59 protein-coding genes (2 of these 59 cut by a window edge) are annotated in these 57671 nt (G+C 30.8%); 9 read left to right on the top strand and 50 right to left on the bottom strand.

Annotated features, from left to right (window positions below; genetic code table 11):
• The 21 genes from Q0829_RS20865 to Q0829_RS20765 all read right to left on the bottom strand — a co-directional run.
• Positions 1–84, bottom strand: partial view of a DUF349 domain-containing protein gene (locus tag Q0829_RS20865; protein WP_298546570.1) — the 5' portion only. Its footprint begins 2040 nt before the window's first position; the window shows 84 of its 2124 coding nt (coding positions 1–84); it begins with the start codon at positions 82–84; its stop codon lies beyond the left edge, outside the window.
• A gap of 141 nt (positions 85–225) precedes the next feature.
• The gene (locus Q0829_RS20860; RefSeq protein WP_298546568.1) at positions 226–954 is read right to left on the bottom strand and encodes a shikimate dehydrogenase; all 729 of its coding nucleotides are present in this window, start codon (positions 952–954) and stop codon (positions 226–228) included.
• The gene (locus tag Q0829_RS20855; RefSeq protein WP_298546566.1) at positions 951–1979 is read right to left on the bottom strand and encodes a DUF368 domain-containing protein; all 1029 of its coding nucleotides are present in this window, start codon (positions 1977–1979) and stop codon (positions 951–953) included. Before Q0829_RS20855 ends, Q0829_RS20860 begins: the two co-directional genes overlap by 4 nt.
• Positions 1980–1982: 3 nt before the next feature.
• On the bottom strand, positions 1983–2948 hold the full coding sequence (locus tag Q0829_RS20850) for a DUF368 domain-containing protein (protein WP_298546564.1): 966 nt from the start codon (positions 2946–2948) through the stop codon (positions 1983–1985).
• Positions 2949–3086: 138 nt separating this feature from the next.
• Entirely contained in the window at positions 3087–4484 is a 1398-nt protein-coding gene (locus Q0829_RS20845; RefSeq protein ID WP_298546562.1) for a tetratricopeptide repeat protein, read from the bottom strand.
• A 404-nt stretch (positions 4485–4888) separates the two neighbouring features.
• Positions 4889–6091, bottom strand: a complete 1203-nt coding sequence (locus tag Q0829_RS20840) for an aspartate aminotransferase family protein (RefSeq protein ID WP_298546560.1) — start codon at positions 6089–6091, stop codon at positions 4889–4891.
• A gap of 91 nt (positions 6092–6182) precedes the next feature.
• Positions 6183–8084 (bottom strand): OstA-like protein, encoded by a 1902-nt coding sequence (locus tag Q0829_RS20835; RefSeq protein ID WP_298546558.1) that lies wholly within the window; start codon positions 8082–8084, stop codon positions 6183–6185.
• Between the two features lie 203 nt (positions 8085–8287).
• Positions 8288–12097, bottom strand: coding sequence for a M48 family metallopeptidase (locus Q0829_RS20830; RefSeq protein ID WP_298546556.1), 3810 nt, complete (start codon positions 12095–12097; stop codon positions 8288–8290).
• Positions 12098–12395: 298 nt separating this feature from the next.
• Entirely contained in the window at positions 12396–12923 is a 528-nt protein-coding gene (locus Q0829_RS20825) for a hypothetical protein (RefSeq protein WP_298546554.1), read from the bottom strand.
• Positions 12924–13115: 192 nt separating this feature from the next.
• Positions 13116–15143, bottom strand: coding sequence for a DUF885 family protein (locus tag Q0829_RS20820; protein WP_298546552.1), 2028 nt, complete (start codon positions 15141–15143; stop codon positions 13116–13118).
• Between the two features lie 136 nt (positions 15144–15279).
• Entirely contained in the window at positions 15280–16140 is an 861-nt protein-coding gene (locus Q0829_RS20815; protein ID WP_298546550.1) for an AraC family transcriptional regulator, read from the bottom strand.
• A 137-nt stretch (positions 16141–16277) separates the two neighbouring features.
• A complete protein-coding gene (locus Q0829_RS20810) occupies positions 16278–16688 on the bottom strand; it encodes a hypothetical protein (RefSeq protein WP_298546548.1) in 411 nt (136 codons plus the stop codon).
• A gap of 250 nt (positions 16689–16938) precedes the next feature.
• The gene (locus Q0829_RS20805) at positions 16939–17469 is read right to left on the bottom strand and encodes a hypothetical protein (protein WP_298546546.1); all 531 of its coding nucleotides are present in this window, start codon (positions 17467–17469) and stop codon (positions 16939–16941) included.
• Positions 17466–17867 (bottom strand): VOC family protein, encoded by a 402-nt coding sequence (locus Q0829_RS20800; protein WP_298546544.1) that lies wholly within the window; start codon positions 17865–17867, stop codon positions 17466–17468. Before Q0829_RS20800 ends, Q0829_RS20805 begins: the two co-directional genes overlap by 4 nt.
• 39 nt (positions 17868–17906) lie before the next feature.
• Positions 17907–18767, bottom strand: coding sequence for a transglutaminase-like domain-containing protein (locus Q0829_RS20795; RefSeq protein WP_298546543.1), 861 nt, complete (start codon positions 18765–18767; stop codon positions 17907–17909).
• Between the two features lie 139 nt (positions 18768–18906).
• The gene (locus Q0829_RS20790; RefSeq protein WP_298546540.1) at positions 18907–20253 is read right to left on the bottom strand and encodes a S41 family peptidase; all 1347 of its coding nucleotides are present in this window, start codon (positions 20251–20253) and stop codon (positions 18907–18909) included.
• A gap of 72 nt (positions 20254–20325) precedes the next feature.
• Complete coding sequence (locus Q0829_RS20785) at positions 20326–21114, bottom strand: AraC family transcriptional regulator (protein WP_298546538.1); 789 nt, start codon at positions 21112–21114, stop codon at positions 20326–20328.
• A gap of 174 nt (positions 21115–21288) precedes the next feature.
• Positions 21289–21906, bottom strand: a complete 618-nt coding sequence (locus Q0829_RS20780; RefSeq protein WP_298546536.1) for a hypothetical protein — start codon at positions 21904–21906, stop codon at positions 21289–21291.
• Positions 21907–21919: 13 nt separating this feature from the next.
• Positions 21920–22264: a 5-carboxymethyl-2-hydroxymuconate Delta-isomerase gene (locus Q0829_RS20775; RefSeq protein WP_298546534.1), complete on the bottom strand. Its 345-nt coding sequence runs from the start codon at positions 22262–22264 to the stop codon at positions 21920–21922.
• 160 nt (positions 22265–22424) lie between these two features.
• Complete coding sequence (locus Q0829_RS20770) at positions 22425–25460, bottom strand: carboxypeptidase-like regulatory domain-containing protein (RefSeq protein WP_298546533.1); 3036 nt, start codon at positions 25458–25460, stop codon at positions 22425–22427.
• A 324-nt stretch (positions 25461–25784) separates the two neighbouring features.
• A complete protein-coding gene (locus Q0829_RS20765; protein WP_298546531.1) occupies positions 25785–26756 on the bottom strand; it encodes a nitronate monooxygenase family protein in 972 nt (323 codons plus the stop codon).
• 706 nt (positions 26757–27462) lie between these two features.
• On the opposite strand from Q0829_RS20765, the gene Q0829_RS20760 reads away from it, so the two are divergent.
• The 8 genes from Q0829_RS20760 to Q0829_RS20725 are packed head-to-tail and all read left to right on the top strand — an operon-like array spanning position 27463 to position 33406.
• Entirely contained in the window at positions 27463–28299 is an 837-nt protein-coding gene (locus Q0829_RS20760) for a phytoene/squalene synthase family protein (protein WP_298546529.1), read from the top strand.
• Between the two features lie 19 nt (positions 28300–28318).
• Positions 28319–29017, top strand: coding sequence for a lycopene cyclase domain-containing protein (locus tag Q0829_RS20755; RefSeq protein WP_298546527.1), 699 nt, complete (start codon positions 28319–28321; stop codon positions 29015–29017).
• A complete protein-coding gene (locus Q0829_RS20750) occupies positions 29014–29178 on the top strand; it encodes a hypothetical protein (RefSeq protein ID WP_298546525.1) in 165 nt (54 codons plus the stop codon). The genes Q0829_RS20755 and Q0829_RS20750 overlap by 4 nt, the downstream gene beginning before the upstream one ends.
• Positions 29179–29190: 12 nt before the next feature.
• Positions 29191–29841, top strand: coding sequence for a carotenoid biosynthesis protein (locus Q0829_RS20745; RefSeq protein WP_298546523.1), 651 nt, complete (start codon positions 29191–29193; stop codon positions 29839–29841).
• Entirely contained in the window at positions 29838–30458 is a 621-nt protein-coding gene (locus Q0829_RS20740) for a 1-acyl-sn-glycerol-3-phosphate acyltransferase (protein ID WP_298546521.1), read from the top strand. Before Q0829_RS20745 ends, Q0829_RS20740 begins: the two co-directional genes overlap by 4 nt.
• A complete protein-coding gene (locus Q0829_RS20735; RefSeq protein ID WP_298546519.1) occupies positions 30455–31558 on the top strand; it encodes a glycosyltransferase family 2 protein in 1104 nt (367 codons plus the stop codon). Before Q0829_RS20740 ends, Q0829_RS20735 begins: the two co-directional genes overlap by 4 nt.
• The gene (locus Q0829_RS20730) at positions 31525–32280 is read left to right on the top strand and encodes a hypothetical protein (RefSeq protein ID WP_298546518.1); all 756 of its coding nucleotides are present in this window, start codon (positions 31525–31527) and stop codon (positions 32278–32280) included. Before Q0829_RS20735 ends, Q0829_RS20730 begins: the two co-directional genes overlap by 34 nt.
• A gap of 25 nt (positions 32281–32305) precedes the next feature.
• Positions 32306–33406, top strand: coding sequence for a DUF4056 domain-containing protein (locus Q0829_RS20725; RefSeq protein WP_298546516.1), 1101 nt, complete (start codon positions 32306–32308; stop codon positions 33404–33406).
• Positions 33407–33450: 44 nt separating this feature from the next.
• Here the strand turns inward: Q0829_RS20725 and Q0829_RS20720 are convergent, their stop codons facing one another.
• From Q0829_RS20720 to Q0829_RS20590, 27 genes are all read right to left on the bottom strand, one after another.
• A complete protein-coding gene (locus tag Q0829_RS20720) occupies positions 33451–34128 on the bottom strand; it encodes a DUF4386 domain-containing protein (protein ID WP_298546514.1) in 678 nt (225 codons plus the stop codon).
• A 132-nt stretch (positions 34129–34260) separates the two neighbouring features.
• Complete coding sequence (locus tag Q0829_RS20715) at positions 34261–35115, bottom strand: GNAT family N-acetyltransferase (protein WP_298546512.1); 855 nt, start codon at positions 35113–35115, stop codon at positions 34261–34263.
• Between the two features lie 350 nt (positions 35116–35465).
• The gene (locus Q0829_RS20710) at positions 35466–36371 is read right to left on the bottom strand and encodes an SH3 domain-containing protein (RefSeq protein WP_298546510.1); all 906 of its coding nucleotides are present in this window, start codon (positions 36369–36371) and stop codon (positions 35466–35468) included.
• 167 nt (positions 36372–36538) lie between these two features.
• Positions 36539–36973: a DUF1801 domain-containing protein gene (locus Q0829_RS20705; protein ID WP_298546508.1), complete on the bottom strand. Its 435-nt coding sequence runs from the start codon at positions 36971–36973 to the stop codon at positions 36539–36541.
• Between the two features lie 24 nt (positions 36974–36997).
• Positions 36998–37846 carry a hypothetical protein gene (locus tag Q0829_RS20700; RefSeq protein WP_298546506.1) on the bottom strand — a complete coding sequence of 283 codons (849 nt, stop codon included), beginning with the start codon at positions 37844–37846 and terminating at the stop codon, positions 36998–37000.
• A 253-nt stretch (positions 37847–38099) separates the two neighbouring features.
• Positions 38100–38414 carry a metalloregulator ArsR/SmtB family transcription factor gene (locus Q0829_RS20695; protein WP_298546504.1) on the bottom strand — a complete coding sequence of 105 codons (315 nt, stop codon included), beginning with the start codon at positions 38412–38414 and terminating at the stop codon, positions 38100–38102.
• Positions 38407–38826, bottom strand: coding sequence for an SRPBCC domain-containing protein (locus tag Q0829_RS20690; protein ID WP_298546502.1), 420 nt, complete (start codon positions 38824–38826; stop codon positions 38407–38409). The genes Q0829_RS20695 and Q0829_RS20690 overlap by 8 nt, the downstream gene beginning before the upstream one ends.
• 2 nt (positions 38827–38828) lie before the next feature.
• Positions 38829–39386: a DUF5655 domain-containing protein gene (locus Q0829_RS20685; RefSeq protein ID WP_298546500.1), complete on the bottom strand. Its 558-nt coding sequence runs from the start codon at positions 39384–39386 to the stop codon at positions 38829–38831.
• Between the two features lie 374 nt (positions 39387–39760).
• Positions 39761–40099 carry a hypothetical protein gene (locus Q0829_RS20680; protein ID WP_298546498.1) on the bottom strand — a complete coding sequence of 113 codons (339 nt, stop codon included), beginning with the start codon at positions 40097–40099 and terminating at the stop codon, positions 39761–39763.
• Between the two features lie 275 nt (positions 40100–40374).
• Positions 40375–40650: a hypothetical protein gene (locus Q0829_RS20675; protein ID WP_298546496.1), complete on the bottom strand. Its 276-nt coding sequence runs from the start codon at positions 40648–40650 to the stop codon at positions 40375–40377.
• A 52-nt stretch (positions 40651–40702) separates the two neighbouring features.
• The gene (locus Q0829_RS20670) at positions 40703–40939 is read right to left on the bottom strand and encodes a barstar family protein (RefSeq protein WP_298546885.1); all 237 of its coding nucleotides are present in this window, start codon (positions 40937–40939) and stop codon (positions 40703–40705) included.
• 98 nt (positions 40940–41037) lie between these two features.
• Positions 41038–42531, bottom strand: a complete 1494-nt coding sequence (locus Q0829_RS20665; RefSeq protein ID WP_298546494.1) for a WG repeat-containing protein — start codon at positions 42529–42531, stop codon at positions 41038–41040.
• A gap of 191 nt (positions 42532–42722) precedes the next feature.
• On the bottom strand, positions 42723–43337 hold the full coding sequence (locus Q0829_RS20660) for a hypothetical protein (protein ID WP_298546492.1): 615 nt from the start codon (positions 43335–43337) through the stop codon (positions 42723–42725).
• Positions 43338–43528: 191 nt separating this feature from the next.
• Entirely contained in the window at positions 43529–43801 is a 273-nt protein-coding gene (locus tag Q0829_RS20655; RefSeq protein ID WP_298546490.1) for a hypothetical protein, read from the bottom strand.
• A 43-nt stretch (positions 43802–43844) separates the two neighbouring features.
• Positions 43845–44579: a hypothetical protein gene (locus Q0829_RS20650; protein WP_298546488.1), complete on the bottom strand. Its 735-nt coding sequence runs from the start codon at positions 44577–44579 to the stop codon at positions 43845–43847.
• An 87-nt stretch (positions 44580–44666) separates the two neighbouring features.
• Positions 44667–46046, bottom strand: a complete 1380-nt coding sequence (locus Q0829_RS20645) for a leucine-rich repeat domain-containing protein (RefSeq protein ID WP_298546486.1) — start codon at positions 46044–46046, stop codon at positions 44667–44669.
• A gap of 325 nt (positions 46047–46371) precedes the next feature.
• Positions 46372–46875 (bottom strand): GNAT family N-acetyltransferase, encoded by a 504-nt coding sequence (locus Q0829_RS20640; RefSeq protein WP_298546484.1) that lies wholly within the window; start codon positions 46873–46875, stop codon positions 46372–46374.
• Positions 46876–47004: 129 nt separating this feature from the next.
• Positions 47005–47385, bottom strand: a complete 381-nt coding sequence (locus tag Q0829_RS20635) for a nuclear transport factor 2 family protein (RefSeq protein WP_298546482.1) — start codon at positions 47383–47385, stop codon at positions 47005–47007.
• Positions 47386–47552: 167 nt separating this feature from the next.
• Positions 47553–48746 (bottom strand): enoyl-ACP reductase FabV, encoded by a 1194-nt coding sequence (fabV, locus tag Q0829_RS20630; protein WP_298546480.1) that lies wholly within the window; start codon positions 48744–48746, stop codon positions 47553–47555.
• Positions 48747–48890: 144 nt separating this feature from the next.
• Positions 48891–49529: a hypothetical protein gene (locus tag Q0829_RS20625; RefSeq protein ID WP_298546478.1), complete on the bottom strand. Its 639-nt coding sequence runs from the start codon at positions 49527–49529 to the stop codon at positions 48891–48893.
• Between the two features lie 74 nt (positions 49530–49603).
• Complete coding sequence (locus Q0829_RS20620; RefSeq protein ID WP_298546476.1) at positions 49604–50173, bottom strand: Crp/Fnr family transcriptional regulator; 570 nt, start codon at positions 50171–50173, stop codon at positions 49604–49606.
• 53 nt (positions 50174–50226) lie between these two features.
• Positions 50227–50637, bottom strand: coding sequence for a hypothetical protein (locus Q0829_RS20615; RefSeq protein ID WP_298546474.1), 411 nt, complete (start codon positions 50635–50637; stop codon positions 50227–50229).
• Between the two features lie 60 nt (positions 50638–50697).
• Positions 50698–51318, bottom strand: a complete 621-nt coding sequence (locus Q0829_RS20610; RefSeq protein ID WP_298546472.1) for a trimeric intracellular cation channel family protein — start codon at positions 51316–51318, stop codon at positions 50698–50700.
• 32 nt (positions 51319–51350) lie between these two features.
• A complete protein-coding gene (locus tag Q0829_RS20605; RefSeq protein ID WP_298546470.1) occupies positions 51351–51689 on the bottom strand; it encodes a YdhR family protein in 339 nt (112 codons plus the stop codon).
• 37 nt (positions 51690–51726) lie between these two features.
• On the bottom strand, positions 51727–52146 hold the full coding sequence (locus Q0829_RS20600; protein ID WP_298546467.1) for a hypothetical protein: 420 nt from the start codon (positions 52144–52146) through the stop codon (positions 51727–51729).
• Positions 52147–52216: 70 nt separating this feature from the next.
• Positions 52217–52993: a sterol desaturase family protein gene (locus Q0829_RS20595; RefSeq protein ID WP_298546465.1), complete on the bottom strand. Its 777-nt coding sequence runs from the start codon at positions 52991–52993 to the stop codon at positions 52217–52219.
• Positions 52994–53361: 368 nt separating this feature from the next.
• The gene (locus Q0829_RS20590) at positions 53362–54981 is read right to left on the bottom strand and encodes a tetratricopeptide repeat protein (RefSeq protein ID WP_298546463.1); all 1620 of its coding nucleotides are present in this window, start codon (positions 54979–54981) and stop codon (positions 53362–53364) included.
• A 229-nt stretch (positions 54982–55210) separates the two neighbouring features.
• Between Q0829_RS20590 and trxB the strand changes: the two genes are divergently transcribed.
• Positions 55211–56179: a thioredoxin-disulfide reductase gene (trxB, locus tag Q0829_RS20585; protein WP_298546461.1), complete on the top strand. Its 969-nt coding sequence runs from the start codon at positions 55211–55213 to the stop codon at positions 56177–56179.
• A gap of 73 nt (positions 56180–56252) precedes the next feature.
• Here trxB and Q0829_RS20580 read toward each other — a convergent pair whose 3' ends face one another.
• Positions 56253–57113 (bottom strand): DUF2807 domain-containing protein, encoded by an 861-nt coding sequence (locus Q0829_RS20580; protein WP_298546460.1) that lies wholly within the window; start codon positions 57111–57113, stop codon positions 56253–56255.
• 204 nt (positions 57114–57317) lie between these two features.
• On the bottom strand, positions 57318–57671 hold the 3' end of the coding sequence (locus Q0829_RS20575) for a DUF4440 domain-containing protein (RefSeq protein ID WP_298546458.1). 432 nt of this gene lie beyond the right edge of the window; 354 of the gene's 786 nt are visible here — the last part of the coding sequence; its start codon lies beyond the right edge, outside the window — the gene reads right to left on this strand; its stop codon occupies positions 57318–57320.

The raw sequence follows: 57671 nt of genomic DNA, 5'->3' as shown, positions 1-57671 counted from the left end.
AGGATTTTCTAATTTCTCTTCTAAAGTTTTGGTCTTATTCTCTTCATTTCCATCTGCCTTAGGCAGGTTATCGTGTGTGGACATTATATAAAATGTTTTTGTTTGTCTGAGGTTAAGGATTGACTAAGATACTAACATCTTATATAAACTCAAAGCAAATGATCGGTTTTAGGAATTACTTAATTATGATCTAATGGATAATTTTGTGTCTAAAAAACAAGAATATTATTGATTCCAGATTTCCCAAGACTTTTCTGCTTGTAAAACAAGCATATTCAGTCCATTAGAAGTTGTTGCTCCTTTTTGTTTACCTTTTTTCATAAAGGTTGTTTCTTCTGGATTATAGATGAGATCATACAGCACGTGATTTTTACCTAAGTATTCATAAGGAATATCCGGATAATTTTCTGTGTTAGGATGAGTTCCTAAAGGTGTGCAATTAATAATTAGTTTAAAATCTTTTATGATATCCTCATCCAGATCATTGTAACTAAGTTCCTTGAAATCTGGATTTCGCGAAACAAAAACATGTTCAATATTTAAGTTATTCAATGCATATGCTATTGCTTTAGATGCTCCACCAGTTCCTAGAATTAAAGCCTTTTTGATCGTTTCGTTAAGTAAAGGTTTTAAAGACTCCGTAAAACCATAATAATCACTGTTGTATCCTGTTAGTTTTCCGTTGCTTTCAAATTTAATAACGTTTACAGCTCCAATTTCTTTCGCAATAGGGTCTAATGTATCTAGATAAGAAATAACTTCTTCTTTATATGGGATAGTTACATTCATTCCCTTTACATCGGTTTGCTGTATGATGTTTTTTAGCTCACCAATTGTTTGAAGATCAAAATTCTGATACTGACATTTTAGGTTTTCTTTGCTGAATTTATTAGAAAAATAGTTTCTAGAAAAAGAATAACCTATATCTCTGCCTAGTAATCCGTATATGTTCATTTTGGTTTAATTTTTAGGGTTCTTTCACCGTACCACTCTAACCAAAGTACAATAGCAATGCCTACTAATACGAAAAAGAAGGCAATATATGTTGGAGTAATAGTTAGATCTGGAAGATAACGATCATAATTATCAAGAATAGGATTGCCTTGCGCATCAATTAGAATTTCTCCTAAATCATTTTGTTTATACATCTTGTATTTCCAAGGCCAAACAACACCTAGTGATCCGGTTATAAAACCAATAATTGCAGCAAAGGTTGCATTTTTATAGTGTTTTAATACGTATCCTAAAAAATGTGATAATGTTACTAAACCGGTAATTGATCCTAAACTGAAAACTACAAGAACTTTGAGTAATCGTATTCTCCTGGCATTTTCCATAAAGAACAAATCCCATTGTATAAGGTCGGCAATAGTATCGTATAAAGCATTTACCGAGTCCACTAATAACAATACATAATTTCCAAAAAGTATAAGAATAAATGAACCGGATAATCCAGGTAATGTCATGCCTGAAACACCCACAATACCGCAGAAAAATACAAAAAACAAATTATCATTTTCCTTAGCGGGCTCTAGTAGGCTAATACTAATACCTACTATTATTCCAATAATAATAAAGCAGATATTACGTCTGCTCCAATCATCAAAGTCTTTTACTATATAATATATAGAGCCTATAATCATCCCGAAAAAAGCTGCCCAAACATATAATTCATAGTGGATAATAAGATAATCGAGAATTTTGGAAACACTGAAATAACTTATTAGCATTCCTAAAATTAGCAGTGCTAAAAAACGGCCATTTATATACCTCCAGAAGCTTTTAAATCTAAAATTAATAAAGAGTTTAAATGCCTTAAGATTTATTTTTTGTAAAGAATAAATAAATTCTTCATAAAAACCAGCAACAAACGCCACGACTCCGCCTGATACACCAGGTACTTTGTTAGCCGCTCCCATAGCCAGACCTTTAATGACTAAAAAAAACTTGTCGCTAAACGTTCTGGTGTTTTCTGCCATGTGTTAATCGTCTTTTTTTATTGCTAGACGTTCTAGTATAAGAATTAATAGAAAGCCAATAGAGACAAAAATTAATGCCCAAATAATTCTAGGATCTCCATCAAAATTTGTGGGTAAGATGCTTTTTTCAATAAAGGGAACCTCTAATCCTTCTGAGTTTGTTCTCCAGGATAGTACTTTTTTCCAAGGCCATATCTTATTTAAAGATCCTATCATAAAACCTGTAAGAAGGGCTAAAGTCACGTTTTTATGGTTATTGAACATCCAGTTTAATATTTTAGAGAACAGCTTTAAGCCAGTAACGGCACCGATAGCTATGATCACTATTTTATAAAAAGCTTGCCATAACATATCAAAATCCAGAGTTGTTAATCCTTCTCTAAATTGATTAAGAATACCTATAAAGGTTTCATATGCTCCAAGAATTAATAGAATAAAAGCTCCTGAAACACCTGGTAAAATCATCGCGATAATTGCAATAAAACCGCAAAAAAGTAAATACCAAAGACTTTCTGGTGATGCTACAGGTTCTGCTACAGTAATAAAATAAGAAATAACAGCCGCAAGTATGATGCTAAGAAAAACTTTTGGGTTCCATGAGGTTATTTGTTTACCAATATACAGGATACTAGCTAATACCAGTCCAAAGAAAAATGACCATAACAATAGTGGTTCATTATGTAAAAGCCATTTAATTACTTTTGCTAATGAAAGAATACTTATGGCTATTCCCATAAATAATGCTAACAAAAAAGAGAGGTTGTATTTCTTCCAGGCATTACCAAAACTTTCACTTTTCCAAACTTTGAAAAAATTAAGATCTAGCGTATTGATTGTGGAAATAAGTTCCTCATATATTCCTGAGATGAAGGCTATAGTTCCTCCGGAAACTCCTGGGACAACATCTGCAGCCCCCATAGCAATACCTTTTAGTGAGATAACCAAATAGTCCTTAAGACTTCGTTGCATTCTTTTTAGTTTAGCAATTGTTATACAAACAAATGTATGTATTTTTTGATTTAAAGTATGCTGTAATTTTAAGGAAATTAAAAGGTGGAATTAGTTTTTCACCTTGTTTTGCTATACTCGTTATATATTTAATTTCTACTACGATTTATACTCCGAAATGATATTTTGAACCAAAGTAAGATTAAATACACGCTCGAATAGTTCCTCCAGAACAATAGTATATTCTATATCTAAGTCCAGTGCTTTTCTAAGATGAAATTCTCCTTTATCGTATTCTTGCTTTTCATAATGCAATCCAGCTAACCTATATTGCACTTCCGCATTTTCGGGATAAAATTCTATCGCTTGATGCATGTTCTGAATAGCAGCATCAGATTCTCCAATAAATTTTAAAATATCAGATCGATTGAGCCATGTTTCTAGTTCGTAATTACCTAATTCTAATGCTTTTCTGTATCCGCGTTCAGCTTCTTCAAAGAAAGCTAATCTGTTATTGATCTTAGCATAACGTTTCCAGTACAGTACGTTTTCTGCATCAATGCTTATTGCTTTATTTGTATAGTATAATGCTTTCTGATAATTACGTTTTCTCATGTAGAAATCCGTAATAGCAATCCAACCTTTATCTAACAATGGATCTTCATGTACTGTTTTAGAAAAATGTTGTATAGCTAAATCATCACTACCCAATTTTTCAAAACATTTTCCTATCCTTAATAACGCAAAAGAAGTAGGGTCATCTAATTCTAAGGTAATACGATAATTCTCTATAGCTTCATTATAGCGTTTTAATTTTTCTAATACTTTTCCTTTTTCTAGATAAGCACCAATAAAATATTCATCACTAATGATTGCGAAATCAAACGCAGCTAAAGCTTTTTCGTAATCTTTAAGATCGAAATATTGTTTACCTACCTGATGCCAAGCAACTTCGCAATATGGATTTTTATCCAGAAACATATTAAGGTACGTAATGGCTTCTTCGTGCTGCTCTAAGAAGTCAAAACAATAAATTATATTATATAACGCAGAGTAATCCTGATTATCAGACTCAAGACATCTCATAAAATTTACTTTTGCGTTTTCGAAATCATCCATAAAGAGATATTCCATTCCGATTAAAGAATATACATCAGCCTCATCAGCTGTGTATTCTAGTGCTGTGCTTAATAATTCTATTGCCTTTATATGATTATTTTGCTTAGAAAGAATATTTGCTTTTTGTATATATATTTCTTCATTTTCAGGTTCTAAAGCATGAAGTTGACCTAAAAGATTATCAGCTTTATCTAGTCGATCCTCAAAAACAAGGATTTCAACTTGTAATAGTTTTAAGTTTACAGAAGACGGATGTTGCGAAAGTCCTAAGGAAATTGCCTTTTTAGCCTTTGCGATTTTTCCGTTTTCCAGATAGTGATGAATAATAGATTCAAACTCATCAGAATCAAAAAACTTAACATCATTAGATCTCAGCATAGACTCATAGCGAGTAATTGAGAAATTATTTTCTTCGAATTCTTCGTGGTTAAATTTCATCCGTTGTCCTTATTTTTAATAAATGTCAGATGGAATTCGCATAGTATTCATTCCAATTTTTTTGAAATTCATAAATATGCTCATTTCATACACGTTGATTAAAGGTGCTTTATAAATCAAAAATATGTTACAAACCTTTTTTGTCTTCCCCAACAAGCAAGAGTTGTAAAAACATCATTACTTAATTTATTTTGCATTATTGATTTCCTCTGAATTAAAATTACAAATGAAATTGTATGATACTACCTAAGAAATCAATTGTTTTTAACAAACTAATTAACAAAATGTGTACCATTAATAATTAATGGTTTAGCATTTTTTATATTATAAGCCGCTAAATATTATTGAATGTGTGATATGGTAAGATATGCTACTAAAGATAAGGGTTTTAAATCAATATAGCACTATCGTTTTTTAAACTTTTCATCATTTTCAATCTCATTTAATACTTTAAGAATGATCTGGCAACCTTCCTTGATTTCTTCTTCAGATATCGTAAGAGGGGGCGTAATACGTACCGCTTTAGGTTCAAAAAGCAACCAAAAAAGAATTAATCCTTTGTCTTGGCACCTTAAAACAATTTCATTTGTGATTTCTGCAGAAGGAGTCATAAATGCTAACATTAAGCCAACACCTCTAATTTCATCTATCAAAGGATGTATTAGTAATGATCTGAACAATTTCTCCTTTTGTAAGGTTTCTGCCATTAAGTCACCTTCTGTGATTTCTTGTAATGTTGCCAAAGCGGCAGCTGCAATGACAGGGTTACCTCCAAAGGTGGTAATATGACCAAGTTTTGGATTGTCTTGTAATTGATCCATCATCTTAGAAGAAGCTGTAAAAGCTCCTATTGGTAATCCACCACCCATTCCTTTTCCCATCACTATTATATCAGGAATGATATCGTAATTTTGAAAACCAAACAGTTTTCCGGTACGTCCAAATCCGGGTTGTATCTCATCTAAAATAAGTACGGCACCAACTTCATTGCATCGTTCACGAACTTTTTTCAGATATTTATTTTTGGGTTCTATAAATCCTGCTCCTCCTTGTATCGTTTCTAGAATTACTCCGGCTGTTTTTTCGGTAATGAATTGTAGATCCTCATCTCTATTAAAATTTACAAAGGATACATCTGGAATTAATGGTCTAAAAGCTTGTTTTCGTTCTTCAAATCCCATTACACTCATAGATCCCATTGTATTCCCGTGATAAGCTAATTTAGCAGCTATGATTTGACTTCTTCCGGTTACTCTTCTTGCTAACTTAAGAGAACCTTCTATAGCTTCTGTTCCAGAATTAGTTAAATATGTTTTTTCTAAAGGATCGGGAATAAGGGAGGCTAGAAGTTTTGTGAGTTCTACGGCAGGTTTCTGGATATACTCTCCGTACACCATCACATGTAGATATTTGTCTAGTTGCTCTTTTATAGCGTTTACAACCCTGGGATGTCTATGTCCAAGACTACAAGCAGATACTCCTGCTACAAAATCCAGATACTTCTTGTTGTTTGTAGAAAAAATATAGCTTCCTTCTGCATAAGAAATTTCCATAGCCAATGGATGTGGTGTAGTCTGAGCCTGATATCTGTAGAAGTCTTTTTTCACCTTAATAAAGTTACATCAATCTATCGAAATTTTAGTGCCTTGAAGTTAAAAACTGACTAAAGTATGTTTTGTAAAATAACAATTTTATTGCCTAATTAGATTGTTGTTTTTTCTTTTTGATACTATCAGTCGATTTTTGATTTTTTATGGTAGTTACAGTAATACTATCTCGTTGCCTAGCTGTCCTACTAAGATCAGGATCTACAAAGGAAGTTTTGTTAGATGTCTTCTTTTTTGAAGTTGTGTCTTTTTTCTTTTTGGATTTTACATCATCTTTTGTTTTATCCTTTATTATTGGTAGTAAATTCAGTTCTTTATTTGTTTCCTTTAGTTGAGCGTCTTCTAGTTTTTGTTCTAAGAGACGAGAATCTTTTGATTTATTTTCCTCCAAACGTTTTATAGTTTCCTCATCAAAGAAATCATCATCCTCTACTGGTAGTGGTATTCCTGTTATTTTGGTTAGTTTTGGCGGTGCTTCACCTCTAAAAAGGTCTTTTTTGCTTAATATTTGTTCATCTCCACGCCACTTAAAGCCAGAGAGTTCCCTGGCATTTTCTGGTAGATCTATTTCTCTATATAAGGTTCCATCTACATTTTGATAATAAAATACATCTACAATTTCTCTTTGTTCCAATAGCAACTTTATGGAACTGGATAGTACTTTGTTAATACCAATCAATTTTAGTTCTCCTTCACTTTCTCTTTGATAAAATATAGTTTCCGTGTTTTTATCTATATCAACCTGATAAATTTCATTATCCTTAAATAGGCCGTATAAAGTTTGCCCTTTTACCTGATTATATCCAGCTTTTAGGGTGTCTTCTTGTACTAAAAATGCGTTTTGGTATACAATCAGCGAATCTAGTTTCTCTGTTTCAGTATTAGAGATAATCTTGATAGTGTCTCCTGTCATTTGATTGCGCTGTGACCAGATAATGGGCTTACCTATCATTTTGGTATATCCAGTAGTTTGATCTACATTAATAGAATCACTTTTACCGCTCATATTACTTTTGAAAATCCGGACATCATAAAAACCATTCATAATCCTACGTTCTGGCTTTCCTGTAACCATTAATGTATCACTATGAATATATATAGAGTCTTTCTCTTGTAAAGTAGCTGCTAAAGCTCTTTTGGTAATAAAAACAGAATCTTTATCCTTAAAAACTTCTGCATAATGACCGGTAATTACAGAATTGTTAGCTGTATCCAGCACTTTTATATTATTGGTTGCAGATGCAAATTGAATTGCGCTATTATAAAATATGCTATCTCCATAAACGGTACGATTGTCATAATCTATCCTGGCATTTTTTATCGCATATCCAGTTTTTACCTTAGTATCATAAAAACCACGCTCGCAGTACAATGTACTTTCTTCTCCTTTTACCGTGGATGGACCATATAAATATGCGTGACCATTATCTGTATAATAATCTAGACGATCAGAATCTACCGTATTTTCTGGGTTGACAATTTTTACTTTAGTATTAAATGAATATTGTTTTCTATCCATAAAATATCTACCTATTCTACTGGTCAATGTATTAGAAGAGTCTTTTACAGTTCCTCCACTTCGATAATATGCTTGCTGACGTAGTCGGTCAAAAAACAGGGTGTCCGTTGTTAGTGTGTTGGATGGAGTTTCTAAAAACACTTTTTCTCTTGCATAAGCAAACTTACTATTACCATTATACTCTGCATAGGCACTTGTCATTGTTAGCGTATCTCCTTGTTTCATTTTTACATTACCAAGAGCTTTAATGAATTTGTCTTCTCCATAATGTATTGCTCGGTCACACCAAATCTCAATACCATCATGCTCAATATAAACTTGTTTGTTTACTTTGGCCAGAATGGTTGCTCCAGGAAAACGTTCCTCATTTTTAATAGTACGATCGGATTGAACCTTGATTTTTTTACCTTCTTGAGCAAATGAGATGGTAGAAAAAAGCAGTATGAAAGCTATATAGAAAAATGTATTTTTCAAGTATCTGTAATTTGTCTGCAAAATAACGAAAATTGTATGTAATGATTGTATGGGTTCATGCATAAATACTTAAGCGATGAAGTTTTGTTGCATTTTAAAGCTGAAATCAATTGATCATTATAATTTTCTAGAACTTGTTTTTAAGTTATACAATACTGATTTACTATTTTTTTATTCTTTATTAAATGCTTTTAAGAGTTAACTTATAATTTTCCTAAAAAAGGTTTCTCATGAGCAAGTAATAGATCGTTTGCGTTATTTTTCCAAGCTTTAGGAGCATCTGATTTATTAATAATATAGCCTACCGCATACATATGCCCTTTAAAATATAATTGCTGTTTTTTAATAATATTCTCTGCTTCAGTATAGTTGCCAGATGTAATCGATTGAATAAATTGATCTAGATCTGTTTTTGGCACTCCTAAGTTTTCTATATCCATTAAGTTTTTAGTATAATCTTTCTTTTCTAACATGTTAAATGCCAGTGAGTACCAAATAGTAGAGCTGTTAATTCCCTCTTGGTCATTTAATAATTTTGCTTCGTTTTTGATCTCGTCAGAGATGTTATCCGATACTGCTAGAAAACGAAGTACATATGGTCTGCTATCTGCATAAGACTCTATAAAATCATATGCGTCGTTTAATTTGCCTTGTAGTAGTAATACGTAAGCATAGTTTGGATCATTACTAAATTTGGTTAATTTTCGATTGTCTATATTCAGGTAATATTCTAAATCACTAGTAGTAAAATCTAATTTTTCTTTTTTACCGCTGCTGCTAATTTTTCTTCTAACTCTCTCTGCATTAATTGCTATAATCTCTTTTAAACTATTTATTTTACTAGCTGAATTAAAGGCGGATAAACTCTTTTTCCAATTTTCATTTTTTCCGTAAATATGAGCTGCAGCATATGCTAACCAAGGATGGTCTTTCCATTGCTCATATCCTTGTGTAAAAGTATTGTCTTGATAGTCAGAATCTTCTAAGCATCTGGTGTTTAGGTAGTATAAGTCGGGATCATCCGTGTTTTTTGTAAATGATTCTTTTATTTCATTGCATATTTTGTTTTTTTTATTGATATCGGCTAGGTCCATTTTTGCTCTTCTGGAGACCATATCATTTCCTAAATTTTGAATTCTTTGATCAATTACATTTTGAGGGTTATCCGAAAACTGTAATAGATTTAGCCAGTTTAAGATATTGGTGCTTTCTGTAGGATCCCATTTTACATGAGTATATATTAATTTTTTTAGTTCTGAAGAATCGCTAACAACTGAAATCATATCATATGGATTAACATCACTGTAGGCTACTAATACATCTTTTTTAGTACCAATATCATCTCTTTCAGGAGGTGTTTTTAAAACATAATCTGCAGTACTATTAAACCATCTTTTTGCACCAACATTTCTTTGTTTTGGAATAAAGCTATTGCCTGATCCGTAATATGCAGTATATTCAAAGAAAACACCGGCATTTGCTATATTGTAAATGGATTCTTCTCCTGGAGAACCGCTGGTTCCGATAAAACTTTCTATTTTCATTCCATTTGATCTATTCGTTACGATATCGTAGTTTGTATTATAATCTATCGGAATTGATTCATTGTTTTTTGCAGTTATTTTTACTTCTTCTTGTCCATCGATAATTACAGTTACGTCCATTTCTAACCCATTGTAAATTGTTAGATTAGTAGATTGAGAAAAACTTCCTAAAAAAAGAGCACCTCCAATTAATACTAAGGATATAGCAAACTTTGCGGTTGCACCAAAAAAACCTTCACCTATTATAAATCGATCCCATAATTTTAGTTTTCGTTGGATAGGTCTTTCTTGACCAGGAGTAAGTAATTTATAAGAATCTACTATGGTAACTTCATCAGGGATTGTTCTGTCGATCGGAGTATTGTTAAGGAAAGCATTTTTTACATCTTCTTCAATGTCTAGTAGATGTTCAAGGGATGAATTTCTTAAGAAATTTAGTCCATTTAAAGCTTCGTTAGCCCAACCATCAACAACCTGAGACCACTTGTCAATATTATCTCCTGTTGGAGAAGATAACTTAAACTCTTCAAAAAATTCTGAATATCTTTCTTTATTTGAGTTTTCTAGAAGTTCTTTATTTAATTGTATTTTTTCACTCTTTTTAAAAGAAGAGCGAATAGATTTATAGTAATCATTCCCCGCATTTAATATACCCGTAAGTTCTTCAGAACTTACATTTCCATCTGCAAGTGCTATGGTAACCACATTGTGATATTTCCTTGCGGCATCTTCAATATCAGCAATTGCATGCTCTGCATAATGAACTAAGCTAGTTATTGATTTAAGATAATTTGCCCAATTACTATCTAAATGAGTAGCTGCTTTGTAATGGGTAGATCTACATAATATGTCCTGGTTTTTTAGGTCGTTTAATATTGATGATTCTTCTTGGGCTAATTTATTAAGAACCTCCTTTACATCCTTTCTCTTAATTCTTTCTCCGCGATGCCATATCTCTCTTTTTTCAATAGTAATTGGACCATTAATAATAAGGTTAATTGCGGCTGTTTCTTCTTTTACTTCTTTTAAATTTTCTAGTTTTTTGGCAAGTTCTTCTTGATATATCGATTTAAAATTTGAAATTACTTCGTCATCTGCGATATTTAGCGAATACATTTGCTCAACATTTTCAAAATTGAGCGTAAAAAATCTATTTAAGAAATTTGACTGATATTTTGGATCGAGGAAAGTCCAATTAAAATATTTTTTATTCTGAAATTCTAATGACTCTTCGTCTGATATAATTTCAGTTTCAATTTTGCCTGTCGCTATTAGTTTAGCTGTCATTTCCACTTCGTATTTTGTAGCATCAGAAAGTAAAATTTCTGCAGGTCTCTTATCTATTTCAGCCGGAATGTATATTTTTTTTGCATTTTCTTCTCGATCTTGATCAGCAGGGTGTGTTGACCACATTTTTGGTGGGTTAAATACTCTATCGCCAAAGACTCGGTTAGATTCAGGATTTATAGATACTATTTTTGGGGATTTGCCATAGGTGTTATCATTTAATACCCAAGACATTTTTTCAATATAATTGGTTTGTAATTTAAATAAGTTATGAATAGCCTTTTTATCTTCTAATTTAGTGTTGACAGCATTGATAGCATGATCATAAGCTTCGTCGGCAACCTGTAGCTTAGATAAAGCATGGATGAGCGCATCACTACCTGTTAAAGAAACTGCTACTAAGTCTGCCTGAAACTCCATTTCTCTGGATAATGCTCGTTGTGCTATGATAACAATACTAAAACAAGTCTCAATTAATGAGCGAACTGCCCAAACAAGTATTGATAATATCCAACCTATCCAAGCTATGCGGATATCTATACTGGATATTCCTGCCAAAAAATTATCAAAAATATCTCTTTTGTTGATAATTTGAACTGCAATTTGTTGAGCTATATATACATATCTTCCTAATAACATAGAGCGTTGAGCAAAATGACCAAACTCGTGTGCTAATACTGCTTTAAATTCTCCCAAGCTTAGTACATTCATAAGCCCTAATCCTATTTCTAAATTTTTCTTAGAAGGGAAAATTAAGTTTATAATTGAAAGGTCATAAGATACACTTGCATTTACTCTGGGAGAAAGAAAAACCTTTTTAGGTCTTGGTGCACCTGCTTCATCTGCTAATTTGTATAGGTAATCAAAAAGAACTGGTTCCTCTTTCTCTGTTATATATTTATCTAATGGATTTTGTTCTTTTTTATTGAAAATAAAAAGAGATTTAATCATAAATAAACAAAGAAAAGCATAACCTCCGGCTAATACATAATTCCAAAAAGAACCTTCATCTAAAAATGAATAATAGGCTAATCTTCCAAACCATATAATAAGGGTCAAATATATAATTATGAAAAGTAATAACCCTAAAACGGAGAGCCATACATGTTTTCTGAATGAAGAAGATGGTTTAGTTAGTCCTTCTGGAGTGATGTGGGAGCTTTTTGTGTATAAGTTTTTCATCGTAAATATGTTGATAGTTAGTCAATTTGAAAAATAACATACTACATTTATTAGATATACAAAGAAATAAAAGCTTCTAAAAGAGTTAGATATGATTTGACTTTTTGAAATGCCTTTGTTCACTAATTAAATTTAATGTTCTTAGGTAAGTGTCAAATCAATAGGAAATGTTACCCCTGTAATTTATTTTTTTAATAAAAGAATTGTTTTTAGCCAATATTATACTGAAAAATATTGGTAGAGGTTTTTATTAGCTGAAGAAGGTAAAATGAATGATTTTTTTTAAAAATAAATCCGATTATTGCTGAATTTTTTCTATTTCGACTAATCTCTTAAAGTACATTTCTATAATCATATTTTCATCCCATTCTTCATCTTCTGTTTTTCCGTGTCCAAGAGACATAGTGGTAATTACCTTATCATCTTTAATATAAAATTCGCAATTCCACGCCATTTGCTCAAAACTATTAATAGGCGTATAATTCTGAGTTTCTTTAGCGTAAACCAGTTTTCCATTCTTTTCGAAATAAATTTCTTGAAAATATGTGCCTTCCGAATGAGATTCTATCTGAATAATTCTGTTTTCATTTTGCAATTCGTAGATTTTCCAAAATTCAGTTTTTCCATTAAAATTTGTCACTCCGTTTTTACTGTAATGAATGTAATCACTATAAATGTTGATAAACTCATTATGGATAGAATCTCTCAATTTTTGCTCGATTTCTCGTTGATCTTGAGAAAAGCTATAACCGATTGAACACAATACAAAGAGTAGTACCAATCGACTAGTATTCAAAATAGGTTTTCGTTCAATTAATACCTTCATAAGTTCTAAAGGTTAGGGTTACTTTTTAGATGCCTTTAGATTAACTTAGATTTTGGGTAAATATTCTTTATGAATTTAATTTTCTGAAAAAAAATAGCATTCATTCAATTTTTTGATCTTAGTAATAATTCCTTTTTTTCCTGAGAAAAACTAGTGCTATGTTTATAATTTTAAATGCTAAACTGCATTTTCTTATTTAATAAAATCAACAATAAAATTTCGATAAGTACTTTGTTCTTCATCTGCAATTTCACTGTATAATTCACGATGTCCCTTATTTCTATTATATAAAAAGGTTATGTCATCAAATTCAGTTTCTAAAATCTTCTTTTCAAAAACATTAGCATATCCAATCATGTTTGAGTCAGAAATTAAGAGCATTGGAACTGAAATTTCTTTAATAAATGTTGTTGGAGAAGCATCTAAATGCTCTTGTTCTGTATCACCAAATACAGCGTGCACATGTTGCTCTACCAATTCTGGACGAGACCCATTGGCAAACGCATTTTTATAATCTAGTATATCATATGTACCACTAATTGGAATAACACCTTTTATGTTTGATTTATCAAGTCCAACATTTTGTAAATATCGATTATCTAAGCTCAATAAAGCAGCTAAATGCGCTCCAGAAGAGTATCCGCCAACATATATTCTGTCCTTATCAAAACCATATTCTTCTGCGTGATTATATAACCAATGAAAAGCTGCTGTAATATCTTTCATATGCTCAGGATGTTTTATACCAGTAGTTCTTAAAGGGTTTTGAAAAACAGCAGAACTCAATCTATGACCAACAGATGCAACGGCAATGCCTTCAAGAGCCATTCTCTTGCAAAAGTTCATTTCTTTGTGTCTATCAACCAGCGCCCATGCACCAGCACCAATCCATAGTAGTAATGGAGGTTTTATTTTATCTTTAGGAAGTATTAAATTAAGTCTTTGTAAAGAATCTACCTTTCTTTTTTCTTTGCTTACGTAAGAAATATTGTTAATTATTCTCAGTCCTTCATTCAGAATAAAAGGTTCTAATACGGAGAATGGAATGTCGCCATTTTCCAATACCAATCTATGAAAATCCTTTAGATTGAAGTTTGGTTTTTTTTCGAACAGAGTTCTCCATTTTAAAATTTTATCGGCACCATATTTATAGGTGATTACCTGAGCGGGCCAATTTCTCATTCGTTTAATTTCTCGTTTGGCAATATCATCTTGATCCTTAATGTGTTTTTGCCAGTATTTTATTGCTCTATCATTATCCCATCCATAATAATTCATACCAACATCAAGAACTACTCTTACCGATCTAATTAAATCCCATTCTAGTTTCCCCAATTCGTCATACACATTTTCATAGGCTCCAATTTCGGTTCCTAATTCCTCTACATAAGCTGCCCAACCTTCACGATAACCAGAATAATTAAACATTTCTTGAACTGGTGATATTTGTAGTGTTTTTCTAAGTTGTATTTGATAATGATGCCCGGGATTAGCTTCATGTAGATATATCCAGGCTATTTGTCTTTTGTTAAAAGGACGATCGAAATAATTATAATAAAAGGTCTTTTCATATCTGTTATAGAAAGCAGGTGTTTGTATTTTATTTTCTATAGTATGTCGTTTTATTGCATGTTCTGAGATGTTTTCCATAAAAGGGAAATACTCAGATAGTATTTTTGATGTTTGTTTCTTTTTAGTCTCAAAGGCCACTTGTACATCCTGTGGAGTATTGTAAAAGAAAGAAGAAGCGTTTATATGTTTATTAAATTCTAGATCGCTTAAACCTAACTTGTGTTTAATGAGATGTATTTTACTTTTTACTTTTTCAACTTCTAGTTTTCCAAATTCAAACAGTTTTTCCGGCTCAGCTTTTCTGTCAACCCAATAGTGTACCAAGTAGCGATACCAATCTTTAGCTATAGAAATACCAGAGACTCCATTTTCTGGGATTGGGATATCAGGATTTTTTAACCATTTTTTTTCAAGATAAATGCGTTCTACGTTCAGGTTAATCTCATATCTCATAAGTTCAAATGATATCCGATCTTTTTTAGACAAGCTATAACGATCTATTCCTTTAATTTTATTGGCTAATTTTAAAAAAGCTTCTTCTTGTTTTAGAACAGAGTTTAAATCTTGAATACTGTTGAGGTTTTCCTTATAATCGATTTTGAAATCTGGAAGTTGCAAGTTTTTATAAACTTCTACGAACTCTTTCATGACATTTTGAAAAGCGTCTTTTTGTGAATTACAACTAAGTGAAACGAGAAATACAACTGAAAATAATAGGGTTTTTAGATACATAAGCTTTAATAGGCTGTTTTAATAGTGCTAAAATAACACGGAGGCCTTTTTATCACTTTGTAAAATATTGCTTATTTTTAAAATAGGAGGGTGGAACCCCAAAATGGGTTTTAAACTTTTTAGAAAAAGCAGCAAGATCGAAGTATCCCAAATCGAAAGCAATTTTTGAGATGGAATCATATGAAGTTTGGAGAAGGTTTTTGGCCTTTTCCATTCTTAACGCAGTCTGCATTTCCTGAGGAGAGCAATTAAAACACTGTTTGAATAGTCTCAATAATTGAAATTTTGATATGCCGATATATTGAGCTAATTCATCCAATACAATTCTATTCTTATAATTTTTAACTATATACTCTTTGGTTTGAAGAAGTTTTGGGATGATATATTCTTGGGTAGTCTCTTTTTTGGCTATGGTATGAATTTCCTTTTTAAAATGGAAAATATTTTCGGAGAATGTATGAAGGTAATTAGAAGTTTTTATGAGGCATTCGTACTGCAACTGATCGAATGTTATTGCCTCCATCGACGTACCCATTTGATTAAGTTGATGTCCTATTAAAGTAGAATTTATAAGATTAAATGCATGATTGAATAAAAGTGTATTATCGAGTATCTTTTTTATATCAATTTGTGGAGATATTAATGATAAATCAATACAAACTCCTTTAGCTACAGAAGATTGATTTTTGATATGTGTTTCGAAATGAGTATTCGGGCGAACCAAAATAAAATGACCTTCCGGGACACTAACAATACGCTTATTGATATAATATATCTCTTCTCCTTTTGCTACATATTTTAGCGCTAAACCAGATGTAATCCCTTTAAAAAAATATTCTTTAGATGCGTTAGAATATTTAAGTTGACCTAACGCGCTTTTGTGTTTTATTATGTTAGAAAATGTATTTGTCATATGATGAGCACATCTAGTTTTATGTAATACTTTTAATAAAGATCAAATTAAGGTTTATAGCTTTTTAATATTCATTAATGAAAGTAATTTACACAATTTTGAAGACTCATTGGTATTTATTCGTATTAGGTTAGCTACTATTTACTTTTTTCTAAAGTGGAAAACGCACTAGCTTTTTTGCCATCATTATTAATTCCATCAGTATAAAAATAACTATATAAAACACGTTCATTATCAATCTTGGAAAGAATTATGATACCACGCTCTATACAAACAGATGTGTTATTTTTAATTATTTCCTCAAAAGTAGCTTGGTCTTTTGAGTATTTTGTCAATTTCCAATTCCCAGAACAGTTGAGACTTGGATATGAAATATTATAGATTTCTTTTTTTATATCAATTTCTAATTCGATTGTCCATTGATTGTCTTCGGTAAGATCAATTTGAAATGCAATTCCAGTCCATTTACCTTCAAGCCAGTTTTTATTTTTTGAATAGGATTTGTTATTGATACCACAGCTTCCTAAATATAAAAAGCTAAATACCATTATGATTGATTTAAAATTTTTCATGTTCATTTAGTGTTAAACGAGTAATCACTATGGTTTTTGATAAATTCTAGATGAATCGTATCTATATTTTTTTCGCTATTTAGCGATCATTTTTGTAAAACTATTATCCGTCGATTATCATATAAAGAATATTATCAATCATATAGTATTGAGATAGATTTTCATTGAATTAATGAATTCATAGGATCTAACGATTAAGGTTGTTTTCAGATATTTTTAGCTTTATTTACATTTTAGGTAAATATTCTTTTGGAATCTGATTGTCCTTAGTTTCTTGGGTCCAATATATATTTATTACCCACCATCTTTTACCATCATTAAGTAGCTGAATACTATTAATACCTCTCATAAATGGTTTTTTATCGGTTTTGCTTTTAAAAGATTCATAGGTACTGAAAACCTGAGTAATATTTCCAAATGTATGAACTGTTCTGTGGATTTCTTTTTCGAAAAAACCATTATCCACAAGCCACTTCCCTGAACTTTCAATATAATTATCAGGAGACATATAACGCACTCCATAAGTACCTTCCTTATTTTTCCCTGAAGGTATTAGTTTAGCATCAGGTTTAAATAGAAATTTAAATAACTCCCAATTTCTTTCTTCTCCTTTTTCACCTGAAATTACTCCGTATAAAGTCTCTAGTGTACTATCTAATGTTTTTACTTTTTCAATATAATTCGTTTTAGGCTCTTGTGCTTGTAGACTTGTTATAGCAATAAAATAGAAAAATATTATTTTGATGTAATTTTTCATTGTTTTGATTTTTCTTGGTATATAATAATTTGTAAACCATCAGGATCTCTAAGATAGAGATATTTAGAACCCCAAGGGCGATCAATTGGACCTGTGATTTCCCATTTTCCATGAAAACGTGCTACCCATTGATTGATATCATTTGTTTGTAGTTGGATATCTATTTTATCGTTTTTTAGATACTTACTAAATTCTGGTTGATAATAATAATGATCTTTCGGTATTTCCGAGATTTCTAAAAAAGCGTTACTGCCCTTATCACCAAACCTAAAAATACATCCTCTGTTTTCGTTACTATATTCTTCGACTATATCTAAGGTAAGGATTTTAGTGTAAAAATGGATAGAAGCATCGTAATCTCTGGTTCTTATGACCGTTTTTAGACTTAATAAATCCATAGTTACTGATTGAGATTATTTATTCTGAGATTTCGAAAACTATAGAATGGTTGGTTTCTTATAAAAATCCTTGATGTTATGTGTATAGAGTAAGTTATCCATTTTGCTTTCTATCTGAAAGATCGTAGGATTCTTTTCGTTGATAGGAACTAACATCAAACTGTTTTTCGTATTACAATTTGTCTTCTTTTCTGAAGAATCGAATCTAACATCAAAATAGAATAAATATTTAGCTACCCAATTGATTTTATCCAGTGCATCTTCCTTATCAAATGTACCATTAGTATTCCTTAATTCTATTTTTTCTTTATTAGAGACAATTGCATTTTTGTATTCTACTGCGTTTAGAGGAATTCCATCCAGAAAAGGAATATAGTTGATTTGACCATCCATAAAAACCCATTTTTTTAGTTCTGGAATATATGCTTCTGATACGATGTGGCCTGCACCAAGTTTTGTAGTTTCTACATCCTTAGTTTTGATACCTAATGTCCTTGTTGGGATACCGCTTGCATTTAAAACAGCAGATAACACAATGCCATATTCTACACATCTGAAGTTTTTGCCGTTTTCCGCATCTTTTAGGATGCTCATAACATCAGCATTTTCTGGTACGTTATATCCATTATGTTTCCATCTACCGTTTGTCCAATTCAGTAAAATCATTGATTTTTCTATATCAGAGTTTGCGTCGATGATTAAATTATTAAGATTGTATACTTTTTTTAACATTAATAATTCTTCATTGGTTTCTGGATTCGGAAAGACGAAATCACATAAAGACTCATTTTTTGACTCTGTATCAAATGTTACCGGAATTATTTTGCTACTAGGATATTTATTACTGGCACAGGAATGTAATACAATACATGTGATTAAAACTATGTAAAGTGTTTTCATAGTATGTTTTATAAATTGGATCTAAGGTTATACTTTAGTTTTTGACAATAATCAATATTGTTTTGCTAAACTTATAAAAATTAACCCAATTCTTAGAATAACTAAACACTTTAAAAAACTAACTGACAATTAAAGCATTTTAATTGTCTAAAATTTTGGTAAGTTTCATAGGAGAATCAATACCAATAAGCTGCACAACATCTCCTTTATTATCTAATATAAACTGAATCCGCTCTTTGATATCGCCAACTTTAAAAATGTGATTTTCCAATAGGGTTAATTCCATTTTACCTCCTTTAGCTCTCATCTGGCCGTATAAAGTGTTATTTTCTAATGTGATAGTGATGTGTATACTTCCTCCTTTATAAATACCTGTGTATTTGGAATATCTCTCTATATCTATTGCTGTGTTATTTTTGGGAATAGTAATGAAATCAATTAGATGATCATAATTAGAAGGATGTATGTTCTTTTTGTTGTTTTCTTTAGCATATTCTAAAGCTAGTTTATACCCTACAGAAAATGCTTGCGCACTATTAGTTGGGATATTAGGAATGACTCCTATTTTTTCAAAACTTGTTTTAGTTATAGCATTAATGGTTTCTTCACTAGATACTTGTATCGTAAATCGATCATTAATCTCATGATGTGAAGCACCATTGCCTGCTCCGGCAGTTATTTCGCCAATAATTGTGGCTCTCCCCATATGCTTAAGCATGTATGCAAATGATTCTGCAGCAGATCCAGTATTGGCATTGACTAATATATATAGTTTGATGTTGGGTAATTTGGTTCCCAATACATTTGGGTCTGTAGAAATCCCATACGTATGATTATGTAATGTACATCTATAATCAGAAAGATGGATTGGCTTTTTACTATCAACAAAATAGCTGATGTAATATGCAACCATATCTTCGAAACCACCACCGTTATTTCTTACATCTACAATAAGTGCATCTGTTTTTTTTAAAGATTCTATGGCACTTGTTATTATGGGTTTAATACTATCTAAGTATTGGTGTTGGGTAAAATGTTTAATTTTTAGATATCCAATATTTCCATCTAATACTTTGATTTCGGTTAGCCCATAATTCGTCCAAAGCCCTGATTTATTTACTTGTATGGACGGAGCATCATCTTTAGAAATTTCTCTTGGAGATTTATATATCATACTCATATGGAGATCACCATTAATTGCTCTTAGATCTTCTCTTAGTGAATCGGATAATACTTTGGGGTTTTTAATACTATCGTAGTGACCTTTTTTATATTTAGAGCGAATGCGATTTACTATATGTTTTCCAGTTTTTGGTTCTATGTAAAATCGCTGCACAATCGCTGAAATAGAATCTATAAGAGTGTTTAGTTCTTCAGTATCTACAGCTTTTATATTGTTTTGTTGGGTGTATGCTTTAATTGTTACGAAATGAATCGTTATAACTAATAGTAATATGATTACTTTATTTTTAGATTTGATGTCCATAATGTTTGTTTTTTGGTGCTATAAAAATAGTAGCGCCAGTACATCAAAAATAGAATGGAATTAGCCTATTTCTTAAAATTTTCTGTAATCTTTAGGTAAAAACCCTGTAAGTTGTTTAAAGTTTCTAATAAAATGACTTTGATCTGTAAAACCACAATGAAATGCGATTTCAGAAAGAGATAATTGTGTGTTTTTAATTAGATCAATACTTTTTTCGATTTTTAACTTTCGTCGATATTCTCCTAAATTACAATGAAAGTATTTTCGGAAGTTTTTTGAGATAGTTACAGGATGTGCACCTACTTGTATTGCCATTTCTTGTAGCGATATTGTCTCATTCCAGTTATCATTTAATAATTGGTTAAGTAGTATTGCCCATCTGGGTTGCTGGGCATATGCTTTTTGTTGTTGATGCGATACTAGTTCAAGCAATAATGTCTGAAGATTTATGTGATTATCCTCAATAAGTAGTTCGTTTTGGATTTTTAATATTAAGGCTTTTGCATTTATATTAGATAGAATTGCGTTTTTAATATTGGTTTCAGTTAAATTATATTTTAGGAGAAAATTCTGTTCAATTTCTATATTGGCACTTTTTGAGATTGGTAATGGAGAGATCCATCTATGTTTCTCTTCTGAATGATAAAAAAACACACTTCCTTCTTTTTTACTGTAAGAGGTTTGATGCCTGGTTTCTGCTTTTCCTCCTTCGAATACAAAACAAATATGAAGATTCTCGTGATAATGCCAATCAGGATTGTTTTTGTTTACAGCATAGAGGGTGTTTGTAATAGTACTTCCTTCTATATGAGTACTATGTATGATATCTCCTGTGTATTCTCCTTTATGTAAGGCTATCATATTTTGTGTTTAGCGTATAGATCGTTTAATGTATTCATTTGATTATTCTAAAATAGAGAAAAACAATTGAAAAACTAGCTTTTGTTTTTGATGAGTTTTGAGCCAAAAGAAACTAATATTTAAATTCGATTACTTACTTTATTGATAAATGGCGATGATAATTAATTGTCATATTTAGTTATTATTGCGTAACGTTTTTATATTAGTTTCTACTTTTTTAATTCTATCCAATAATTGTTTTTCATTAAAGAGCAAGTCGCCAGTCATTAATTTAATAGAACCAAAAACATCGATAATCTTTGTTGATGAATTAATATTAACCATTCTATTGAGTATCGAAGTTCCAAATTCGGTATATTTTTTTTGCTGATTATAAATTTTTGAAATATCGTGTACAAGTTCAATTTTATATTCTTGTATCATACCACTGATTTTAGCTCCTTCAAAAGCTGTATTCTCTAAATTAGCTAATCTAACTCCGCTCCAACCTTTTATTTGACTGTGTTTAAATTTTTCATTACCCCAATAAACTTCATACACGTCTTTCTTGTTTAAAGTTGGAACAATACTGTCTATTTGGGTTTTTATTAATTGGTGATAACTGATTGCTTTTTCCAGACTGTGTTTATTGTCATTCAATTCTTCGAGAATATAGTTCACTGACTTTTCTCTTTCCTGTTTTATTTTCTTCTTACTTTCTTGTTCACTAACATAGATCCCTAGAAATACTCCAAAAGTTACAATTACAAATTCCAGTAAATACTTTAGTACATTTTTGGTGTTTTTTTTCATGTTACAGTTCTTGTTACACCATTGATTTATTACAATATGTTGCTTTTTCAAAATCCCTTATGTTGATTGAAATAATGGGAACGTCAGGAAACATTAATTTTAATTCAGTAATAATTCTTTCAGAAAGATTCTTTTTTTGAGCAACAGTTCTTCCTTCCATAATATTAGCAAAAATGTGAATAAAATCATCTTTAGTATTTCCGATAGTATAAAATTCAAAAGGATTAATTCTTACTTTAATATCTCCTTTGTCAAAAAGGTTAGTGGACTCAGCAGTATCATATACTTTCTGGATAATGTTTTTTGGTGATGTTGTTTTTATAATATTTTCAGAGCAATCAATTACGAAATGTGGCATATTACTGTACTATTATTTTACTTTTATAAATTCAATATAATAATTCCAAAGCTGATCAGATTTACAATATATTGGTGAATCCGATTTTTATAATCCAAATTCATCAATCAATTCATAATACTTAACGAGATAATCAGGAGAGAATCTTTTGAATGAAGCACTATAAAGTTATTTTATCTAGTGTTACCTTTTCTTTTTGGTTATCAAGGTTAATACATTGTATTTTTTTAGTCTCATTTTCTAATCCATAATTAGTATATACTGTATATTTTAGAAATGATGGATTTAGTTCTGAAACGTCACCAAAGGACTGAACATTTATTATCCATTGTCCAGGCATTGCATTATCTATAATAAATTCTTTAGAGGATACTCCTGATTGTACACGAGATAGCAATTCTTCTTTATTTTCACTAAAGATATGTTTCCATTTAGAAAACTTCTTTTTTGGGCTTACAAACTGCAGCTCAAATTCTGATTGAGGATCGCTCCACTGGAATACAATACGTACTGGTACTCCTTTGATTACGAGTAATTCATCAGGTATATCCTCATAATTAAGTTCTGATCTATGTAAGTTTAATAATCTTCTAATTTCTGATCTTGCTTGTTCTACAATATCATCGAATTCTGCGGTAGATTCTTGATTTTGTAATATTTTTTTGTAAAGTTCAAAAGCTGATTTATATTTTCCTGTTGCCACATAAATCCGGGCAAGGTCTAAATGAGATTGTGCGGAATTAGGTGTTAGCTCAAATATACGTTCATATAATGATGCCGCCTCCTGGTATTTCTCTTGAGCTTCTAACTTAAAAGCTAAGACTAATAAAGCCTGTGGATTATCAAAACCAATTTCAGCAATATTGGATAAGACCTGATCGGCAAAATCCATATTCCATCGTTCGAAATAAGAGGCGCTATAGCTATAAAAAGGGATACTTAGTGCATTCTTCCTTCTAAGCCTGTAATATATTTCTTTCGCTTCTTTATAACTTGTACTATTCCATAATTTATCAAAATAAGAAGGTTTATTATGATTAACATCTAATAAAAAGGTAGATGCTGTATACTCATTTCCTTTTACTAATAAACTATCAACTGGTTTCTCTTCTTTATCAGATGATATATCACCATATTTCGTAGTAATAATAAAAACCCCTTGTTTTGCGGGCTGACCATATCTTGATATTCCTGCAAAACCAGGCATTACAGAAATCGATTTTATCTGCGCAGGGAATAAAAAGGTTGGTGGCTCATCAAATTGTAAACCATCCACAACAAATATAGGACCTGGTCTTCTTTGACTAGTTAAATCAGGATTAATTGAAGTATCAGTTAAACTAGGATTAATCGAAGTATTTATTCGTATTTCGTAAACAGCTTCATCCGCCCATCCATATACACTAACTCCAGGAAACTGACCTCTTATTAAGTCAGAAAGATAAATAGCGGACTGCTGAAAATCTTTTTCATCTATAGTGTAATACGTATGGCCTATTGCTTTCTCATTTACTTCATTGCCATATATATCCTTTACGATTCTATCAGTTTTATAAGGATCTTTAGCTTTTACTACCACTTCTTCTAAAACAGTATTACTTGGAATAAGGCTAACCTTAATATCTTTTGTCGTATCTACTGTAATTTTTTTAGATTTCATTCCGAAGAAATCGAATGACAAAACATCCTGTGTTTCTGCATTAATAGAGAATACTCCATTAGCATCTGTAATCGTTTGGATTAATGTTCCCTTTATAGAAACTTTACAACCTTGTACAGGTTTACGATTAGAAGTAACCACTCCTTTTACCAATTCCTGCATATTATTTGCTTGGTATATAGTATTATCCTCTGATTCGTGTATGATATGAGACAATGCTTGATCTACAGAAACCTTAGTTAGGTTAATATAATATCCTTCACTATGTACAGCAGCGTCTTGTAATAATAAATCATCTGAATTTGACGTGTGATTCACGTAAAAAACCGGAACATCATATACTGGTTTAGGTGCTTCAAAAGAAGCTCGCCCATCACTAACCACTATATATTGATCAGGTCTTTTTTCTTCATTAAAAAGAGTAGAAAAATCAGTAGCTCCGTTATATGCCAGATTATTTAGCGATGCTATCAATTGATCACTTTTGCCATTTGTTATGAAAAATTTTTGTGAGTCATGAATTGTATTAGAAAAGGGTATCAACGTTACCGTAGTGTTTTTAATTCTTTCTAAATACGTTTTTAAAAATTGGTAGGTATATTTTGGATTATTGTTTGCAGCTGAAAAGGAAGTATCCCAATAAATCACAATATCATTAGGTTTTTCTCTTTTCTTTAATCGTATTTCTTCTGCCGGGTATGATATATCAGCACTAAATGCAATTCCTACCTCCCAGTTTGCATCCCAATGATCTTGGCTAACGTAACGTAAATAAGACCTACCTTCTTCAGATGCACCAATAGAAAATTCTATATCATTCCCATATACTTTTACCAATTCTAAACTAACTACAATATCATCATGCACTATGATATTATAATCCTTTAGGTCTATAACTTCTTCTCCTTTTTTATTAGTAATCGTATGGTAAATATTACTAGTTAGTAAATTTCTGCCTGGCATTCTTTTTTTGGAATCGTAAACATTCACTCTTACTAACAGGCTATCTGTACTATTTTCATAAATATTGAATTTTAGTCGTAGTAGTTTAGAATTTTTATCACGAATCTTAATTCTGGTTCCAATTTCACCACCTAGGGCTTTGGCGTCTTTCCAATATCCCATTAAACCATTAGAAACGCGTGACCTACCAACTGTTTTTTTCTTTCTTTTTTTTGCGACTACTGTAGCTGCTTCTAGTTCATAGATCGATGGCTCCATAAAAATGGTATTATTATCAGATAGCTTCTCGAACAATTCTTTAACGGATAACTGTATTGTTTTATAACCTATACTAGATAGCTGAAAAATGTTGTTCTTATTTATTGCTTTTTCGTCATATTGAAGAAAAACATGACCGTCTGGATTACTTACTGTACCAATACCTTTGTCAATAAAACCAACATTTACAAAAGGAATGGGTTGCTGTGTGTCTTGATCCAGTATATAAGCATCTACGGTAATCTCATATTGAGCAGATACCAATCTACTTATGAATAGTGCGCAAATAGATAAGAGAATAATTTTGGATTTCATAGGAGACGATATTAACATTTAATACTGAAGTTATAAAGAAAGTGTGTTTTATTAAATATAACAATCTATAAATTAGTGTTACAAATCGATAATATGTTACCTTTTTTGTACTGGTTTTAAGGTAAATTTATGATTTATAAATAATTCGAGAACCATATAATGTGATAGATACAATATATTGAAAACTAACCACTATACAAGTAAAAAATAATCCAAAATTTAAACTTCATTATAAACTCTTACTAGAGATCAATATACTCTGTTTGCATAAGTAAAAGAGTAGGAGTAGGGATTCACCAGTTGTTTTTTTGTTTTGTAATTTGCTTATAATAAGCCATTCAATCTTTTAGTAATTAGGTTGTGTGCATCCTGCATAATACGATCAATTAACTCTTTACAGGTTGGGATATCATTGATTAGTCCTACTACCATTCCGCATGACCATGCTCCAACTTCCATATCTCCTTCCATCATAATTTTAGGATATACACCTGCTACTTCTTCTATAATATCCTTAAACTGAATGTTTTTCCCTAGTTTTTCTTCCTTTTCTAACAATCGCTGAACAGCTGTGTTGTTCATTACGCGTTCCGTATTTCTTAGTGGTCTCATAACCAAACGTGTATCCAATTCAGTTGCATCAAGAATTGCCTGTTTTACATTTTGATGGATTGGAGCTTCTTGGGTAGCCATAAAGCGAGTTCCCATATTTATACCTTCTGCACCCATAGCTAAAGAAGCTACCAAAGAGCGAGCATCAGCCATTCCGCCAGAAGCTAAAAATGGAATTTCTAGTTCTTCCTGAGCACGTGGTAATAAGATCATGTTCGGAATATCATCTTCACCGGGGTGACCACCACATTCGAAACCATCAACAGAGACAGCATCGCAACCAATAGATTGGGCTTTTAAGGCATGTCTTACAGAAGTACATTTATGAATCACCTTAATTCCAGCATCTTTAAGATATGGTAGTACCTCTTGTGGGTTGCGTCCTGCTGTTTCTACAACGGTTACACCACCTTCGATAATGGCTTTTACATAACCAGGATAATCTGGAGCATTAACAGTAGGCAAAAATGTAAGATTTACTGCAAAAGGTTTGTTAGTCAGATCTTTACATTTTGCAATTTCATTTGCTAAATCAGCTGGTGTTTTTTGTGTTAACCCTGTAATTGTTCCGATACCACCCGCATTAGAAACTGCAGCAGCCAATTCGGCAAAGCCAACGTAATGCATCCCTCCTTGCATGATAGGGTGTTCAATACCAAAGAGTTCGGTTATTTTAGTTTTCATTGTATTATTTTTTAATAGTCAAGTTCAATTTATTGTTTTTTCTTCATCCAATAATCAAAAGTTTCACTCGCTCTTTGGGAAACTATCATTTCTCATTTTCTTTAGAATTGATTGTATGGACATGAAATAAATATTGTTAGATAATTTTCATCGAATAATATAATAATTCCTACATCATTTGTTGTTTTTTTACCAAGTTTTATTTTAGCACAAAATCAAACTATTTGAAAAACTTTGTAAATAAACATAAGCTTCATGGATTATGAAGAGTATAATTATTAGTTATAAAGTGTTATCCACTTTTTTAGATATTTAATAACAGGCTTTTTTGGATATTGGTCTCTGTAGTCGGCTATTTCAATCTGGTAACATTTATTATTCCAGCGAAGAATGTTTTTTAGATTACGTAATTCCGACATTTTATTCTGAAACTCTAAAGATAACCAAACCAAACTCATAGAGGTTTATGAGATAGTGTAATTGCCTATTTAAAAAGTAGGCGAGTTTGAAAAAGATGATTACTTTTGCAGACGATATTAATTTGTCAAAATAGAAAGTAAGAAGAATTAAATAGTTTTAATGCATAACTAGCTCTTCAGGTAAATCTCTAATAAAGAGTAATAGACTGAAATAATGCTTTTAGGTATTGATGATTATGATATAGTATCATCGTCAAATTGCATTAAAAAAATTTAAAAAGTAGTAAATGAAGGAATTATTTGATGATGTATCATTTAAGTGTAGTAAAATAGTTACACAAAATTATAGTACTTCATTTTCAATGGGTATTAAACTGTTTGATAAATCAATAAGAGATAGCATCTATAGTATTTATGGTTTTGTACGTTTTGCAGATGAGATTGTAGATACATTCCATGATTACGATAAAGCCACTTTGTTTTCGGATTTTGAAGAAGATTACTACAGAGCTTATAATCAAGGTATAAGTCTTAACCCTATACTCAATTCGTTTCAAATAACTGTTCGTAAATATAATATTGATGATGAGCTAATACAAGCTTTCTTAAAAAGCATGCATAGTGATTTATCAAAAAAAGAGTTTGACGATGATGAGATTAAAGCATATATCTATGGATCGGCTGATGTAGTTGGACTAATGTGTCTTAAAGTCTTTGTTAATGGTGATGAAGAGCATTATCAGGCTTTAAAACCTGCAGCTATGCGTTTAGGTTCTGCTTTTCAGAAAGTGAATTTCTTGCGTGATATTAATGATGATATTAATGAGTTACATCGTATCTATTTTCCAATATTAAGGGACAACGAACTAACTGAAAATATTAAGAAAAAAATCATTAATGATATTAATGAAGATTTCAGAGTTGCTTTAGAAGGAATCAAAAAGCTGCCTGATAATTCAAAAAGGGGAGTGTATGCAGCTTATCTTTACTACACCAAACTTACCACCAAGATAGAGAATACCCCTGTAGAGAAATTACTTAATGAACGAATTCGAATTCCTAATAGAGTTAAGATATGGTCATTAGGCTCTATTTATATCGCCAAGAAGCTTAAACTGGCATAGAACATAATAAATACGAACTATGTCACTCTATTTAATTATACTTGTTGTTTCACTTGCTGGGCCGCTTGCTTTAAGTTTTGAGAAAAACCTGAAGCTCTATAAGCGTTGGAAGTACTTACTTCCTGCAATTTTGATAACGATGATTATTTTTGTTACGTGGGATATCATCTTTACTCATATTGGATGCTGGTTTTTTAACCCAGTTCATAATTCTGGCGTTTATATAAATAAGCTTCCTTTAGAAGAATATCTGTTTTTTATTGCCATTCCATATGCTTGCGCTTTTTCATTTTACGCAGTTAAATTTCATTTTCCAAAATTTAGGTTAAATGAAAAATGGACAAAAGTTTTGACCTTTCTAATTGTAATAGCATCGGTTATAACTTCATTGTTAAACCAGCATCTTACCTATACTTTTGTTAATTTCCTTGTCTTGCCTACGATACTTTTACTAAGTTATTATTTTAGTAGAGAAGTAGTACAATACTATTTAGCAATATATCCAATTTTACTCATCCCATTTTTTATTATAAATGGAATCTTGACTGGTACTGGGATTGAGCAAGCTGTTTTTGATTATAACCCTCAAGTAATATTAGGAATTCATATTTTTTCAATTCCGCTTGAAGATATGTTTTATAATTTTTCACTGCTTTTATCACCTTTGGCGTTAACTCATATTTTTGAGATGAGGTCTAAAAAAACTAAAAAGGTATGAAGATTGCAGTAATTGATTCCAGAATTCGATGCTTCGATGCTGTTTGCAAATTCGTAACCAAAGGAGATGAAGTAATTGTATTAAAAAAAAATGCATCTTATGGTAAAATACCACTCTGTTTAGCTAATGCTAAAATTGTTGTTAATGAAATACCAGCGTAGTATATGAACGGGATGATTAAGTATATTGTTAATAAAGGACTTCCAATAACTTTTATAGTTTTTTATTGTGTGGGATTGGCTTTATATTTTACACCTTTCACTCGTAATTTATTTATAGTGATTACACCTTTCACGCTGGTTTTAGTTTCCATAGCTGTTTTTTCTCATCATAAGGGGTGGGATACAAAAACGATCGCAGTTTTAGCAAGTATTTTTATAGTAAGTATTGTAATCGAAATTATTGGTGTAACCACCGGTAAATTATTCGGAGTATATGAATATGGTAGAGGACTTGGTGCCAAAATAGCTGATGTACCAGTAATTATTGGTCTTAATTGGGTGTTCCTAACATATGCTTCTAATGGTATTATCTCTAAATATACATCTAAAAATATGCTAATTATTGTAGGTGCAGCATTACTGATGGTAGGATATGATATCTTACTAGAAAAAGTTGCCCCTTTAATGGATATGTGGATGTTTTTAAAGAACGATCCACCTATAAATAACTATATATTTTGGTTCCTGTTAGCTTTAATCTTTAATTGGTTTATTCAGAGATTGAGGGTAAATACAAATAATCGACCTGCGCGGTGGTTGTTTTTTGTTCAGTTTGGTTTTTTTATAATTTTATTTATTCTCAATATTTATACTAAAAAATGATAAGAGCGAATCATAGTAAATTGTGGGTAAAGTTTTCTAAGTATTATACAAAAATACTGATAGGTTTCTTTTTTAGTAGTATTAAGTATGAAGGAGAGTATGAAGAAAAAGGATTACCTATTCTTATGATCAGTAATCATTTCTCATTTTATGATGGATTTATTCAAATCTTATTAAACTTCAAAATTTTTAAACGGAGGTTTAATTTTATGATGCTAGAAAAGGAGCTTAGCAAAAATATGATATTGACCAAAATTGGTGCTAGTTCAATTAACAAAGGTAAGCGATCAAGTATAGCAAGTCTTGATTACGCGGTAGAAATGCTTCAAGATAAAGAAAACCTATTTTTGTTTTTTCCGCAAGGAAGGATTAAGAGTATATATACAAAAGAGTTTACCTTCGAAAAAGGGTTACTTTCTCATATTTTAGAGAATACAAAAAATGATTTTCAACTGGTCTATAATATTAACCTTATTAATTATGGAACCAAACTTAGACCAGATATGTGCGTATATTATAAAACGAATACTATAAATACAAATACAAATGCTGAAGATGTGGAACGAGAATTTAATAGTTTTGCAAAATCATGTTTTAGAAAACTAGGTGTAAGATGATTTATTTTTGTTATTTTTTAATTATTCTGCTAATTATCCGATTGCTTGTAGCATTCGTTAATTATCTTTCGTTTGCTTATTTACCAAAGGTAACTTCATTGACATCTGTGCCGAATATTTCAATTTTGATACCTGCTCGGAATGAAGAAGAAAATATTGGAACTTTATTAGAGCAATTATCAACGTTTGAATACAGTATGCTTGAAATTATTGTCTATAATGATCACTCAACGGACAAAACAGAAAGTATTATCAAACATTGGGCATCTCTTAACTCTAATATCAGACTATTAAATGGAGGTGGACTTCCGCAAGGTTGGTTAGGTAAGAATCATGCCTGTCACCAATTAGCGCAAGCAGCTACTGGTGACTTATTACTTTTTTTAGATGCAGATGTAAGTGTAAAAAAAGGCGTAATAAAACGTAGTGTTAGTTATCTGCAGAAACATGAACTTCATTTATTGTCTATATTTCCAAAGCAAATAGTAAAGTCTTTTGGAGAAAAAGTTTCTGTACCATTAATGAATTGGGTTTTGTTAAGTATACTTCCAATTTATTTAATTCGAAAGTCAAAAAATAAAATCTTTTCAGCTGCTAACGGGCAATTCATGATGTTTAAAGCAGCTACGTATAAGGCTATATGGCCACACGAAAAATATAAGTCTCATAAAGTAGAAGATATCGCTATTATAAGATTGTTTAAACAAAAAGGGCTTGCCAGCGATACTCGCTTAGGAGATAATGATATTTCTTGTAGGATGTATGTAGGATTAGATGATGCTATTGAAGGATTTATCAAGAACATATTTCAATTTTTTGGAAATAGTATCTTAGTAACTATTTCTTTTGCGGTTTTAACAACCATTGCTCCATTCGTAGTGTATGCACAAATGGGTTTGTGGTGGTTAACGGCATATCTTGCAGGTATTGTATGCATCCGATTTTTTGTAATGTTGGCAAGTCGACAATCAATTTTTCAAAATCTACTTTTAGTCCTGCCACAACACATTGTATTTCTTTTAATAATAATTAAAGGACTCATAAATAATAAACAGAAAAAACTAATATGGAAAGACCGAAATATATTACAAGATTTGTAATTACAATTAGCGTTTTGTTGCTTTCAATACAATTGGGCTTTTCGCAAAGTCCTTATCGCGACCCGATTTATAAGGCTTATTCTCGAGGTAAAATGGATGTTTGGTATGAACTAATGCATTCTTGTGAGAAAAATGTGAATTCGGATAGTTTTAATGAGCAATTGGAACTTATTAGTTATTATTATGGGTATACAGCTTGGTTAATTGGTGCAGAAAAAGATGATACTGCAGAAAAGTATATAGATAAATCAGAAAAAATAATAGACAAGTTATTAGAAGAGTCACCTGAAAATCCAACCTTACTAGCATATAAGGGAGCATACATTGCGTTTACGATTGGTATCTCAAATTTTAAAGCGATTTACTTAGGTAGAAAAAGTATGAAATACATTGACAAATCTATCGAACTAGATCCAGAGAATATTCAGGGCAATATAGAAAAAGGAAACTCCATGTATTACCGACCATCTGCTTTTGGAGGAGATAAAGCAGCGGCAATCGAATATTATGTAAAGGCAGTTAAAAGTTTTGAAAAACAAGGATTGGTTGTGAATAATTGGATGTATATCAACACAATGACCGCTTTAGGACAAGCATACGAAGCTACCGATCAAATACAACGAGCTAAATTATGTTATGAAAAAATCATGCGCATATTTCCTAATTTTATGTGGGTTGAGGATGAACTATACCCTGATATGATAAAACGTAATAACCTATAATATTTATTCTCTCATATCTGGTATTATGAAATTTATCATTTATAAAATAGCATTGCATAGTATAAAATTATTTATACTATGTAGTTTTTTTGTTACTCCTATAACTACATTCGCCCAAGATGAGCAAGATGACATCGTTAAAATAGGGAAAACTCCGCCACGTATTATTCGAGCCTGTTGCGCTTTTGGTTATGACCTAAAAATATGGGGGGTTCCATTTGTTTCTATTGATCAGGTGATTAGTATTGATGACTTAAATGAGCATCATTATATGGGGAATAAGAAGGAAGGCACTGGAACTATTTATACGAACAAAGGTGGCTTTATCGACATAGGTCATTTACGAGATCAGATTGATTGGACGCGTTATTTATACACAACGATTCTAAACAGTAGGGGAAAAGGCGAAGTAGTGTTACCTTTACGTAATGAAGCAGGACGTAAGACTTTATATTTAAACGTGCCAGAACAGCTTAGCGATAGCGATTGTATTCTGCTAGCAGGCAAAATAACATACGATCTTTCTCTATGGCATGAGATTTCTACTTGGTTTGGTGCATCAACCATTCCTTTTATACCAGAAAAGTTTTCTAGCTTTTCAGTAGAGGATGTATATTCAAACTTACTTGGAATACATATAGGTATGAAAACTTTGCATTCGGAACTCCCTTTTAATAAGGCAGCAACAATGATTATCGAATCGACATTAGATAGTTTAGATGTTGTAAAGACGGCAAAAGAAACCTATGACGCTTATGATGCTATTAATAATAAGTGGTACACGAATAAAAAGCGAATACCTAGTAAAAATATTACACTAAAACGTGATCCTGATGTTCTTAATTCAAGTCGCCCTTGGATAGTTCCTAATCTGAAAAAAGACAAAGATGATTCATTTATTTTAAATGTTCCTCTTTTAACTACCAATAGTGAACTACTAACTAATTTTTATCAATTTACCATTGATCTTAATTATAGATTTCCGGTAGAAGAAATTTTTCCAGGTCGAGAAAGTAATCTTATCAACCAAGATGATTTTAGCATATTGCTGGATAGAATTACTGATGAATTACAAATCTTGGAGCAGAATATATTAGCAGAAAAGAAGTTGAGTGCTCATAAGTAAGCGGCTTTTATAAATTAATCCTGATTAAATATAGAACTCAAATTTTATGTTTTGTGTATCAGTAGATTCCATTTCTTAATATTAATACCCACGATTAATAACCATAACATTAATAATAGTTCAGAAATGTGAGTAATAATTAGTACTGGATTTGTCCATAGCGTTGCTTCTGTCCCTGGAAAAAGAAAACCTTGAATAAAATTTATTAAATACCCGAAACATCCTATCATTAGAAAGATTCCCAATATTTTAGGAAGGTAACTAGATTTAAATACAAGATAACCTAAAGGGAGTAGCCATAGGCCGAAAAAAATTGAAACAATAAATCCACCATTCTTGTTCAAATCAAGATAAAACATCATCTGTTCTTGCATCTGTTCTTTGGCAGAAAGTAATGCGGCAAATAGGTTTAGCTGATTCATTAAAAATATTGGAACTGGTAATAAAGCTAAAATCAGCATCAGAATAGCATAATTTTTGTTTACTGGTTTTAATAATTTATACAATAAGAAAGCGTAAAAAACAAATACAGTTTCCATAGTCAAACCGCTAACGAAACTTAAACGAAACAAGGATTCCGAAGAAAGAATATTACTAGCCGTTTCTGCAGCATTGTCAAAATTTAAAAGCTTTGTGTTAACTGAATGAGCAAAGGAACCAGTTACCAATACGATGATCCCTATGAAACCTGTAAATCGTGCAGTTTTTTTTGGGAATTCCATTTTGGTTTGTTGATTAGTATTTTAAAGACGATTTAACCGCTCATTTGTTACTTTGAAATTGATAGTTAATGTTTTTTATATCTTTTGGATAATAGTATCTTTTAACCACTAGGATCATTTTTTTTATATCTTTTAGCATTGATTTTTATCAAGTTGTAATTTCATTTCTAGTTGCTCCAGATTTTTTTCAAATCCTATTTTTTGTAAAAAAGCATCAACGGTTTTTGAGCTTTTATCGACATTAATAATTGAGAATGTCGATCCATAATTCTCTATTAATTTTGAAATTAATGTGGAAGCTATTTTTTGTTGTCTAAAGCCTTTATCTATAGCGATTTGTTGCAATCTTTTATTCTTTGGATTATAAATAATATAGCCCACCAGCTGATTTTTAATATATGCACCCAATGAAATATTAGTATTCTTTAATTGATTGACAACATTGTTTGAGTTTTGCCAAGTAGGAGTGATATCCCAAAATGATTGCATAACGCTCCAGTTATAATCGCGTAAATTAGAAATTTCTATATTGTGATTTAAGTTTGACACAATTACTTCTCCTTTGTAGCAGGATAACTCTCTTTCGATTTTATAACCAGATTTTTTATAAGACTTAATAGCTGGTGTATTTTTAGTAATGACCTCAAGAAGTAATTCGTTAATTCCCTTTTCTTCTAAAACTGGTAAAATGAAATCATACATCTGTTTGGTTAATCCAAAACCTCTTTTCTTTGGGATAACTCCTGTACCTCCGTTGTATACTATTTTTTGATTATTGATTTTATCAAAACCGTGTAATATAAAAGCAACTAGTTTTTTATGTTCAAAAACTCCGACAGATAAGTTAAGATTAACTTTATCCGCTAACATTTTTGAAACCAGTTGTTCTTCTGTTAATTGAAACGGAATGAAATAATCTGAAAACGATTCATTGAATACGTTTAGAATGTCTTTTGTATCTATTCCTCTTAAAGTGTTAATCTTCATTTTCGGCTTTTAAATTTTGGTATAGGATCAGTATACCAAAGGTTGTAAATACAATATACAAATCTTACGTTTGAAATATAATACGTTTAATTTTCAACCAGAGAGAATGAGATCATGATAGAAATAGGAGCTAAAGATTTTATCAATATAGACAACTTATGAACAAAACAACTATCTGTTTTCCTAAATTATAAGTAAATCCTCTTTCATCAAAATCTGCGATCCTTCAAAATTTATTAGTAGCTATGTTTTTATACCTGATTCCATTTCGTTGTTTTTTCAGATTTCAAATTATTCGTTAAATTCTGTTTTGCATTTTCTTTGTTTGAATGAATATCTTTTGAGAATTATTAACATCCGTAAGACAAATTGATATTAATATATTTAATTTCTTTAGTACCATTATTATGATATAAAACTATTTTCAGAATAGTTTCGGGTATAGCATGTACACAAGGTTTTCCATTATAACTCATAGTAGCTGTTGTACCTCCCATTTCTCCTGGATAATGCACCAAAGTATCCTTTAACTTTAGATTTAGTTGTCTAGAAGATTCAATTTTTTCATATGCTATTTTTGGAAATAGGGTCATTTGTCTTGTAAGTGATAGTTCTTTAAATGGGCTATTTCCTTTCCAAGTATAATACTTTTTTTCATTAAGTGCATCCATTCCATATTCCCAAACCTTTTCCTTAAAAGTGTAAAATAATTCAACTCTATCTATCTTTTCGTTAGATTCAATACGAATTAATTTATCATTTAAATCATTAAATACATTTTCGTAAACATACATCGTATCGTTTTTTACAACATTGTAATCTTCATAACGAGTGTCAATTTCATAAAAATAAAAAGTAACATTAAAATTTTTGAATTTTAATGTTGAGTTTTCAGTTGCAATAGCGTCAGAAGGATTATACGGTCTACTCTCATTTTTTAGTAAATATCCACTAAATACATAGCCTGTCAATGCTGGTTTTTTATCCCAATTATGGTTCATTCTCTTTACTTTAAACCAATTTCCATTTACAGCTAGGTCATTATCTACAATTGATAAAAACTTTCCTGTATCTTCTATTAGCTCTAAATGTTCTCCCGGGGGAAACTTTCCTAATTTTTCGCTATCAATTGAAGGCTCATTCCTAACTGTAAGACCACTTGTAGCAGCAACAGTATAATACGTTTGACTTTGAGACCATATATCATAGTGACTGGTAAAAATAAGAACCAATAGAATTATCCATTGCTTTTTCATATAAAAGGGCTTATTTTTTTAAAACGAGTTAAAATTGTGGTGTGGTTTTATTCCACATTTAAATGATAACTGAACTTAATTGATTTTAGCGTTATACTCGGCTAAAATGTTTTTTTTTAAATTCTATTTTCGGTTTTGAGTTTATACATAGTATTTGCAGGTGGTTATTAACTTCTACATGCGCATTCGTGATGTTCGTTAAGATATTGAATTGTTTCTTTACAGAGTTTTTCTAAAATTGAGATATCAATATCGGCTAGTTTTTTTATATAGATACAGGCTTTTCCCATTTTAAATTTGCCGAAATCTTTCAATAATTCATCACTCTTATCGGTTTTCGAATAAATATAGAGAGAAAATTGTCCTTTTCGAGGTGAGAAACCGAGCAAAGGGGCATCTCCTTCATGTCCGCTGGCATATTTGTAGTGATAGCTACCAAAACCAATAATGGTTGGTCCCCACATTTTAGGTTTAAAACCAGACCATTCCTCCATTAATTCCATTAAATTATTACTATCAATTTTCTTTTGCTCATTATCAACATATGAATTAATAAAATCAATTACTTTGACTTCAGTTTGAATTGTTTTATTCTTTGCCATGTGTTATTAATTTAATATTGTTTATTAAGTTACATATTCAAATTCAGTGTTTTTAATTAGCCAAGTTATTGCTATGGAGTATCCGATAATTGGAGAAATACCATAACCTAAAAGAGGCACAGGGAAGTTTCCAAATAAAGTGGATAGTAAAACAGCACTAAAATATATTCCTAAACTTATACAAATTGATTTGTTTTTTTCTGTTTTAAAAACAAAAAACGGTATTGGTAATAGTATTAGTGAAAGAACGCTTAATATAAACCAAATTGTTCCAATTTTCTTAGTCATTTGAAGAATTTCCTCTACATAATCAACAGGTGGTAAGTTATCTAAAAAATACCAGGCCCAAACAGATGCCATTATAGGTATAATTAATAATACATATTGTATTTTGTTGGTCACTTGTTTTTGTAGAAAAAAAAGTGATCCAAGTGTAAACGCTGTTACTTTAGAGGCATCTGGTTGAAATGATAAAATTGCAATAATTCCAAATGCTATTAATGTTATAAGCCACCAATTTTTAAAATTCAGAATCTTTTGTAATTCAATTAACAATATCGGTAATACAATACTGCCAATGTTTAAATTGATAATGCCGATTGATAACCACCTATAAACATTACTCATACCATCATCAATAAGTGTTAGAAATAATAGTAGAAGACCAACAAGAATGATGATTGAACTATTTAATTTCAGAGATATTTTTAGAGAAAGAAAAGAGTATGAGCATATACTCACTAATACTAATACTGCAAGATTTTGTAGCCATAAGTTGGAGGGAACATTGCTATAATACATTGTGAAGATTCCAAAAAATATAGAAGGAATCATAATTATTGAAGGTAGCATTGAACGAAAAAAAAATCTCATTTTTAATTTCATAAAAGAGTTTCGCTTTAATGGTATTCGATGTCTCGGCTTTCTCCAGTTTACAAGAAATAGTTAATATTTATAACTTTGTTTTCCATTCAAAATTTTGGTTCCGTACATCGGCTCTTGTATTAAAACTAAAGAAGAGATATAGAAGTATAGTGCAATATTAGTACGCCTTTACTTTCCAATTACAATATAACTTAATTAAATGAGAAAATGGTTCGATTAATTACTGAAACAGTCGTTGTTTTTATTCTATAGTGTTTAAGTAGTTTCCAAGTCCATCAAGTTTGGATTCCCAGAATTGTTGGAGTTGTTTTATAAATAGATTTACTTCCGATAGCGCTTCTAGTTGTGCGTAGCAATTCCTTTGTCTATTATCACTTTTGTCAGTTTCAATTCTCACGAGTTTATTATCTGACAATATCTTTATGTGCTTTGAGACGGCAGGTCTTGACATATTGAATTTTTCTGAAATAGTATTCACATTTTCGGGGTTTTTGGCAAGAGAGAGTAGAATTTCTCTTCTTGTTGGATCAGCAATTGCTTTAAATACATCAGTCATTTGATAAATATTTTGGAAGTTGAATGGTAAGTATTTTATTTCTCCAACCGTTGGATAGTATCTTTTTTACGATAAAATTATTTACTAAGCCTTCAAAACCGCTATGTTCAAAGTCTAATCTTGTTTGTTGATTCTGCGGCGTCAATGTAAATGATACGATAGTATTTTTTAAAGAACCACCATTCCAACTAAAAGACAGTTTTTCATTTTCCTTTAGCTCTAAAACTTCACAATTCGTAATTCCGTCAAAACCAGGATATGGCTTGGTTTTAAACTGGAATTTATGGCCGACTTTTGGCTCAAAATCACAAGGCATTAACCATTCACTTAAAGCTTTTTGATCGGTCAAAGCCTTCCATATTTTTTCAACGGGGAAGTCATATACTTTAGTAAGTTTTATTGATTTGTTCATTTTCAATTGTTTTGATAAGCTATTAATAAGGCAGAAATTATTTCCTGGTCGAAATCCTTTTTTTTATTGATTAAAGTTTGAGCGTTGATTCTTATGCTACCTTTGTTAGAAGATTTGGAAAACTTTGTGTTTTCATAATCCTCAGGAAGGTTTAAACCTAAAAGGATTTCGTCATTTTTTGATTTGGTCAAAATGGCAAATTGATTTTTCCTGTAGAACGGAATATAAGTTTGACATGGCTGAATCCTGATATCAGTTTCCATTTCAAGTATTTTGCTTTTTACAAAAAGATAAAGTTCTTTTGATTTTTTCGAAGTAAAAATCTTGTCAGCAAACGTAGAAGGGGCCTCATACTTATCTTTACCGCTAAAATGCTCAAAGATTTTTTGAGCTTGAAAATGTCCAAGCCCGTTTTCATTTTTCAAAAATGCGATAATTTCTTTTTTTTCTTTAAGTTTTGTTTGCTCTACAATTTCAATCCATTCCTTGATGGATTTGCCTGTTTTGTTTTTCAGATTGCGAACTATTGCCTCGCCCATCTGTTTTGGTCCTAATGCCATGATATTTTATATTAAGTAACTAATTGGTTACGCAAATATATGAAACTTTTTGGTTACACAAAATTTGTTTTAATTAGATAAGTTTATTTTAAATATCAGATAACGTTTAAGATGTATGTTCTAGCAATACAAAATGCTACCTAACTATTGGTGTTTTCTGTGTACTGATTGCTATTTTTTATTTAGTAAGTATTGGGTCTTACCAAAAATACCATAACCATTCGATTGATCATTTAGTGGCTATGATCCTATATATAGTGTTGCAATAAGTTATTTTTCCCCATTATGAATAATATTCCGATAAAATCAAGGTAAATATGAATTATTCCACTATCATATTTAACGGTAAGTTTTATCGGATTTTCATTGTTAGATCATTCAAAAAACTCAATTTTATCCTGATTTAAAATTCTCCAATTATAATCATTTAAATCAATAAACGATTTTGAACCTATTTCACTTTCTAGACAATTATTTTTATCTCTATATTTTAATTCTCTTGTGCTGAGAAATTCTATTGAAGCTCCAATATAATCTCGTTTTAATCTAGCTTCAATTTCAAATGGGGTTTCCGAATTAGGTCCACAAGAAATTATTTTAGCATTGTATTGTACATCATTAATGATCCATTTTCCAATTAATTCAGAATTAGTTATTTGAGAATGAACAAGTCCCCAATTTAGTAATATTAAACCGTATAAAATTAATCTCATATACTTATGACGAAGTATATTGCTATCGGTTACCTATTTAAAAAACTTAAGAAAGTCTGATTAATTTACTACAATTGCCTTGTGTACAAAACGTAACGTGTAAAAGAACACTAACTTTTCGAATAAATACAGAGCCGAGTTTTTATATTTTATTTTTTAAGTATTCCTTTTAAAACCCAAATTAAGAATTTGGAAGTTATTGTAAATAAAAGACAAGCCTCTCGATTTACAGTTATCAACTACGTTTTATGCACCGTGTTGGCAGTAGTTGTTTTTCAGTTTGTTTTATTTGTCACAGCTTTATAAATTCCATATCCTAAAACTCCACCAATAAAAAACGAAAATAAAAAGTTTAATAAATTTGGACTTGGATGTCCGTTGTCGGCTCCTCCAGCACTATAAAAAAGATTCATAAAAGAATTCATTTCATTAGTGTGATAATAACAAATGTCAGGAATTAATAAATCATAAATTAGAGTAAAACTAATCAGAAACATGAAAATTCCGCTAACCGAAATAAAAATCCATTTTAACGTTTTACTTTCTCTCATTTAGTAGTCAGTTGCTATTATCAAATTCAGTTTTTCTCCGACTTTTATTTTTCTATAATTTACAAAAGCTCCGCATTCCGTCCGGAATAGCGTTAAACAACTTAAGTACGTTTTCTTTCAGGTATTTTCCATTGTCAATTTTTAAAAGAGTTGGTTTGTCAGTCATTTCGTCAACACAGTTAATCCGAGCATTCATATTTTCTCCATAATAATCTGGAAAGTTCATTTCTTTCTTAAACTCAGAGTGAAATGATTTCCAATTCTTGAGTTTTTTCCTTTGATTTTGAATGTTTCAATTTCATTTCTCAATTAATGCTAAGTATTTATGTATGAGTCGTAATGTCCGGTTAGGTGATTCTGACTCATACATTCGTGTTATGAACTATATTATTCAATCTTGTATTTTTGCTTTTCTCCAATCAGTTTTCCATCAATATCATAAGCAGTATATACATTTTCGCAAGGAGAAGGTGAGCAATTAATACGTTCGAAAAAATAAAAAACATCTTCTTTTACCTTTGGTGCATATGCTCGTATGTTTTCAAAAATTTTATTCCATTTGGTATCAAAAAGAGTAAAAAGTTTTTTGGATGACTTCCTGTTAGGTTGAACAGACATCAAATAGAATTCATTGGTTTTAGTATCATTTTTAAGCTTAATCTTTTTAAATTCTGGGGCGCTACTTTGAAATTCTAAAATAACTTTCCAAGGCGAAATAAGATAAAGTTTACCTTCATTAGATTTATACGAAATTTTTAAGGCATTTGTCAATGTATCTCCAAAAATATCACGAACCAGATCAATATAACTAATATTTTTATCAGGCTTTATTACAAAATCACTTTTTTCAGTATCATATAAACCTAATTTACCGTTAGCTGGATTATATTGGTTTTTCTTTTCTAACGGGTAACTAATTTCAACATTCCATAATTTTTGCGTTATGGGCTTTATTTTGTTAAACCTGTTTAGATGAATTTCATCTGAAAATATAAACTTATTTTCGATTATATCAAGGACGTTTGTTTTTTCTTCTTTATCTATAGTACCTCTAACGAATTTTTTATTGGCTATACTTATAAAATCATCTATTTCGTAAAAAGTTAGAGGTAATAGTTCTTCTCCATTCGTTAAATCTAACAATGTTTGTTTACCTTCAGAAACAGCTTTAAACCCTATTTCATTTTTTCTGGTATGATCGAATATGTTAGGATATATAAAAGAATATTTAAAGGGAGTTATCTCTTTGTTTTCTGTTATGTTAAATAATGCATAATTCCCTTCATCATTACCCACAATGATGTTATTATTTACTACTTGTAGATACTTTGATGTTCTTCTTGGGGTAAAGAAATCCTCTTTTTTAAGAGAGTATTTAAAAGGATCATTTAATATACTCTTTCCACTTAGGTCAACTACATCTATTTTGTTATTTACAAAAGCAACTGCTTGCCCTTCTTTATTAAATGGATTTATGAAATCATATTTAGGTTCAACAATTACGTTACCGCACAAATCAAGAACTCCAATTTTTCCATTTATTCCTTCAATTGTGTAAAGTCGTTTGTATTCTTTTACCTGTTTATAATTTAAAGTTAAAGCTTTCGCGTACTTTAGTTTGGTGTCTTCTTGAAGTTTTTTGTTTTCTAAAGAGATCAGTTTCATATTTTGTATTCCTTTTGGAATTCTTCCGCCACCATCATTACCTCCATAAATATATTCTCCTACAAGAACCGTATTACATTTAGAGACTTGAGAAACGTATTTATATTTTTTCTTTAGTTTAGAAACTCTTTTATTAATTGTTTTTCCATCTAATTGGGAATAGGAGATACCTGATATCAGTATGGCTAATAAAAGTAGAAGTTTATTTGTTTTCATTTTTAAATAGTTTATGATGCTAAATATGATTAGAAGCAAAGCAAGCATGCCTGAGCCAATTGATCTATCTGTGCATTTTTATTTCTTGTTTAATTTATAAAAATCCAGCACCACTGTAAAAGGAAATGATCTTTTCGATTGGTACTAAACTTTGCTCTGATTTTATTTATGATGTTGTAAAGCGTTCTTATTTAAAATTTTATATCAGCTATTTTTTCATCTTTATAATATAGCTCATAATTAAGTCCTGTATTTTCAACTAATATTGCAAAAAACAATTCCGCAGTAAATTTTTTATAACTCGTTTCACCAAAATACAATACGCTCATTTTTGGATTCTTTGCTGTTCCAAAATTTATTGGTACTTCAAAATTAACGAACCCTTTTTTGTCATAATCATTGAAAAAGTCTTTTTCCGTTCTATCAAAAGGAGGTATTCCATATTGGATTGGTTTGCCTTTTTTATTAAATAATTCTGTTTTTCGATATGGGATTAATTCGGGGTAGCCAATTACTCCAGTATATCCTTTATAATCAGCTAAACGATATCGAATTTTATTTTTTATATCTACAAGAGAAAAAGCACTGAGTTTGGTTTTATTCTCAGGTTTGGATTTAATCTTTGTTTTTATCATTACTTTTCTCAACTTATTACTTGTGACTTTAAGTTGCCTAATCCCAACTACACTTACATTATCAACAAGTTTAGCCTTTTTAATAGATATTTGGATTTCGTCTTTTGTTATAGTTTGAGAATAATTAGAGACACCATAAGTTAGTAAAAGTAATAAATATACTTTCTTCATTAATTTGTTTTAAATGTGTTACAACGTTTAATATTTATGTCGCAGCTGGGCAAAATGTTACCTTGGTTTTCGATTTTTATGCGTATTGGTTGCTGTTTTTTAAAGTTTTGCAAACTTTACGCCTTGTCAAAAATATAAGAACCATTCGATTGATCAATTTGCGGCTATGATCATATATGAGTTGTTAGCATTTATTTTTTACTTATTGAGTATTCATAAGAAGCGAGTTCAATCCATTTATCAGAACTCCAAGTAAATTCATCTTTTAATTTGTACGATCCTTTATTCATAACAAAATTAATTAGAACAGAACTTCTTTTTTTGTGATCTGTGAGGCTTTCTTTGTCAGTGGTGTAGTTGTTAGCAATCTCAGAGTGATGATTTCCAAGAGTTTCTACATTAAATCTTACAGTTTTTAAAGCACCTTGGTAAGAAAAACACAAACTTTTTGGTTTAGTAATCATTAACTCTGTTTTATACAGAACTTGTTACCAGTAACAGTGCCTTTTAGAACATTATTGGAATTTGACTGTCTACTGTTTTTACACCACTTTCCATTTTTCGTTCTTTAATTTTCATATAGATTTTTCCGTTTTTTTCAAGTTGTCCAATTGTAAACCTAACAATTGTTATATTTAAATTATCCAAATCTGTCAAATCTGTTTCATCAGTTATTACAGGATATTCATAAGCCCAATTATATCCTTTCCATTTACTTTTTAATCCGTTATCAGTATCCTCAATATTTACTTTGTCAAGAAATGGCAGTACATATTCTTTATATAATACTTGATTATTCTCAATGTCAATTGTTAAATCATTATAGATTGAAAGTCTGCCGTTTGCCTTAAATTTAATTTTATCATCTTCTTTAATAATTTCCAACACTTCTTTTCCTGTGGATTCTACTTGAATGTCTTTAGATATTTTTAAAAACTCCTCGTATTCTTCTTTAGTTATACCGAAATTAGTATGATAAACCAAAGATTCTCTTTTTTTTACAGTCTTTATATATTCTTGATACCATTCCCAGTTATTTTGTAAGGAACTTTGAATTTTTTTAGTTAGTTCAAGTTGACGAGGATTGTGCTTAATTCCGTCCATAATATCAGCGGACACAGTTTGGGTTTCGAATAAAACAGGTAAATCATTGATTGGGTTTCCAGTAATTTTTTCCGATTGTGATTGAACACAACTTGTCAAAAGTATAAGAGAAAATAAAAATATTATGGTTTTGTTCATTCATTTTTAGTATTATGGACAACAGTCAGTGTAAAATGGGTTTTAATGCTTTTTATTTTGTGTTATGTCCTATTTCATAAATTTCATTTACATGAATGAGTTAGCACTAGAATCGTAGCCTACAAATAAAATACTACCAAAGGTTTTTCTCAATTCTTTGCGTTTTTCAATGGAAAATTTGTTTGGCATTATTCTTAGCTCTTTAAGATTTGGAAGAGAAAGAAGCTCTTTTGGTAAATCCTCTATTGGGTTTCCACCAAGTTCAAGACTTTCTAGAGATTCTAGTTTTAGAATTTCTTCAGGAAAAGAATCAAATAAATTACTAGACAATACTAAGGTTTTTAAATTCTTTAATTTGGTAATAGAGACTGGAAGCTGCCTCAGTTTATTGGTATTTAAATTGAGCCAAGTCAGACTTTCTGGGAGCTCTGAAAGTTCCTCTATTTCATTATTATGGGCGCTCAATGAGTCCAATTTTGGAAGTTTCTCCAATGAAGGAAGCTTTTTAAGCTGATTGTAGTCAATATTTAATCGCTCTAATTCGTCTAAACCACATAAAGAACTTGGTAAATAGCTTATTTTATTATTCGATACATTGAGTATATTTAAGTTCTTCAATTTTATAACGTTATCACTTATTGTTTCTAATTTATTATGAGACAAGTCTAAATTCTGTAATTTAGTTAAAGAAAATAAGGCTTCGGGAAGATTCTTTAAGTATTCTTTTTTTGCTTGAAGCTCCTCTACATTTTGAAATAGGCCAATTTCTTCAGGCATTATTCCTACTTTTGTACTATTACCTCTAATCCATCTTGTTGAAACTTTATATTTTTCACCAAAAATCTTATAATAACCTTCATCTAAAACTTCAGGTTCAGTTTCCTTATATTCCTTACGAAGAATCAATTCATACTCAACAGGTTCTTTAGAATTGAAAATCATGTTGTACTCCGAGTCATGCCATAAAGCACTTGATATTAAGTAGGTTTCTTGCTTTTTTAGTTTTTTAAATTCATCTGTTTTTACAGAATTGATAGCCGCTATTTCAACAAGCCCTAAGAATAAATCCTTAAAAAGATCCAGCTCAACTTCCATTTCATCGTACCAACTATCAATACCTTCAAATACTTGATTGACTATATCTGATAAATTAACTTCCCAGTCTAGCCAATCCTCATCTCCCCATTCTTGATATTCATTTTCTGAACCAAAATAAAGGGTTACACCATTATTATAGAAGTCATCCCAATTAATTGCGATTGTACCTATTTTTCCTTCAAAAGTATTCTCTTGGTATGCCGAAGTCAAGCGTTGCTCTATTTTTGCAAAATCAGCTTCCCAATCCCAGCTTTCAAATCGCTCAATAATCTCAGGGTGGACTTCTTTTATCCACATATTCTTAGTCCTCTTCAAATAAGCAAGAGCTTCATTTATGTAGTTACTTATATTCTCTTTGTAATTATTCATTTTCTATTTTAAAGATATCAGTATCTTTCAATTATTTTTAATCTTAACAACTGTCTACAATCAAGAACTAAATATTTAGAAACTGTAATTTCAGAATCGTTGCTACTACGTTTAATTAATATATTATAGTTATCTATTGTATTTATTTTTTATTTTCTTAATTAGTATAATATCTCCTAAAAAGGTAAATTATGTTCGCTAACGTTTTGTGTATGATTAGTTGCGATTTTTTTACCAAATGCAACTAAACTTATTGGTTTTGGTGAATATTTACAAAATAGCCTGATCTTAGCAATTAGTTATACTCGGTGTTAGCAGTAGTTTTTTATTTCAATTCCTTTTGATAAAGATTATTTATAGAAAGAGGCAATTCTTTTATTCCAACCTTTTTAAATCCTTGTTTTTCATAATAGTAGCAAAGTTTTGGGTTTTCAGAATCGGCATCAAGTCTTAAATATTTATAGCCTTTATTTTTCGCATTATTTTTAATCTGTTCAAGTATGATTTTCCCAATTCCTTTATTTTCATTGTTGTCTTTAACAACCAATGAATGAATATAAAGAGATTTTTCCTTTTGTTTACCCCAATACAATAAATCTTCCTTCAAAATTCTAACCATTCCGATAGTGGTAGAATCGGTGTTTTCTATAAAATAAAATTCTTTATTTTTTATTCCTTCTTCTATCCATTCAATCTTTTCTTTAGGTGGATTTTTCCAATATTGCCAATGGTCAATATTCATTTTTTCGATTTTTATAGCTGCTTCTTTAAACAAGTCCAAAACTATTTTCTTTTCGGTAATTTTTATTTGAGAAAATTTAATGTTCATCAATGTTATTTCCTTATTCAGTTTTATTTGTTTTAATTACTGCCAACGGCCCGTGTATTAAGCGTTGCCAGCTTTTGCTAGCAATGAACCTCATACACATTGTGGTAGCCAGTTTTTCTATCAATTTTATCATTCTATTCTCTTCTTAGGAATGAACTGTTTTGGGTCATAGAAAAATTGCTCCCGCTTGATTTTATTGCCTTCCCATTCTTGATAGGCTAATTCTTCAATTTCAGTTACTGTATTATCTTTCCATTCAAATCGAAATTTCCATTTAATTATGACTTTATTCTCAATCTGGAAAAATGGTCGAATACATTTTGAATTTACACTTGAAGCTTTTGACAGCATCCCTTGTTCATTTTTAATTAAATTTTCTTTTCCTACTCTAGGTTTATTCTGATTTTCTTGAATTGATGCGTCATCGGCATAAAACTTTTCTATTACCTTGTCATGGGGCTCTTTTTCAACCGAACTGATGAAATTTTCAATCGTTTCTTTTGTTAGCATTGTTTATTTACTTTTTATTATCGTTGATTTTTCTAATAGGCTACAATGAATAGCTGTATGTTTAGTCTTGTGTCGTTAAAAAAATCCTTGTGTCTATAAATATAAAAGAAAAATCCCCTTTATCAATGATAAAGGGGATGCAGTTCTATAAAATGTAGAGAGAAAAATCAGGACTGTAATCCAGGAATTTCTACCACTTCGTTTACATCTTGATCATAATCCACTCCAGCTACTTTAAATCCAAATAGATTAAAGAAATCATTACTATATCCTTCTAGATCACCAATGGTTGCTAAGGTTTCTGTAGTTGCATTATCCCATAATTCTTTTATTTTAGCCTGAATATCTTCGCGCATTTCCCAATCATCAACACGTATTCTACCTTGATCATCGGTCACAATATCGTTGTTACTATATAATCTATCCGCAAATAATCGTTGCATTTGCTCTATACATCCTTCGTGGATGTTATTTTCCTTCATTATTTTATAAAGTAGAGAAATATATAATGGGATTACTGGGATTGCAGAACTAGCTTGAGTGACTAGTGCTTTATTTACAGAAACATATGCTTTTCCGTTAATCTTATCTAGTGATTTGGTAATGTCAAAAGCAGTAGCTTCTAGATGATCTTTAGCACTTCCGATTGTTCCTTTTCTGTAAACAGGTTCTGTAAGTTTTGGGCCGATATATGAGTATGCAATGGTTTTAGCTTCTGGAGCTAACAAATTTTCTTTTTGCAAAGCATTAATCCAGAATTGCCAATCTTCTCCACCCATTACGGTTACGGTGTTTTCTATATCTTCTTCTGTAGCAGGCTCAATGGATACCTGAGATATGTCTCCAGTATGAAAATCTACTGTTTTGTTAACATATGTATCACCTATGGGTTTTAGAACAGATTTGTGTTTTACTCCTGTTTCTGGATGTACCCTTACTGGTGATGCTAAACTATAAATAACTAAATCTATTTGTCCAAGATCTTGTTTAATAAGTTCTATAGTTTGTTGTTTGATTTCATTAGAAAAAGCATCTCCATTAATACTTTTAGCATATAATCCGGCTTTATGCGCTTGCGTTTCAAAAGCAGCACTATTGTACCATCCCGGAGAAGCCGGTCTGTTTGGCTTAGGAGGTTTTTCTAAAAACACACCAATTGTAGCGGCATCAGAACCAAATGCACTGGTTATTCTAGAAGCTAGTCCAAAACCAGTAGAAGCACCAATAACAAGTACTTTTTTTGGACCATTTATAGCTCCTTTGGATTTGATATAGTCTATTTGGTTTATTACATTTTGTTCGCACCCCTTTGGATGTGCAGTTAGGCAAATGAATCCGCGAGTTCTAGGTTCTATAATCATTGTGTAAAAATCTTTTCTGAAGCTACGAACATAGCCTAAAAAGTAGGGATTTCCAAAGAAATTATCCGGTTATTTTTAGCAACAGATAAACTAATAAATAACCAGATAATTAAAATAGCAAAAACCTTTTAAATAAGCATTAAACTAGGTGTTTTTTGTTTTTATAAGAACGTATCCTACTAGAATAATCCAACTTACTAATCCGGCTATAAATATCCTGAAACTGTAAAGGTTTGTAAAAGCTACATTAGAGAGCAGTAAGATCACAGCGGTAATTCCCAATATTAATCCCAGATAAGCTATCCATTTAGGTAAGATTGATTTTTTGATGCTGGTGATTGACCATAATAGGATTGCGAGGCAACAAGATGTAATAAAAATATAATCCATAGCCTTGTTTAATGCAAAACCATAGTGTATAACGTAATTAATTTTTGCTATGATTTCTGAGGATTGATCTTGATATCGTTTAATAAAAAAAGGTAAGGTTAATCCATTAATAGCGGCTGCCATCATTCCTGCTAATAATCCAAATACGATTATTATAAATCCTAGTAAAGAAAGACTACTGTTTTTACCCAATCGAACCGTTAATCCCCAAAATCCGAATGTAAGTATAGGAATCGAAATAATAGCCAGAGAATGAGAGATAATAGCCATTTTTGATATTTTTAATAAATGTTCGAAATTACCACCAACAGGGTGAAATACCATGGTAATGATCACTAGAATTGAACCAATGATAAGTGCCAAACCTGCGTTTTTTTCTAATTGATTTTGCATAACTTTTATGTTTTAATATGAAAATCAAATTTGGCTTTTTACCAAGGAAGTAGCACTTGATCCAAATCAAGAAATTAGGAAGATTTACTTAATTTATTTCGAACTCTACTTAAGGTTTCAGGAGTGATTTTTAAATAAGATGCTATATGTTTTAAAGGAAATTTCTGAATTAACTTAGGATTATGTTTAAGTATCGCTCTGTACTTTTCTTCTGGTGTTGTCAGATTTTGATATAACTCAACCCCTTGTAATGGTTGTTCTAATATTTTACCTAATTGGAAAAATGAAGGTGATTGTCCAATTAATTCATGGACGGCATGCATACCTAATTCATATACAGTACAATCTTCAAAAGCCTGAATGGTTGTTGTAGATGGTTTCTGAGAGGTGAAACTTTGATGCTCCAATACCCAACTATTCTCCAGATACAAGTTTAATGTAATTTCATCAAGATCTTTGTTAGTTCTATATTGTCGTATAGCACCTTCTACAATAAAATAAAAGGCACTACAGGTTTCACCGACTTTCAAAAGATTTTCTTTTTTACGAAAATTTCTAAGTTTTGTTTTACTTATGATAAGTGATAGTTCTTGTTCAGAAAAGCTTGCAAATCCCTGAAAAGATTTTAATAATTTTTCTTTCATAATGACCTGATCGCTTTTAAACAAATATTCGTGTTATTTGTCGTATAATTTTATTAAAAAGGTAATAAATCTGGCGCTATATATTGCGCTTTGACCTTTTCTGAATTAAATATATCAAAACCATAATGAGAGTCTAGTAAATCTTTGAAATTATATTTCAATCTTGGGAATTCAGTAATGAAATCTTCAAAACTATTTGATTTGGACTTTAAGACAAAATGATTCACGGTTTTAACTGCTGCAATGGTAAGAGTCTTGTTAAATTTATCTGCCGCACCTAATTGAACCACATAGGTCAGAATTTGATTGGAAATTCTTTTACAAGCAGCATCAACTCCATATTTATGAATATGTATCCAGGCTAATCTCAAGTGAGCTTCATGACTAAACAAAGAAGGATCAAAATTACCATTCTTAAATTGTTTTTCGAATTCTGAATCGTTGAGATTTATATTAGTTTTCATTACCTTGAATATTAGATAGTTGAAATATAATAATCATTTTACTATTATTAATATATAGTATTAATTTTTCTGATTTCTAAGTGTAAACATAGGCAGCGAAACTTTATATTTTACGACTAATAAACGTATTACAATAATCAATAGTGTAGTAGTTATATATATAATATTTTCAGGCACGTTTAATGAATATAAGATCATAAAACAAACTCCTCCAGCAATAGAAACTGTGGCATAAACTTCTTTTCTGAAAATTACCGGAATTTCATTACACAAAATATCTCTGATTACTCCTCCAAAACATCCGGTCATGGTTCCTAACGCAACAGATACAATAGGATCAAGATCCGTTTGTATTCCTGTTTCTACTCCTATAATCGTAAAAATCCCTAGACCTATAGTATCGAATAGGAAGAGGGATTTTTTGAGGTAATCCAATTTATTCCTAAGGATGATAGATACACCAGTAACGCCCCCAATTAGATACAAGTTTACAGTGTTTTGCATCCATGATACTGGTGTTGCTCCAATAAGTACATCTCTCAGTGTTCCTCCACCAATGGCAGTAACAAAAGCGATAATGAAGATTCCGAAAAGATCTAATCTTCTGTTCATAGCGCTCAATGCTCCTGAAATGGCAAAGGCAATTGTTCCCAAAATATCCAAAATATTGAAGAGTGTCATTTTTTCTCTATTTTGGAATAAATGTAGGATATCTAATCCGAATTTTGATTTTCTGATCGATATTTAGTATTCTTCCCTTCTATTTCCATTTGTATAATTCCTGTTTGCATTTTCAATGTGTCTGGTATGATTCCATATCTGGGACCGATTCCTCTAACAAGAAAATGACGAATATAATTCCTTGCTAATTTTATATTGTCGAAAAGATAAGTTCCTCCGATAGTTTTGGTTTCTGTATTTATATAATAATATTTTCTAATAAGCCCTTCTACATTCTCCAAGGTATCCATATAATTGCTAGAAATTTTCTGTAACCTTTGTTGTGATAAATTTGATTTAAATTGAACATTGACTATTGCTTTTTCCTCCACAAGTTTGTTGATTATGGGATTAAGTATTTCGTTTTATTTAATTTAGGATTGGCCTAGTTATCCTAGACATGAATAATGAAATGAGAATAACAAAAGTTGCATTAACTTTTACAATCATCTTGCTTATTCCAAAAGCATTTATACTATCCTTTGATAGATATAAGGAGATAATAAGTATTGCTGCAAATACAATAATTATAAGTATTTCGATTAATTCATTTGAGAAAAGCAAATCAGACCTAGTTTGCAAAATGTCTTTAGAGAAAAGTATCATATTCATGATAATATATAATAGGGTGGCATTATATATTTCTAGGTATAGCCACTCGATTGTATTTAATGTCTCTGAAGAAACGATCGAGAATAATAACAAACTATAGGTAATTGCAGTAAATAATGATCTTTTACTAAGGAATTGAATCCAATATTTTCTATATTTTTTTGACATTATATTCATAACTTATTTTTTAATAGAAATCGTTTCGGGCTTTTGTTTTCTCAAAAACCCAAAACAATTTCATAACGACTCAACTATTTTTTTTATTGATATCTCTAAAAAGTATCATATCTATAATTTTTTCAGATCCTCCGGAATAAAATCCAGATTCTCTGGGATGTGTTTTTGGGTTGCTAAAAGTGCCAAACAACATATCAATAAAGGATAGATCAGAGTAGTTATATGCATGCACTCCTTTTTTATGATGGTAGGTATGTCCTTCTGGTCTCTGAACCAGGTATCCAATCCAATGTGGAGTGCGGATATTACAATGTTGTACAATAGCAAAGAAGTTTGTAATCAAAATGATAATTACTACAGCTTTAGGATCAAATCCTGCGATAATAGTAAAGCAGAAACTCCCTAGGAATGTAAAACCGATCATATCCATAGGACTGAAATAGAATGCACTATAAGAATCCATACGCTCTATACTATGATGCATTTGATGAAAGACTTTCCATAAGAAGTCACTTGCATGCATTGCTCTATGCCAGACGTATAAAGCGAATTCATATATAACAAACCCTAAAATTGCTCCGCCAAAAACTCCTAATCCTGTAAGGTCAAAAATTTGATATTCTATTAAATAGTTATCCCAAATCAGCGGAAGATAGGAGGAAAGTAGAAAGAATACAGCAAAAGAGATTAATCCTTTAGCTTTCCAGTATTTTACTTTAGGTAATTGACGCGCTGGCGCTATTGCTTCCCAGATCATTAGTGCTATATACATTCCTATAATTACCAGAGATATAGGATCTAGTACGATTGCTGATATGGAAGGTAAATTCATGAATAACTCTTTCATGCTTCTATATTTTTATGATGTACTCCATGCTTCAATTCATTTTTTGTAGTCACCAAATACTCTTTTAGTATATGTGATTTTTTGTTTCTTTTGTTCCTCACCATCTTTCAAGTTTTTAATAATTAATAATTCGTTTTGTTTTCCTGAACCAAAAGTATATAAGAACATAAATCGCTGCTAATAAATGAAGTATACGGTAAGTAGGCAGTCTTTTATTAAAAGTAGACAGGTATGTTAATTATGTGAATAGAAGGTAGACAGTGGGTGAACAATTATTTTTAACGTACTAGTTTTTAGTATTTTGCGTATGTTGTTCTTTAACAATGGATTTTTAATAAACACAAGAAAATTTGGTATAGAATACTGTGTTATTCGTTTTCTAGTGCTAATAAATACGTAAAGATTTCTTGATTTTGTTGTAATTCGAGCTTTTTACGTAGTCTGTAACGTGCAGTTTTAGCACTTTCTGGAGAAATACCAAGAATACTAGCAGTTTCTTTAATATTAAGGTTTAGTCTGGTAAGCGAGCAAATTTTCAGATCGTTTGCGCTCAAGTCTGGATGTTTAGCTTTTAATTTAGTATAAAAATCAACATGAACTTCTTCAAAAAAGCGTTTAAAATCTTCCCAATCTTTGTCAATGCTTAAGTTTTGTTGGATAGTTTTGTTTAGCTTATCTATTAATTTATCTTTTTCTGTTGAGGTAGATTTTTTTGCTAGTTTAGCGGTACTCTGCAGATTTTGCAATAGTTCGTTTTTTTGAACAAAATTGATTGCATAGGAGGTAAGCTCCTTATTTTTAAACTCAAGTTGTTGTTTTAGTTCTTGTTGTTTAAGTTTTGCATTTTCTAATGCTTGTTGGTTTAGCGCTTCTTTGGATTGTAAAAGTTCGTTACTTTTTTCTAATAGCTCTCTGTTTTTTCGTGAACGTTGTTTTACATTGGTTAGAATTAGAAAACTACTTATCAATAATACGAGAATACCAAAAACAAGGCTCCACTTAATTAAAACATCTGTTTTTTCTTTTTCTTGAAGGAATTCCAGTTCTTTTTCTTGTCGCTCCAGTTGATTTTTAAACTCGAGGTAGGCAATTTGTTTAGACTTTTCAGTATTAAAAATAGAGTCTTTTAGGTTAGAATAGAGATCATAAAAAACTAATGCTTCTTTAGGTTTTTCTTGTTGTGTTCTAAGCTCTTTTAGTTCTTCGTAGGCAAGTAGTTCATATTTCTTTAAGTTATTATTTTTAGCCCTGTTAAGTCCCAAGTTAAGATGTATGTCTGCAGCCTCAAAGTTGTTTTCTAACCTCAGTAACTTACCATATTGGATGAGATTACTTATTGTACCATCTTCGTCTCCTATTTTTTTACCGACCGAAATAGATCTTTCTATATGATATTTTGCTTGAGCAAGTTCATTTTCCTTTAAATATAGTATTCCTAAACGATTATGTGCTTCTGCAATTCCGTATTGAAAATTATTCTTAGTATGAAGTTTTAAAGCATCAGATATATATATTCGAGCATCATTAAGGTTACCTTTTTGGATATGAATAGTTCCTATTTTAGTAAATGTAGTAGCAATGCGACCTGAAAGATTTAATGCAGTAAAATTATCGATGGCATCGTTATAGTTTTTTAATGCCTTATCATATTCTTTAAGATCTGCATACACCATTCCGATATTAAGCATAGTGTTTGCAATACCTTCTTGATCATCGTTATCTTGAAATTTTTTCTGAGATTGAGTAAGATATAGTAATGCTTCGTTTTGATTACCTTGTGCCCAATATGCTACTCCAATAATTCGATTTGCAACGGCAATACCAGGATCATATGTTAACTTTTTAGACAGTTTTAATGCCTCTTTTCCATATTTTAATGATTCATTCGGATCAATGATCCAATATTCGAAACCAGTTTCATTTAATAAATCCACCTTTTTAGTATCCTCAGAAGTATGCGAATTTAATTTTAATCTTAGGCTATCCACTTTTGTGTTTTGTGAATATATACCCGAATTAATAATTATGAAGATAAGAATAAGAAGGTTTCGCACGATTTTAGTTGATTTATATACAAATATATACGCGTAGTTGGTTATTGTATTTCATTTTAGTATTTATTTAAGATGTCTATAAGCTTATAACAATTCTTAATAACTTTACTGTAAGGTTTATCTTCAAATTGCTACTTTTACATCAAATAAACCGAAAAAGATTATGTCAGATACAATAGAAAGAATAAAATGCCTAATTATAGGTTCAGGACCAGCAGGATATACTGCAGCAATTTACGCAGCGCGTGCAGATCTTAAACCCATTATGTACACTGGTATGGAACCAGGAGGACAATTAACTACTACTACAGAGGTAGATAATTTTCCTGGATATCCTGAAGGTATAGATGGCCCAACAATGATGGTACAATTACAGCAGCAAGCAGAACGTTTTGGTACGGAAGTGCGAATCGGAATGGTTACTTCTGTTGAATTTAGTAAAGAAGTAGGAGGAATCCATAAAGTTACTGTTGATAATACGAAAGAGATTGAAGCCGAGGCTGTTATTATATCCACGGGTGCAACTGCTAAATATTTAGGATTACCTAGTGAACAAAAATTACGTGGAGGTGGAGTTTCTGCCTGTGCAGTTTGTGACGGATTCTTTTATAAAGGACAAGATGTTGCTATCGTTGGTGCTGGAGACACTGCAGCAGAAGAAGCTACGTATTTAGCGAATATCTGTTCTAGTGTTACGATGTTAGTGCGTAAAGATTATATGAGAGCATCTAAAGCTATGCAGCATCGCGTAAATAATACTCCTAATCTTAAAGTATTATATAATACCGAAGTTGATGAGGTTATCGGTGATCAAGTAGTTGACGGTTTACGTATGGTGAATAACCAAACAGGAGAGAAATCAGAGATTTCTATAACTGGTTTGTTTATTGCGATTGGTCATAAACCAAATACTGATATTTTTAAAGATCAAATAGATATGGATGATACCGGATATATTATTACAGAAGGTAAATCTACTAAAACCAATATTCCAGGTGTATTTGCATCAGGTGATGTTCAGGATAAAGAATATAGACAAGCAGTGACCGCAGCAGGTACTGGTTGTATGGCGGCATTAGATGCAGAAAGATATCTGGCCACTGTAGAAACTGGTGAAGAAGTTTCTGCATAATACTCTAAACTAAAAAATGTTTTAGGCCTGACAAGTTCTTGAAATTTGTCAGGCTTATTGTTTTTGGGAATTTCTATTTTAATTTGAGTCTACTTGGACTGTAATCAATTTTTTTCTTGTACAAAGTAGCTTCATTAGCAAACATCGTCATATTAATTGTAGGTTCTCCTAGTAAATAGATTTCTGTTTCATCTTTAGCTTCAATTGTAATTTCTTCATTTGTTAATACATAACAATCGCTAGAACCTTCAGCAATAATAGACGTTTTACCTGATGTTAATTTTTCACCATAAAAATCGGTATTTCCATCTGCTCTTACCAGCATTGATGTAACATCCCCTTCTAGTTTTGCATATCCTTTTTGATATAAATCTATCTTTAGACTATCAGCGGTTATGATTCCTTTTAATTCTGAATTTTCATTCACCTGATAAAATGCTTCTTTTGAGTCTACGTGTAAGTCAAGAGTAGCTTTTCCGTTAGATATTCCAGTTACATTACCTGTATCTACAGATAGAAATACTTCTGAATTATCATTGGCTTCAATGCTTAATTCTGAGGATTTTACAGGAGCCAATGATTTAAGATTAATCTTATCATACACGCTTATTTTTTTTAATTCTGATGCATAGGAGATTGTTATGTTCAATGCTTTGGCACGTCTGAAGAATTTAGTTGCTCTTATTTTTAATATACTATCCTGTATTTCGACTTCAATAAATTCCTGAAGATTGCTATCTGCTTCAATCTTTATTATATGATCACTATCTTCATCGATTGAAACTTCGAAATTATCATACAATTCGATGGTATGAAAAGCGTCTATAATCTTTTCTTCAGTCATTACAATTTTATTGCCTTTGATCTTTTCTTTCTGGGCATATATGTTTCCTAAAAAGAAGATTGAAAATAATGATAGCAAAAGTGTTCTCATTTTGAGTGTGGTTTTTATTTTTTAAACACCGTTTTTTATATTTAAGTATATCTGCTTGTTAAATTTATTTATAAAAAGACTTATTTTAGAAAAAAACGTTACATATCTTCAGTTTTTAAAAGATAACTAAAAAAACAGCCTCTTTTTTTAGAGGCTGTTTATTATTGGTAAAAACGGTTAAGTAAAACACGGTCCACAACTATTTTATTTCAGTTTTTTAGCCTCTTCTACTACCTGACCATTTTCTCGGACAATCATTTTGGATATTACTCCATTATTATCTTTTATAAACTCAAACGTTAGTGAACTCTGCTTATGAAAAAATAAATTTTCTTTTTGAGGATAAACAGTGGCTTCCATTTTACCAGCTTTTATCTCCAATAGATTGTTTTTTGTAGTTACAATCACTGTACCTGTTTGTGGTGCTTGGTAAGTTCCTATATATTTATTCAAGGTTTTGTTCGATAAAGAGATTTCTTTTTTGTCCGTATTTTGAGGCGCTGGTTGATGATCATAACTTAGTACTCTGGTCATCTTCCATTGATTGTCTTTATGTTG

The organism is uncultured Aquimarina sp., from assembly GCF_947492405.1.
Taxonomy (GTDB): domain Bacteria; phylum Bacteroidota; class Bacteroidia; order Flavobacteriales; family Flavobacteriaceae; genus Aquimarina.
This window is presented reverse-complemented; position numbering and strand designations above follow the sequence as displayed.

Bases quoted from the DNA above. Each gene is read 5' to 3' on its own strand.
- Q0829_RS20860 (WP_298546568.1), bottom strand. From the start codon at position 954: ATGAACATATACGGATTACTAGGCAGAGATATAGGTTATTCTTTTTCT.
- Q0829_RS20855 (WP_298546566.1), bottom strand. From the start codon at position 1,979: ATGGCAGAAAACACCAGAACGTTTAGCGACAAGTTTTTTTTAGTCATT.
- Q0829_RS20850 (WP_298546564.1), bottom strand. From the start codon at position 2,948: ATGCAACGAAGTCTTAAGGACTATTTGGTTATCTCACTAAAAGGTATT.
- Q0829_RS20845 (WP_298546562.1), bottom strand. From the start codon at position 4,484: ATGAAATTTAACCACGAAGAATTCGAAGAAAATAATTTCTCAATTACT.
- Q0829_RS20830 (WP_298546556.1), bottom strand. From the start codon at position 12,097: ATGAAAAACTTATACACAAAAAGCTCCCACATCACTCCAGAAGGACTA.
- Q0829_RS20825 (WP_298546554.1), bottom strand. From the start codon at position 12,923: ATGAAGGTATTAATTGAACGAAAACCTATTTTGAATACTAGTCGATTG.
- Q0829_RS20820 (WP_298546552.1), bottom strand. From the start codon at position 15,143: ATGAAAGAGTTCGTAGAAGTTTATAAAAACTTGCAACTTCCAGATTTC.
- Q0829_RS20815 (WP_298546550.1), bottom strand. From the start codon at position 16,140: ATGACAAATACATTTTCTAACATAATAAAACACAAAAGCGCGTTAGGT.
- Q0829_RS20810 (WP_298546548.1), bottom strand. From the start codon at position 16,688: ATGGTATTTAGCTTTTTATATTTAGGAAGCTGTGGTATCAATAACAAA.
- Q0829_RS20805 (WP_298546546.1), bottom strand. From the start codon at position 17,469: ATGAAAAATTACATCAAAATAATATTTTTCTATTTTATTGCTATAACA.
- Q0829_RS20800 (WP_298546544.1), bottom strand. From the start codon at position 17,867: ATGGATTTATTAAGTCTAAAAACGGTCATAAGAACCAGAGATTACGAT.
- Q0829_RS20795 (WP_298546543.1), bottom strand. From the start codon at position 18,767: ATGAAAACACTTTACATAGTTTTAATCACATGTATTGTATTACATTCC.
- Q0829_RS20790 (WP_298546540.1), bottom strand. From the start codon at position 20,253: ATGGACATCAAATCTAAAAATAAAGTAATCATATTACTATTAGTTATA.
- Q0829_RS20785 (WP_298546538.1), bottom strand. From the start codon at position 21,114: ATGATAGCCTTACATAAAGGAGAATACACAGGAGATATCATACATAGT.
- Q0829_RS20780 (WP_298546536.1), bottom strand. From the start codon at position 21,906: ATGAAAAAAAACACCAAAAATGTACTAAAGTATTTACTGGAATTTGTA.
- Q0829_RS20775 (WP_298546534.1), bottom strand. From the start codon at position 22,264: ATGCCACATTTCGTAATTGATTGCTCTGAAAATATTATAAAAACAACA.
- Q0829_RS20770 (WP_298546533.1), bottom strand. From the start codon at position 25,460: ATGAAATCCAAAATTATTCTCTTATCTATTTGCGCACTATTCATAAGT.
- Q0829_RS20765 (WP_298546531.1), bottom strand. From the start codon at position 26,756: ATGAAAACTAAAATAACCGAACTCTTTGGTATTGAACACCCTATCATG.
- Q0829_RS20760 (WP_298546529.1), top strand. From the start codon at position 27,463: ATGAAGGAATTATTTGATGATGTATCATTTAAGTGTAGTAAAATAGTT.
- Q0829_RS20755 (WP_298546527.1), top strand. From the start codon at position 28,319: ATGTCACTCTATTTAATTATACTTGTTGTTTCACTTGCTGGGCCGCTT.
- Q0829_RS20750 (WP_298546525.1), top strand. From the start codon at position 29,014: ATGAAGATTGCAGTAATTGATTCCAGAATTCGATGCTTCGATGCTGTT.
- Q0829_RS20745 (WP_298546523.1), top strand. From the start codon at position 29,191: ATGATTAAGTATATTGTTAATAAAGGACTTCCAATAACTTTTATAGTT.
- Q0829_RS20740 (WP_298546521.1), top strand. From the start codon at position 29,838: ATGATAAGAGCGAATCATAGTAAATTGTGGGTAAAGTTTTCTAAGTAT.
- Q0829_RS20735 (WP_298546519.1), top strand. From the start codon at position 30,455: ATGATTTATTTTTGTTATTTTTTAATTATTCTGCTAATTATCCGATTG.
- Q0829_RS20730 (WP_298546518.1), top strand. From the start codon at position 31,525: ATGGAAAGACCGAAATATATTACAAGATTTGTAATTACAATTAGCGTT.
- Q0829_RS20725 (WP_298546516.1), top strand. From the start codon at position 32,306: ATGAAATTTATCATTTATAAAATAGCATTGCATAGTATAAAATTATTT.
- Q0829_RS20720 (WP_298546514.1), bottom strand. From the start codon at position 34,128: ATGGAATTCCCAAAAAAAACTGCACGATTTACAGGTTTCATAGGGATC.
- Q0829_RS20715 (WP_298546512.1), bottom strand. From the start codon at position 35,115: ATGAAGATTAACACTTTAAGAGGAATAGATACAAAAGACATTCTAAAC.
- Q0829_RS20710 (WP_298546510.1), bottom strand. From the start codon at position 36,371: ATGAAAAAGCAATGGATAATTCTATTGGTTCTTATTTTTACCAGTCAC.
- Q0829_RS20705 (WP_298546508.1), bottom strand. From the start codon at position 36,973: ATGGCAAAGAATAAAACAATTCAAACTGAAGTCAAAGTAATTGATTTT.
- Q0829_RS20700 (WP_298546506.1), bottom strand. From the start codon at position 37,846: ATGAGATTTTTTTTTCGTTCAATGCTACCTTCAATAATTATGATTCCT.
- Q0829_RS20695 (WP_298546504.1), bottom strand. From the start codon at position 38,414: ATGACTGATGTATTTAAAGCAATTGCTGATCCAACAAGAAGAGAAATT.
- Q0829_RS20690 (WP_298546502.1), bottom strand. From the start codon at position 38,826: ATGAACAAATCAATAAAACTTACTAAAGTATATGACTTCCCCGTTGAA.
- Q0829_RS20685 (WP_298546500.1), bottom strand. From the start codon at position 39,386: ATGGCATTAGGACCAAAACAGATGGGCGAGGCAATAGTTCGCAATCTG.
- Q0829_RS20680 (WP_298546498.1), bottom strand. From the start codon at position 40,099: ATGAGATTAATTTTATACGGTTTAATATTACTAAATTGGGGACTTGTT.
- Q0829_RS20675 (WP_298546496.1), bottom strand. From the start codon at position 40,650: ATGAGAGAAAGTAAAACGTTAAAATGGATTTTTATTTCGGTTAGCGGA.
- Q0829_RS20665 (WP_298546494.1), bottom strand. From the start codon at position 42,531: ATGAAAACAAATAAACTTCTACTTTTATTAGCCATACTGATATCAGGT.
- Q0829_RS20660 (WP_298546492.1), bottom strand. From the start codon at position 43,337: ATGAAGAAAGTATATTTATTACTTTTACTAACTTATGGTGTCTCTAAT.
- Q0829_RS20655 (WP_298546490.1), bottom strand. From the start codon at position 43,801: ATGATTACTAAACCAAAAAGTTTGTGTTTTTCTTACCAAGGTGCTTTA.
- Q0829_RS20650 (WP_298546488.1), bottom strand. From the start codon at position 44,579: ATGAACAAAACCATAATATTTTTATTTTCTCTTATACTTTTGACAAGT.
- Q0829_RS20645 (WP_298546486.1), bottom strand. From the start codon at position 46,046: ATGAATAATTACAAAGAGAATATAAGTAACTACATAAATGAAGCTCTT.
- Q0829_RS20640 (WP_298546484.1), bottom strand. From the start codon at position 46,875: ATGAACATTAAATTTTCTCAAATAAAAATTACCGAAAAGAAAATAGTT.
- Q0829_RS20635 (WP_298546482.1), bottom strand. From the start codon at position 47,385: ATGCTAACAAAAGAAACGATTGAAAATTTCATCAGTTCGGTTGAAAAA.
- fabV (WP_298546480.1), bottom strand. From the start codon at position 48,746: ATGATTATAGAACCTAGAACTCGCGGATTCATTTGCCTAACTGCACAT.
- Q0829_RS20625 (WP_298546478.1), bottom strand. From the start codon at position 49,529: ATGCAAAATCAATTAGAAAAAAACGCAGGTTTGGCACTTATCATTGGT.
- Q0829_RS20620 (WP_298546476.1), bottom strand. From the start codon at position 50,173: ATGAAAGAAAAATTATTAAAATCTTTTCAGGGATTTGCAAGCTTTTCT.
- Q0829_RS20615 (WP_298546474.1), bottom strand. From the start codon at position 50,637: ATGAAAACTAATATAAATCTCAACGATTCAGAATTCGAAAAACAATTT.
- Q0829_RS20610 (WP_298546472.1), bottom strand. From the start codon at position 51,318: ATGACACTCTTCAATATTTTGGATATTTTGGGAACAATTGCCTTTGCC.
- Q0829_RS20600 (WP_298546467.1), bottom strand. From the start codon at position 52,146: ATGAATATAATGTCAAAAAAATATAGAAAATATTGGATTCAATTCCTT.
- Q0829_RS20595 (WP_298546465.1), bottom strand. From the start codon at position 52,993: ATGAAAGAGTTATTCATGAATTTACCTTCCATATCAGCAATCGTACTA.
- trxB (WP_298546461.1), top strand. From the start codon at position 55,211: ATGTCAGATACAATAGAAAGAATAAAATGCCTAATTATAGGTTCAGGA.
- Q0829_RS20580 (WP_298546460.1), bottom strand. From the start codon at position 57,113: ATGAGAACACTTTTGCTATCATTATTTTCAATCTTCTTTTTAGGAAAC.